54 protein-coding genes, 1 pseudogene, 1 riboswitch and 1 other annotated feature (1 of these 57 only partly in view) are annotated in these 57671 nt (G+C 30.9%); of the genes and pseudogenes, 37 read left to right on the top strand and 18 right to left on the bottom strand.

Annotation, left to right across the window (positions count from 1 at the left end; translation table 11 throughout):
* Positions 1–100 precede the first annotated feature (100 nt).
* The gene (locus tag J2S72_RS05570) at positions 101–1093 is read left to right on the top strand and encodes a resuscitation-promoting factor (RefSeq protein WP_023056018.1); all 993 of its coding nucleotides are present in this window, start codon (positions 101–103) and stop codon (positions 1091–1093) included.
* A 133-nt stretch (positions 1094–1226) separates the two neighbouring features.
* Complete coding sequence (locus J2S72_RS05565; protein WP_307495138.1) at positions 1227–1580, top strand: desulfoferrodoxin family protein; 354 nt, start codon at positions 1227–1229, stop codon at positions 1578–1580.
* Positions 1581–2155: 575 nt separating this feature from the next.
* Here the strand turns inward: J2S72_RS05565 and tadA are convergent.
* Both tadA and J2S72_RS05555 read right to left on the bottom strand, forming a co-directional pair.
* On the bottom strand, positions 2156–2626 hold the full coding sequence (gene tadA / locus J2S72_RS05560) for a tRNA adenosine(34) deaminase TadA (RefSeq protein ID WP_036739725.1): 471 nt from the start codon (positions 2624–2626) through the stop codon (positions 2156–2158).
* A complete protein-coding gene (locus tag J2S72_RS05555; protein WP_307495136.1) occupies positions 2619–3533 on the bottom strand; it encodes a HEPN family nuclease in 915 nt (304 codons plus the stop codon). Before J2S72_RS05555 ends, tadA begins: the two co-directional genes overlap by 8 nt.
* A gap of 84 nt (positions 3534–3617) precedes the next feature.
* On the opposite strand from J2S72_RS05555, the gene J2S72_RS05550 reads away from it, so the two are divergent.
* The 4 genes from J2S72_RS05550 (at position 3618) to J2S72_RS05535 (ending at position 7086) form a co-directional block, all read left to right on the top strand.
* The gene (locus J2S72_RS05550) at positions 3618–4175 is read left to right on the top strand and encodes a glycoside hydrolase family 73 protein (RefSeq protein WP_023056005.1); all 558 of its coding nucleotides are present in this window, start codon (positions 3618–3620) and stop codon (positions 4173–4175) included.
* Between the two features lie 98 nt (positions 4176–4273).
* Positions 4274–4579 carry an MTH1187 family thiamine-binding protein gene (locus J2S72_RS05545; RefSeq protein ID WP_023056062.1) on the top strand — a complete coding sequence of 102 codons (306 nt, stop codon included), beginning with the start codon at positions 4274–4276 and terminating at the stop codon, positions 4577–4579.
* A complete protein-coding gene (locus tag J2S72_RS05540; protein WP_307495135.1) occupies positions 4579–5907 on the top strand; it encodes a D-alanyl-D-alanine carboxypeptidase family protein in 1329 nt (442 codons plus the stop codon). The genes J2S72_RS05545 and J2S72_RS05540 overlap by 1 nt, the downstream gene beginning before the upstream one ends.
* Before the next feature lie 432 nt (positions 5908–6339).
* Positions 6340–7086: a stalk domain-containing protein gene (locus tag J2S72_RS05535; RefSeq protein ID WP_307495134.1), complete on the top strand. Its 747-nt coding sequence runs from the start codon at positions 6340–6342 to the stop codon at positions 7084–7086.
* 85 nt (positions 7087–7171) lie between these two features.
* Here J2S72_RS05535 and J2S72_RS05530 read toward each other — a convergent pair whose 3' ends face one another.
* From J2S72_RS05530 to J2S72_RS05515, 4 genes are all read right to left on the bottom strand, one after another.
* The gene (locus tag J2S72_RS05530; protein WP_307495133.1) at positions 7172–7798 is read right to left on the bottom strand and encodes a response regulator transcription factor; all 627 of its coding nucleotides are present in this window, start codon (positions 7796–7798) and stop codon (positions 7172–7174) included.
* Complete coding sequence (locus J2S72_RS05525) at positions 7788–9056, bottom strand: sensor histidine kinase (protein ID WP_307495132.1); 1269 nt, start codon at positions 9054–9056, stop codon at positions 7788–7790. The genes J2S72_RS05530 and J2S72_RS05525 overlap by 11 nt, the downstream gene beginning before the upstream one ends.
* Complete coding sequence (locus J2S72_RS05520) at positions 9053–9205, bottom strand: hypothetical protein (protein WP_023056121.1); 153 nt, start codon at positions 9203–9205, stop codon at positions 9053–9055. Before J2S72_RS05520 ends, J2S72_RS05525 begins: the two co-directional genes overlap by 4 nt.
* 167 nt (positions 9206–9372) lie before the next feature.
* On the bottom strand, positions 9373–10701 hold the full coding sequence (locus J2S72_RS05515) for a hypothetical protein (protein ID WP_162146346.1): 1329 nt from the start codon (positions 10699–10701) through the stop codon (positions 9373–9375).
* 249 nt (positions 10702–10950) lie between these two features.
* Between J2S72_RS05515 and J2S72_RS05510 the strand changes: the two genes are divergently transcribed.
* From J2S72_RS05510 to J2S72_RS05485, 6 genes are all read left to right on the top strand, one after another.
* Complete coding sequence (locus tag J2S72_RS05510) at positions 10951–11607, top strand: SIMPL domain-containing protein (RefSeq protein WP_023055998.1); 657 nt, start codon at positions 10951–10953, stop codon at positions 11605–11607.
* A 327-nt stretch (positions 11608–11934) separates the two neighbouring features.
* The gene (locus tag J2S72_RS05505; protein ID WP_155803751.1) at positions 11935–12591 is read left to right on the top strand and encodes a hypothetical protein; all 657 of its coding nucleotides are present in this window, start codon (positions 11935–11937) and stop codon (positions 12589–12591) included.
* Between the two features lie 42 nt (positions 12592–12633).
* Positions 12634–12703, top strand: a riboswitch (Fluoride riboswitch).
* Between the two features lie 38 nt (positions 12704–12741).
* On the top strand, positions 12742–13941 hold the full coding sequence (locus tag J2S72_RS05500) for a cation:proton antiporter (RefSeq protein ID WP_307495131.1): 1200 nt from the start codon (positions 12742–12744) through the stop codon (positions 13939–13941).
* A 59-nt stretch (positions 13942–14000) separates the two neighbouring features.
* Positions 14001–14230, top strand: a binding site (T-box leader).
* Positions 14231–14294: 64 nt separating this feature from the next.
* Positions 14295–15632, top strand: a complete 1338-nt coding sequence (gene brnQ, locus J2S72_RS05495; RefSeq protein ID WP_023056072.1) for a branched-chain amino acid transport system II carrier protein — start codon at positions 14295–14297, stop codon at positions 15630–15632.
* A 64-nt stretch (positions 15633–15696) separates the two neighbouring features.
* The gene (locus J2S72_RS05490; protein ID WP_307495130.1) at positions 15697–16992 is read left to right on the top strand and encodes a ClC family H(+)/Cl(-) exchange transporter; all 1296 of its coding nucleotides are present in this window, start codon (positions 15697–15699) and stop codon (positions 16990–16992) included.
* A 1-nt stretch (position 16993) separates the two neighbouring features.
* Positions 16994–17293, top strand: coding sequence for a cupin domain-containing protein (locus J2S72_RS05485; protein WP_023056111.1), 300 nt, complete (start codon positions 16994–16996; stop codon positions 17291–17293).
* A 30-nt stretch (positions 17294–17323) separates the two neighbouring features.
* Here the strand turns inward: J2S72_RS05485 and J2S72_RS05480 are convergent, their stop codons facing one another.
* Entirely contained in the window at positions 17324–18865 is a 1542-nt protein-coding gene (locus J2S72_RS05480) for an NAD(P)/FAD-dependent oxidoreductase (protein ID WP_023056105.1), read from the bottom strand.
* Positions 18866–18982: 117 nt separating this feature from the next.
* Between J2S72_RS05480 and J2S72_RS05475 the strand changes: the two genes are divergently transcribed.
* The 9 genes from J2S72_RS05475 (at position 18983) to J2S72_RS05435 (ending at position 26236) form a co-directional block, all read left to right on the top strand.
* Entirely contained in the window at positions 18983–19909 is a 927-nt protein-coding gene (locus tag J2S72_RS05475; protein WP_307495129.1) for a DUF4298 domain-containing protein, read from the top strand.
* A 1-nt stretch (position 19910) separates the two neighbouring features.
* A complete protein-coding gene (locus tag J2S72_RS05470) occupies positions 19911–20258 on the top strand; it encodes a Spx/MgsR family RNA polymerase-binding regulatory protein (protein WP_023056115.1) in 348 nt (115 codons plus the stop codon).
* 27 nt (positions 20259–20285) lie between these two features.
* Positions 20286–21026, top strand: coding sequence for a YoaK family protein (locus J2S72_RS05465; protein ID WP_023056057.1), 741 nt, complete (start codon positions 20286–20288; stop codon positions 21024–21026).
* Positions 21027–21100: 74 nt separating this feature from the next.
* A complete protein-coding gene (locus J2S72_RS05460; RefSeq protein ID WP_023056011.1) occupies positions 21101–21334 on the top strand; it encodes a DUF1538 family protein in 234 nt (77 codons plus the stop codon).
* Positions 21324–21509, top strand: coding sequence for a hypothetical protein (locus J2S72_RS05455; RefSeq protein WP_023056049.1), 186 nt, complete (start codon positions 21324–21326; stop codon positions 21507–21509). The genes J2S72_RS05460 and J2S72_RS05455 overlap by 11 nt, the downstream gene beginning before the upstream one ends.
* Positions 21510–21514: 5 nt before the next feature.
* Positions 21515–21667 carry a hypothetical protein gene (locus J2S72_RS05450; protein ID WP_023056021.1) on the top strand — a complete coding sequence of 51 codons (153 nt, stop codon included), beginning with the start codon at positions 21515–21517 and terminating at the stop codon, positions 21665–21667.
* A 152-nt stretch (positions 21668–21819) separates the two neighbouring features.
* Entirely contained in the window at positions 21820–23517 is a 1698-nt protein-coding gene (locus tag J2S72_RS05445) for an FAD-dependent oxidoreductase (protein ID WP_023056061.1), read from the top strand.
* Between the two features lie 75 nt (positions 23518–23592).
* Positions 23593–25125 carry a hypothetical protein gene (locus J2S72_RS05440; protein WP_307495128.1) on the top strand — a complete coding sequence of 511 codons (1533 nt, stop codon included), beginning with the start codon at positions 23593–23595 and terminating at the stop codon, positions 25123–25125.
* Positions 25112–26236, top strand: a complete 1125-nt coding sequence (locus tag J2S72_RS05435) for a M20/M25/M40 family metallo-hydrolase (RefSeq protein WP_023056032.1) — start codon at positions 25112–25114, stop codon at positions 26234–26236. The genes J2S72_RS05440 and J2S72_RS05435 overlap by 14 nt, the downstream gene beginning before the upstream one ends.
* Before the next feature lie 36 nt (positions 26237–26272).
* Here J2S72_RS05435 and J2S72_RS05430 read toward each other — a convergent pair whose 3' ends face one another.
* Complete coding sequence (locus J2S72_RS05430) at positions 26273–27145, bottom strand: NAD(P)/FAD-dependent oxidoreductase (protein ID WP_023056069.1); 873 nt, start codon at positions 27143–27145, stop codon at positions 26273–26275.
* A gap of 93 nt (positions 27146–27238) precedes the next feature.
* Positions 27239–28258 (bottom strand): hypothetical protein, encoded by a 1020-nt coding sequence (locus J2S72_RS05425; protein WP_023056086.1) that lies wholly within the window; start codon positions 28256–28258, stop codon positions 27239–27241.
* 250 nt (positions 28259–28508) lie between these two features.
* On the opposite strand from J2S72_RS05425, the gene whiA reads away from it, so the two are divergent.
* The 6 genes from whiA to J2S72_RS05395 are packed head-to-tail and all read left to right on the top strand — an operon-like array spanning position 28509 to position 35288.
* A complete protein-coding gene (gene whiA, locus J2S72_RS05420) occupies positions 28509–29465 on the top strand; it encodes a DNA-binding protein WhiA (RefSeq protein WP_023056053.1) in 957 nt (318 codons plus the stop codon).
* Positions 29437–29703: an HPr family phosphocarrier protein gene (locus J2S72_RS05415; protein ID WP_023056002.1), complete on the top strand. Its 267-nt coding sequence runs from the start codon at positions 29437–29439 to the stop codon at positions 29701–29703. Before whiA ends, J2S72_RS05415 begins: the two co-directional genes overlap by 29 nt.
* Positions 29704–29748: 45 nt before the next feature.
* Positions 29749–33168 (top strand): DNA polymerase III subunit alpha, encoded by a 3420-nt coding sequence (locus J2S72_RS05410; protein WP_307495127.1) that lies wholly within the window; start codon positions 29749–29751, stop codon positions 33166–33168.
* 7 nt (positions 33169–33175) lie between these two features.
* On the top strand, positions 33176–34141 hold the full coding sequence (locus J2S72_RS05405; protein WP_307495126.1) for an ATP-dependent 6-phosphofructokinase: 966 nt from the start codon (positions 33176–33178) through the stop codon (positions 34139–34141).
* 17 nt (positions 34142–34158) lie between these two features.
* Positions 34159–34626: a tRNA (cytidine(34)-2'-O)-methyltransferase gene (locus J2S72_RS05400; RefSeq protein WP_023056075.1), complete on the top strand. Its 468-nt coding sequence runs from the start codon at positions 34159–34161 to the stop codon at positions 34624–34626.
* 11 nt (positions 34627–34637) lie between these two features.
* Complete coding sequence (locus J2S72_RS05395) at positions 34638–35288, top strand: HAD family hydrolase (RefSeq protein ID WP_307495125.1); 651 nt, start codon at positions 34638–34640, stop codon at positions 35286–35288.
* Between the two features lie 55 nt (positions 35289–35343).
* On the opposite strand, the gene mgtE is transcribed toward J2S72_RS05395, so the two are convergent.
* The 3 genes from mgtE to J2S72_RS05380 form a co-directional block, all read right to left on the bottom strand.
* Positions 35344–36705 carry a magnesium transporter gene (gene mgtE / locus J2S72_RS05390; protein WP_023056093.1) on the bottom strand — a complete coding sequence of 454 codons (1362 nt, stop codon included), beginning with the start codon at positions 36703–36705 and terminating at the stop codon, positions 35344–35346.
* Positions 36706–36788: 83 nt separating this feature from the next.
* Positions 36789–38492, bottom strand: a complete 1704-nt coding sequence (locus J2S72_RS05385) for a vWA domain-containing protein (protein ID WP_307495124.1) — start codon at positions 38490–38492, stop codon at positions 36789–36791.
* Complete coding sequence (locus J2S72_RS05380; protein WP_023056112.1) at positions 38482–39396, bottom strand: AAA family ATPase; 915 nt, start codon at positions 39394–39396, stop codon at positions 38482–38484. Before J2S72_RS05380 ends, J2S72_RS05385 begins: the two co-directional genes overlap by 11 nt.
* A gap of 132 nt (positions 39397–39528) precedes the next feature.
* Here J2S72_RS05380 and J2S72_RS05375 point away from each other — a divergent pair, with 132 nt between their 5' ends.
* Together J2S72_RS05375 and gloB are read left to right on the top strand one after the other, a co-directional pair.
* A complete protein-coding gene (locus J2S72_RS05375; protein ID WP_023056109.1) occupies positions 39529–41718 on the top strand; it encodes an S-layer homology domain-containing protein in 2190 nt (729 codons plus the stop codon).
* Positions 41719–42641: 923 nt separating this feature from the next.
* Positions 42642–43334, top strand: a complete 693-nt coding sequence (gene gloB / locus J2S72_RS05370) for a hydroxyacylglutathione hydrolase (RefSeq protein ID WP_023056043.1) — start codon at positions 42642–42644, stop codon at positions 43332–43334.
* Positions 43335–43395: 61 nt separating this feature from the next.
* Here the strand turns inward: gloB and J2S72_RS05365 are convergent, their stop codons facing one another.
* The 4 genes and pseudogenes from J2S72_RS05365 to J2S72_RS05350 form a co-directional block, all read right to left on the bottom strand.
* A complete protein-coding gene (locus J2S72_RS05365) occupies positions 43396–43536 on the bottom strand; it encodes a FeoB-associated Cys-rich membrane protein (RefSeq protein WP_023056012.1) in 141 nt (46 codons plus the stop codon).
* A pseudogene (gene feoB / locus J2S72_RS05360) lies at positions 43536–45687 on the bottom strand (ferrous iron transport protein B). The gene J2S72_RS05365 and the pseudogene feoB overlap by 1 nt, the downstream one beginning before the upstream one ends.
* On the bottom strand, positions 45677–45934 hold the full coding sequence (locus tag J2S72_RS05355) for a FeoA family protein (protein WP_023056120.1): 258 nt from the start codon (positions 45932–45934) through the stop codon (positions 45677–45679). Before J2S72_RS05355 ends, feoB begins: the two are co-directional and overlap by 11 nt.
* 2 nt (positions 45935–45936) lie before the next feature.
* Positions 45937–46167, bottom strand: coding sequence for a FeoA family protein (locus tag J2S72_RS05350; protein ID WP_023056029.1), 231 nt, complete (start codon positions 46165–46167; stop codon positions 45937–45939).
* A gap of 283 nt (positions 46168–46450) precedes the next feature.
* Between J2S72_RS05350 and J2S72_RS05345 the strand changes: the two genes are divergently transcribed.
* Together J2S72_RS05345 and J2S72_RS05340 are read left to right on the top strand one after the other, a co-directional pair.
* On the top strand, positions 46451–47224 hold the full coding sequence (locus J2S72_RS05345) for a ZIP family metal transporter (RefSeq protein ID WP_023056020.1): 774 nt from the start codon (positions 46451–46453) through the stop codon (positions 47222–47224).
* A 16-nt stretch (positions 47225–47240) separates the two neighbouring features.
* On the top strand, positions 47241–47426 hold the full coding sequence (locus J2S72_RS05340; protein ID WP_023056094.1) for a DUF6440 family protein: 186 nt from the start codon (positions 47241–47243) through the stop codon (positions 47424–47426).
* Between the two features lie 365 nt (positions 47427–47791).
* On the opposite strand, the gene J2S72_RS05335 is transcribed toward J2S72_RS05340, so the two are convergent.
* Positions 47792–48646 carry a DegV family protein gene (locus tag J2S72_RS05335; protein WP_023056016.1) on the bottom strand — a complete coding sequence of 285 codons (855 nt, stop codon included), beginning with the start codon at positions 48644–48646 and terminating at the stop codon, positions 47792–47794.
* Positions 48647–49243: 597 nt separating this feature from the next.
* Between J2S72_RS05335 and J2S72_RS05330 the strand changes: the two genes are divergently transcribed.
* The 3 genes from J2S72_RS05330 (at position 49244) to J2S72_RS05320 (ending at position 53883) form a co-directional block, all read left to right on the top strand.
* Complete coding sequence (locus J2S72_RS05330) at positions 49244–50641, top strand: Na+/H+ antiporter NhaC family protein (protein WP_023056050.1); 1398 nt, start codon at positions 49244–49246, stop codon at positions 50639–50641.
* A 25-nt stretch (positions 50642–50666) separates the two neighbouring features.
* Positions 50667–51872, top strand: coding sequence for a methionine gamma-lyase (megL, locus tag J2S72_RS05325; RefSeq protein ID WP_023056066.1), 1206 nt, complete (start codon positions 50667–50669; stop codon positions 51870–51872).
* Positions 51873–52098: 226 nt separating this feature from the next.
* Complete coding sequence (locus J2S72_RS05320; RefSeq protein WP_023056001.1) at positions 52099–53883, top strand: sulfatase-like hydrolase/transferase; 1785 nt, start codon at positions 52099–52101, stop codon at positions 53881–53883.
* A gap of 54 nt (positions 53884–53937) precedes the next feature.
* Here J2S72_RS05320 and J2S72_RS05315 read toward each other — a convergent pair whose 3' ends face one another.
* Positions 53938–55311: an aminopeptidase gene (locus J2S72_RS05315; protein WP_023056102.1), complete on the bottom strand. Its 1374-nt coding sequence runs from the start codon at positions 55309–55311 to the stop codon at positions 53938–53940.
* Between the two features lie 190 nt (positions 55312–55501).
* Between J2S72_RS05315 and J2S72_RS05310 the strand changes: the two genes are divergently transcribed.
* The 3 genes from J2S72_RS05310 to J2S72_RS05300 all read left to right on the top strand — a co-directional run.
* On the top strand, positions 55502–55984 hold the full coding sequence (locus J2S72_RS05310; protein ID WP_307495123.1) for a CarD family transcriptional regulator: 483 nt from the start codon (positions 55502–55504) through the stop codon (positions 55982–55984).
* A 13-nt stretch (positions 55985–55997) separates the two neighbouring features.
* Positions 55998–57095 carry a PIN/TRAM domain-containing protein gene (locus J2S72_RS05305; protein WP_036739722.1) on the top strand — a complete coding sequence of 366 codons (1098 nt, stop codon included), beginning with the start codon at positions 55998–56000 and terminating at the stop codon, positions 57093–57095.
* Positions 57096–57206: 111 nt separating this feature from the next.
* Positions 57207–57671, top strand: partial view of an AMP-binding protein gene (locus J2S72_RS05300; protein WP_307495121.1) — the 5' portion only. 1011 nt of this gene lie beyond the right edge of the window; 465 of the gene's 1476 nt are visible here — the first part of the coding sequence; the start codon lies at positions 57207–57209; the stop codon falls past the right edge of the window.

Genomic DNA, 57671 nt, shown 5'->3' with positions numbered 1-57671 from the left:
AAAAGTTACAAAAAATTTGACAATTAAACTTTTATAAATTATACTCAAAACTATGAAAAGTTACAAAATAGTAACATTTCATGAGAATTGGAGGTTTTTTATGAAAGAACGAAATATTAACGGGAGAATTAGAAAAATTATCCTTTTGTCCCTATTTGTAATAGCAATTGTGACAATGGGTTTTTCAACAGCTCTCGGAAAAAATGTCGTGCTTAACATTAATGGACAAGAAAAAAATATAGTAACATATTCAAAAACAGTAGAAGAATTTTTAAAAACTGAAAAAATTGAATTAAAAAATAGAGAATTAGTTGATCCGGACTTGGATACAGAAATAGTAGACAAGATGGAAATAAAAATTATTTCTCCCAAGTCATATATAATAAAAGACGGAAACAAAACTCTTATAACTGAAGCTCAAGGAGAGAGCGTAGGCGATGTACTTAGAGATTTAGGAATAGACCTAAATGAATTTGATAGAGTAAATCCCTCAGTTACTGAAAAAGCAACTCAAGGAATGACAATTAAAGTTGACAGAATAGAAAAGAGAAGCACAGAAGAAGAAGTTGAAATAAACTTTGAAAGCAAAGAACAAAAAAATGATCAAAAATATGAATCAGAAGTAAACATCATACAAATTGGCGTAAAAGGACTTCAAAGAAACACCATTGAAACAACATACGTTAATGGAGTTCCTTCAAAAGTTGAAGTTGTAAAAAGTCAAATAATTCAAGAACCCGTTGACGAAATAAAAGAAGTGGGAACAAAAAAACCACAAGCAAAGGGCCTTGAAGGCAAAAAAGTAAAAGCAGTTTATGTAATGCAGGCAACAGCCTATGACCCAACAGCAGGATCAAGAACCGCCATGGGTACTCGTGCAAGAGTAGGTGCCGTAGCAGTAGACCCAAGAGTAATACCCCTAGGATCAAAACTTTACATTGAATCAATGGACGGATTTCCAACCTATGGATATGCAGTAGCAGAAGATACAGGCGGTGCAATAAAAGGTAAAAGAATAGACTTATTCTACAACACCAACGCACAAGCAAACAGATTCGGAAGAAGAAATGTAAAAGTATATGTAATTGAATAATTTAAAAATAAAGCCGCAAAACAACTTGCGGTTTTTTTAATTTAAGAATAAAAAATAAAATTTACCAAGAAAGTGAATAATAAAAAAACATAAGGGTAAATATATAATGGTTAAAAATTTGGGAGGTAAATATATGAAATTAACACAAACAGTACAATCAGGAGATTGGAAAAACGAAAAACACGTACCTGCACTTCATGCAGAAAAATCAGAAGGATGCTTAAAAATTCATGCACTTGTAGGAGAAGAAGTAGAACATCCTAATACTCTTGAACATCATATAGGTTGGATAAAAGTATTTTTCCAACCGGAAGGAGCAAAATTTCCAACAGAAGTAGGCTCATATACATTTAGCGCTCACGGAGAAGAAGAAATTTGTTCTAAACCAGAAGTAAATGTATGCATAAAAACTGAAAAATCAGGTCTAGTTTATGCACTAAGCTATTGCAACATTCACGGACTTTGGGAAAATTCATTAGAAATCTAAAACTTAAAATAAAAAGACCTTATATGGCAATAAAACCTATAAGGTCTTTTTTAATTTGCATAAAAAAAATAAAAATAAAAATGTAGATTTAAAAATAAATTTTAAATCAAATGTGGATTTTGTTTTCTCACCCGACACACGCGGACCGGTAAACCGGTCCCTACAAATCACAAAAATAAATCTTCGCAAATAAATGTAGGGACCAATTTATTGGTCCGACGGCGTCAGCCGAATCAATAGAAATAAAATAAAAAAATGAAAAAAGGTATGTTGAAAATTTTAAAATAAATGCTTCACGTAGAGCGTAAAAATAATTTATAAAAAATGTTAAGCTTTTTCTCTCACATTATACACGCGGACCGGTAAACCGGTCCCTACAAGATTTTCAAGGGTTATGGTGAAAATAAATTTGTTTAAAATGAAAGGATTTCTTAAATAATGTAAAATAAATTTTAATTCAAATATTTATTTTTTCTCCCACGCGACATAAACGGACCGACAGCAAATATCTGAAATTGGTCCGACGGCAAATCCAATTAAATAAAAAGGAATGGAATAAAAATTCTCACGAAAAATTATCTTCCATTCCTTTCTTTATAAAATCTCATTTCTTCAAAAAAATTTGAAATTAATCTGTTGGACTCGTCCTTTAAAACACCTCTTACAACTTCGACTTTATGATTTAAGCCTTCTCTATTTAAGATATTAAGATTAGACCCAGCAGCACCCATTCTGAGGCTGTCACAGCCTATTACAAGAGTTTTAATACGAAATAGGACCATAGCACCGGCGCACATGGAACAGGGCTCTAAATTGACGTACATGCGTCCACCTTCAAGGTGGTAAGTTTTTAAATTTTTCGCCGCCATTTTTAAGGCCCGTATTTCCGCATGCTCTGTGGCATCTTTTAAAGTTTCCTTTAAATTGTAACCGTAACCTACAATTTTATTATCAAGGGTTACTATAGCTCCAACAGGGACTTCACCAAGGCTGTAGGCTTTTTTTGCCAGCCTTAAGGTAAGTTTCATAAAATATATATCATTCATGTTTTTCAATTTCTTTTAAAATATCTATTCCTCTAAGCATTTTCTTAATATTTTTAATGTCTAACAAAATTACTTTTTCTCTTCTTAACTTTTTCTTTTCATTATCCGTCATAAGAGATGTGTTTATAAATAAAACAGGCTTTGCATTTTTTGCATAGGTTCCTGTAAATTCTTTTATTAATTTATCTATGGCATCTTGAGGCAAAGTTTTATGTTCTGGATATTTTTTAACTTCAACGGCGTATCTTTTATTGCCTTTTTTAGCCCAAAAATCAAAGCCTAATTTGATATTTTCATCTTCAAAACCTTCAACTTCGTAACCAGTTTTTTTAAGAGCAATGGAAGCAAGTTTTTCTTCTGTAACCTCAAGATCTAAAATTTTTAAAGCTTTAAGTAAATTTTCAGGTCTGATTTTAAAAATTCCCGTGCAGTCGTCAATTTTATAATTTTCATTTTTAAAATCAAAACCTATTAAAATTCCATCCACAACATTAAAATATCCGTGAGCAATGGCATTTCTAATGTGCCTTAAAAGACTTTTGGTCTTGGATTCATTTTCATAGCGAGTTAAAATTATTTTTTGACAATTGGTGCAAATCTCATCTCTATAAAAATTTACAATTAAAGGATTTATATAGTCTAAAAAAGCCACATCTTCTTTTTTAAGATTCATATTTTCCATTACAATATCAAAGGAAAAATCATCAAAATCTATGGACTCCACCATATCATTTTTTGAAGATTGAATGGAATTTATATTGGGAACATACCAAAGAAGATATTCTATTGCCATAAGCATATCTCGAGAAAGAATTAAAGGATATTCTTTGTGGAAAATTGAATATTTCTTTTTATTTTTGCAATTATCAAACTCAAAACCAGTAAAAGATAAGTCAACAGGCTTCAAAAAATCACCTCTAATTCATTATACTATAAAGCTTATATATATTTTATGACCTATTTTTGATAAAATAAAGGGCAGGGAGGACCTATGGCGAAAAAAAAGAAGAAAAAAATCGGTTGTTTGAGTTTTTTGTTAATTCCCATATTTTTATTTCTTTTAATTGTACAAAATGCTCAGAAAAATCAGATAGATATAAAAAAAGAATACATAGAAAGTACAAAAGATTTAGCAATAGAAGTTTCCAACCAATATGGACTTTTTCCATCAGTAACCCTTGCCCAATCCGCCCTTGAAAGTAATTACGGAAGAAGTAAGCTTTCTTCTGAATATAATAATTATTTTGGCATAAAGGGTAAAAAAGATACAGTAGCCTTGGAAACGGAAGAATATATAAATGGCAAGTCTGTTAAGCAAAAGGAAAATTTCAGAAAATATAAATCCAAAAAAGATTCTTTTTACGATTATGGAAATTTAATAGGAAGTAAAAAGAGATATAAAAAAGTCCTGCAAGCCAAAACTTATAAGGAGGCCATAGGAGAAATAAAAGCTGCAGGCTACGCAACTGACCCTAAATATGCAGAAAAAGTCATAAGAATTATTGAAAAATATAAATTAAATGACTTAGATATAAGCTTTAAAAAGTAAAAATTTTAAATTTAAGAATTACTTAACTTGAGTCTTAAAAAAATCAGTTATACAATAGAAAAAGAATTTTATATTATTTAAAAATTTAAGGAGGAAATATGAAAGTTTGTGAACTTACCCTTGTACCCCTAGGACAAGGAACAAGTTGTTCTAAATATGTAGCAGGAGCTCTTGACAGCATTAAAGACATGGAAGGAATACAATATGAATTAAACCCCATGGGAACAGTAATAGCAGCAGAAGAACTTTCTACACTATATAAAGCTATAGAAATTATGCAAGAATCTGTATTTAAAAAAGGAGCGAACAGAGTTTATTCCGTAATAAAAATCGACGACCGAAGAGACAAAGAAAGAGATTTTCACGAAAAAATCAAATCCGTAGAAGAAAAATTGGAGAAATAATGAAGAAAACTTCCCTTATTTTTTTCCTTGCAGGGCTTTTACTTTTTACTAACCTAACCCTTGTAGAAGGAGCTCAGACTAAGGAAAAAGAAAACAATCAAACAGTCATAGAAGAAAATCAAGGACCAGTAAGAGATCAACCAATACTCGTTCCCACAAAAGAAGGACCCTTAAACGCCACCTTTGAAGAATATAACAAAATAATGGAGCTGGAAAAACTTCCATCTTCAGATCTGGGAAAGTCCTTTTTACTTGGAGACTACAAGAGCGGAAAAATCTTGGAATATAACAACATAGACGAAGTAAGACCCATGGCATCCACATCGAAACTTGTAAGCGTATATGTAATTTTAGATAAAATAAAAGAAGGAAACCTAAGCTTAGATGACCTAGTAACCGTAGATCATGAAAGCTCAGTCCTTATAGGTTCAACCTACAAATTAAAAGAAAACGATCAAAAAACCGTAAGAGAACTTTTAGATGCAACCATGGTAGTTTCGGGGAATGATGCAATAACAGCCCTAAGCAAAAAAGTAGCAGGCTCAGTTGAAAACTTTGCAGTCCTTATGAATGATAAATGTAAAAAACTTGGGCTTACAAACGCACACATGGTAAACCCAACAGGGCTTACAGACTATACCATAGAAGACTATAACAAGATGACAACAAGAGAAATGTTTATCCTTGCAAGAAGTTTAATCCACGACTATCCTGAAATTTTAAACTACTCGAGCATAAAAATCTTGGAAGATCCCCAAAGAAATTATAAAGAATACAACACCAATCCCCTTCTCGGAATACTTCCTCAAATAGACGGACTAAAAACAGGAAACACCAACGCCGCCGGCAGAGTATTAATAGCAACAGGTCTTAACAAGGGAAAAGAAAAAGAAAGTGAAGACACAAGGCTTATAGGAATTGTAACAGGCTCAACAAACGACTTTAAAAGATTTGTCCTGGCAAAGAGAATAATGGAAAATGGCTTTAAAAAATATTCATGGACAATATTAGGAGCAGAAGAAAACTCAAAAGGAAAAATCCAAATAGAAAACGCCCTGAAAAAAGAATATGACGTATATATAGAAAAGCCCATGAGCTTGCTTTTAGATAAAGAAGAAAAAGTTCAAGAAAAAATCCAACTTGACACCATGAAAGCCCCCTTAAAAGAAGGAACAAAAGTTGGAACAATAATTTATTCCATAGACGGAAAAGAAATAGGAAAAAATAATTTAGTAGTAAAAGAAGAAGTGCGAGAAAAGGGAATCTTAAACAAGATTATGCAAATATACAGAGACATCTTTTACAACATGGAAAAATCGGCAGCATAAATAAAAAAATTACCAAAGAGACTTAAGAGGTCTCTTTTTTATTTGCAAAAAAAATATAAAACAAATTCAATGTAGTCAATGTAGGGACCAATTTTGAAGCTCTAACCCGATTTTTTAAAAAAAATCGTGGTAGGTCTCATGCAACTATTTGCCCAAATCTTTGATTTGGTTGCAAATATCCGCTATTGGTCCGGCGGCGAAGGCGAATTAAATAAAAAAATATATAGAAAGATCAAAAAAATTGAAAAAAACATGTAAATGTCATCCTTTCGGGTGATGTGCAAAAAATAAAAACAATCTATTATAAGGATATGAAGGATTAATTACATATTTTTAAAAGGAAAATTAAAAAAGCAGGTATTATAAAAATATAAAAGCATTGAGACTTTCATTTGCAAAAAATTTTTGGGAAAAATTTAAAGGGGTGCTATTATGAAAAATTTAAAGAAAAAAAACATGATTTTAAAATTTATGGTCTTATCTATAATCTCTTCAGCTTTTATTTTAAGCGGATTTAAAGCTTATAAACCTGTAAAAATTTATGCAAATGATGAGCTTATAAAATCAGACCAAGAGCCCTTTATCTTAGATTCCAGAGTTTTTCTTCCCCTTAGGGCAGTGGCTGAAAATCTTGGGGCAAAAGTAACTTACAAAAAGGAAAATAAAAGCATAAATATAGAGAGGGATGACAGTAATATTTATCTTGCAATTGGTGATGATATGGCTTGGATTTCAAATAAAAAAATGGCAGGGCCGGCTTTACTTGATTGTCCCCCCATTATTAAAAACAACAGAACTTTTCTTCCTTTAAGGTCTGTGGCTGAACTTTTGGGAATGATTGTAGAATGGGATGGAAATATAAGGGCAGTCTATATTAACGAAAAGTCAAATTTGCCTAAATACATTAATGAAAATAATGCAGCTAGTGAAGTTTTACTAAGGTTAAAAGAACTTCAAATTATTGATGACAAGGCTTATGTTACTGATGTTAAGAAATATTCAGTAAAGTTTTTAGATGAAAGTGACCAAGGTTATTTTGTAAGCGTGAGAAAGGACAATCCTATAGATAAGGACTTGTCAGAGCTTGTTGGACAATATTTTATTAATGACGTTGGAACTTTGCTTTTAGAGTACGATCCACTTAAGGACGATTTTAAATTATTAATTGGAGTTAATTAAAACAAAAAGGGCTTTAGTGGAATATATTTTCCAATAGCCCTTTTTAAGTTATTCAAATTATTTTAATTTTTAAAAAATTATAAAATCAATCATCCTCTATTACAAAACCTGTAATGCGAGCTTGTATTGCAAGTTGTGTTCGAGTTTTAAAGCCTGTTTTATTTAAAAGGTGTCCTATGTGAGTTTTCACTGTATTTTCTGAAATTTTTAGTCTTTTCGCAATTTCTTCATTACCAACTCCTGTTGTAAGAAGACGAAGGACTTGAATTTCTCTTGGGGTTAGGTCAGCTGAGTCTACAAGTCCAAGTTTAACTTTTGGTGTTTCTTCAGGATAAATGGATTCTCCACATAGAGTTCTTTCAATAATTTCCAAGATTGTTTTTTCGGAGACTTCTTTATACCAAAAACTTTCAATTCCTATTTTTTTTGCTCTTTCCATCCAAGAAACTTCAGGCATACTTGTTACGGCTATTATTTTTAAGTCTGGTTTCAGTCTTTTTATTTTTTCCGCTGCATCAAGACCGTTAGATCCGTCTTGCATGAGTATGTCCATAATTACCAGGTCTATGTCTCCATTTAAGGCATAGGTGTCTGCAAACATAGCACTGTCTATAGAGTGTACGACTTGATAGTTGGGAGATTTGTCAATATAAAGTTTAAACAGTTCTCTTGATACAAATTGATCGTCTACAATCATTATTTTATAAGTCATAATTTTCTCCTTTAAGCCAAGATAAATCCAGTTTAAAATTTGGGTCTGTATAGATTTTCATTTCTCCATTGTAAATTTTTAAGCGTTGGCGAATATTTTTAAGTCCGCCTTTTTCTTCAAGAGGCAGTTGGGGAGCTTTGCCGTCATTTATTATTTGACAATAAACTTTTGAGTCGTCTTCTTCCAAATTTATCCAAACATTTTTTGCTTCTCCATGTCTTATGGCATTGTTTAAGGCTTCATGGACTATGCCAACCAGGATATTTAAGTCTCCTTCTGATTTTGGAAGTTGCCCTTTAAGATGGATTTCAACATCTATGGCTTTGGCTGTAGAGATTAGCTTTTCCCATGAAGACTTAGTTGAGGTGGAATCTTTTTTTTCTTTTAAAATCAAAAGACTTTCTTGCCAAAGTTGGATTAATTTATTTCTATCTTCTTTATTTTTATTGGGTTTTTCCAAGTAGTGTTTAAAATAAATTAAAGATTGACCAATTTTGTCATGGATATTAATTTTTGCCTGCAAAATTTCTTTTTGCCTTGTGTATTGGCTAACATTTTTTTGATAATCTTTAAGGCGAAGATTGGAGGCTTTAATCTCCATGTTTTTATTTTTGATCTTTTCTAACAAGTCCCATTCAAGGCTTATATCATAGGCTAAGGTTTCTCTAACTAAGTTATGATAAACAATTTCTATGAGCCAAATTTTATTGTCGCTTTCAATAATTATGGGATTGTCTTGTAAAACACTTGCTTGGGCTTTAATTTTTTTCTCTCTTACGGCTTTTTCACAGGCAAGATCATTGACAAGTCTTTTGCCGAAAACTTGGTAGCTTATTTCTTGCATTTTTCTGTTGACCAAAAGAGGTGTTCCATCTAATTTAGAAAAGCATATTCCGTCAGGAAGATTATCCATACTTTCTTTTATGGAGTTTTTTCCTATTTGTTTCTTTCTATCGTTTAAAATTTTTTTAATAAAGAAAATTTCCAGGAAAAAAACACATAAAATATAAAAAATAAAGCCATATATACTGGAGTTTAAAAAAATCTTAGCTATAAAGATTTTTCCACTACCGATTTCTGCTAAGGTTTGTGCAGGTAAAAGACTTGCCAAGGAAAGCAGAAGACTGTATAAAAAGCTATAGGATTTTATTTTAATGTCAGACCTTTCTACGGCAACTTCTATGCTAACGGTTAGAAGCAAAAGACTTATGATAAAGATAACTGAAAGATAAAAGTTGTTTAAACTAAGTAAAGTCATTCAATCACCCCTTTAATTTTAATAATCCAGTAGGGATTTTCCTTTTCCAAATTTTCAAAGACTGAAATTTTAGATTCTGATTCTATTTTTTTAATAAGTTTTTCTATAGAGAACAATTTAGAAGAATTTATACGAATTATAAGCTCCAAATCAGTCTCATTTTTTTCAAACAGTAAAGATATGGAATAGAGAAAATTAAGATGAAGTTCTAAAATATTTTGAAAGATTTCGTAAATATAAAGACAGCTTTGTGCATCTAAGCTATCTTCTACCTGCCAATCAAAAAAAACTTCAACACCTTTTAACTTTAAATAATCTAAAGATTCCCAGAAAGCAAGGCGAACTTCAGAGAGGGGAAGATTTTTTTATTTTTTGAAAGCAAAAACAAATTTGAATATCTTTTGATATAAACGTTAAAGATAGAGGCATTCTTTAGAGCTTTTTCAAATTCAAATTCATTTTCTGGCAGATGTTCTATTATTTTTTTAAGATGGTTAAATTGAGGATTTAGTTTTTTGTCAATGTAAGACCTTATTTCATTTTGCTCTTCAAGTTTCGCCATATTTTCTTTAAGTTTATTGTCTGCAATAAGAAGGTCATTTTCATTCATTAAATTCTCGTTTAAAGCAAAAAGTTTTCTTTTAAGAGAATTAAGTTCTTTTAAGTTGATAAACCAAAATGCTATGCCACCATTAATTGTGGCACTTTCAAGAAGAGTATCCTTATTAATAAGGCTGGGGTTTCCCAAGGCTTTTTTTATTAGGGATGGGCTAACCTTGGGACCTTCCTTGGGAGAAAAAACAATTTTTTCATCCAAGTTCATTATGCCTATATTTAGAGAGGACAGCTTTAAAAAACGGTCATAGCCCCTGTTTGAAGGCAATAGTCTTGTAAACACTAAAGATTCAATAAATAAAATGACAATTAATATATTAAACTCTGCACTTTTAAAAGAGATTTTAATAAAGTAAAAGTATTTCCAATCACTGATGTATAGAAAAGTATAAATTGCCCAAATAATTAAAATTAAATTAGGAATCAATATACTTTTTAAGCTTGTTGTGCTTAAAGCTGGTCTAAACGTAAGAATTACAGAGCCGACTCCTAAGATGCTTATATAAATAAGTATTATGTAAAAAAGGGGGCCATATTGACTTATGCCGTTTTGAGTTGATGTGAAAGCTAAGTTATGAAAATCATTGGTCAAAATAAGTAAAATAAATGTTTCTGTGGGGATCCATAAAAGATTCCACCACTTATTTATAGGCTCTCTTTCAGATTTTGCAATTAAAAGACATGTAAAAAATACAAGGTGAACTATATTTAGAGAGAAAAAATAGTAAAAGTTTCTAACATGATTCATAGCCACAGGATTGTTAATTAATATTTCGTACTTTAAAGTTCTCGTGGCCAGGTAGCCAATAAGCAGAAAACTGATACTCCTAATGCGGGTTATAGAAGAAGTTCTCAAAATTCTGTTTTCCATGTTACGTTTCCAAAAGAGAATTACGTAAGTATATAAAGCGAAGACCGGAACATTGACAGAAAAGTTAAGCAAATGAAAGTATTCCAAAATATGTAATAGAGCTGCCATAAGGACAAAAACTATGGACAGGCAATAGGTGAAAATTTCTTTGCGGTACATATTAATCTCCTTTCATTTAATCTAAAATTTATTAGGGTAAAAAATTACCCTTTTAAAACAATTCTATTTTTATTTATTATATCAAAATAAGTTAAAAAATAATGAATTAAAATAAAAGTCTTAAGGGAAATTTACCAATAAGAATTAAAAAAATGTAAATTAAATATATAAGGTATTTTTACAAAAAATCTTTATTATTATAAAATAAAAATAGAAAATATATAAATTATAAAAAGGGGGACTTAATTTATGGAAAGAACAATTAGAGTTAAAGGAATTGGAAAATTATCTGTTAAGCCGGATACTATTAGAATTAATATGGAAGCTACATACTTAAGCCCAAATTATGAAGGAGCCCTAACACAATCTGCAAGTGATATGCAAGATTTAAGAAATACAGTTGAAAGCGCAGGCCTTGATTCCAAGAATCTTAAAACCACGAGCTTTTCAATTGATTCAGAATATGAGGGCTATCATGATAAGGAAAATAATTACAGAAGAAGATTTTTAGGTTATAAATACACTCACTTCTTATATATTCAATTTCCTAGTGACAATAAAAAATTGTCTAAAGTATTGACTGCACTTGCGAAAAGCCATGTAAATGTTGAATTTTCTATAAAATATACTGTAAAAGATACGGAAGCGGCAAAAAATCAATTACTTGCTAAGGCTGTAGAAGATTCTAAGAGAAAAGCTGAAATATTAGTTGAAGCTAGTGGGCTTTTTTTAGGAAATTTAATTTCTATTGATTATTCTTGGGGAGAAATAAAGATGTTTTCAGAGCCTATGAACAAGTCCCTTATGTCTAAAAATTTAATTTATGAAGCATCATATAACTTTGAAATTGAACCTGACGACATTGATATGGAAGATACAGTTACTTTAATTTGGGAAATAAAATGATAGGCAATATGTTTAAAGGGAAAAGATATTTTAATAAATACTATAATTAAAAAGAGATGTAAGATGAGCTTAAAAAATAAAAAATTTATTTTATCTTTAATAATTTACTTTTTTTCTTTTGTTTTCACATATTTTTTATTTTTCTTTATTGAAAAAATTTATTTTATCCCAATTTTAAACAACTCTATAATAATTTTTAATTTTATAAGTTTTATCTCTTGCCAAATATTTTTTGTAATAAATTTATTTAAGCTTAAAAATAAAGAGTTTTTAAAAATATTATTTTTTATTTTAATTGTAATTTTAGCCTTCCTCTGGCTGTATATTATGGCAATATTAAGTATTTTTGCCGTCAAGGATAATAATCCTTTTTTATTTGAGAATCAAAAATACTATTATGTAAATGAAGGTTGGCTTGATCCTTATTATGAGATATATAAGAAAAAATTTTTTACTATGGATAAGTTAAATGAAAAGGAAATTGAAAAGATTTTTTCTGATTTAAATGATATAAAAGATGAAGGGGCAAGGGATATTTTAAAAATTATTAAAGAAAAAGGTAAACCAGATATTAAAAATAAAACACCAAAAGAAAAGGTTGATACAGGCAAAGAAAAAGAAGCAGAACCAGAAATAGCTGATGACGATGTAGCAGAAGAACCTTTAAAAGAAAATGAGGAAGAGGATTATAAAAACAAGCAAAAAATTGTGGATAAATTTTCTTTTAAAGATTCTAAGAAAATTGAAAATTCTGATTTTGCCCTATTGGAAGTTGACCATGCAGGGCCGAGGACTCATTGGTTTTTTGTAAAAATTAAGGATGAAAAACTTATTTTTATTTCAGAATTAGAGGACACAAGTCCAAGTTTTGAAGGTAAGGTTGACCATAAGGGAAATATATATTTAACTTTTAAAGATATTAATGGAAATATTAATAGATATAAGTCCCAGGACGGGGGAAGGACTTGGGAAACTTATAAATAAAATTTTAAAAATTTTCTTGTTTTTATTTTTATTTTTAATATAATATTTTTTGGGAATGAAGTTCTCCCAAGATTTTTCTGAACTGCTATAAGCTGATGACTTCTGTATTTTAACGGAAGAGTCAGCTTTTTTTATTTTATAGGAGGTTTTATGTTAATATCCCTGGGTTTAATATTATTAATTGGAATGGGCCTTGCACAAGTGTGCAAAAAGTTAAAAATACCTAATATTATAGGAATGCTCTTTACGGGCATAGTTTTGGGACCCCATTTTTTAAATTTATTGGACAATAAAATTCTTTTAATTTCTCCGGAGCTTAGAAAGATGGCTTTAATTGTAATTTTAATAAAGGCTGGTCTTTCTCTTGATATAAAAGATTTAAAAAAAGTTGGACTTTCTGCTGTTTTATTATCTTTTTTGCCGGCAAGTTTTGAAATTTTAGCCTATGTAATTTTTGCAAGGATTTTTTTATCTATGACTTTAGTTGAAGGGGCCATGCTTGGAGCGGTTATGGCTGCTGTTTCTCCCGCAATTGTAGTGCCAAGAATGGTAAGACTTATGGAGGAGGGCTATGGGGTTAAAAAATCCATTCCTCAGATGATTTTAGCAGGGGCTTCCTGTGATGATATTTTTGTTTTGGTTTTATTTTCCTCATTTTTTTCTATGGCAAAGGGTCAAGATCCTAATTTAATGAGCCTATTTAAAGTCCCTCTTTCTATTATCATTGGGATTTTATTAGGGGCATTAGTCGGTTATATTTTATATTTATTTTTTGAGAGTTTATATGAAAAAGATGAATATATTAGAAATACTGTAAAGGTTATTATTATTCTGGCAATTTCTTTTATCCTGTGTTCAGGAGAAGATTTACTTAAGGATATAATTCCTTTTTCAGGTCTTTTAGCTGTGGTTTCCATGGCTTCTCTTATAAGAATTAAGTCCAATGATTTTGTAGTGGAAAGGTTGGGTCAAAAATTCGGAAAGCTTTGGATTTTTGCGGAAATTTTATTATTTGTCCTTGTGGGAGCTGAAGTTGATATAAGCTACATGACAAAGATAGGTCCATTGGGACTTATATTAATTTTTGCAGGTCTTATTTTTAGAAGTCTTGGGGTATTTATTTCAGTAAACCCAGGAAAATTAAAAAATAAAGAAAAATTGTTTTGCATTTTTTCATACCTACCCAAGGCTACAGTTCAGGCTGCTATAGGCTCTGTAGCCTTAGGAGCGGGTCTTAAAAGTGGTATGGCAATATTATCTATGGCTGTTCTTGGAATAATAATTACAGCGCCTTTAGGAGCCTTTTTAATTGATTTGTCTTATAAAAAGTTTTTACAAAAAAATTTTTAAATTCTATTTGACAGGAGAGAAAAATTATATTATTATTCTCACAATAGTTTAAATTTTATAATAAAAATTTGAAAAAACGAGTAGGTCTATGGAAACTTACAGAGAGTGAGCGGTTGGTGAAAGCTCACAGTTAAAGTGGATTCGAAAATCATTTTTCTTTTGCAAGTCTGAAAATAGTAAGATTTGACGCTTTGGTAGGCGTTATCTATACCCGGCATTGATTGATGCTTGAGAGCTTATTATTTTAATAAGAATAAAAGGTGGTAACGCGGAAAATTTCGTCCTTTGTCTATAAGACAAAGGATTTTTTTATTGCATAAAATTTAAATTAATCAAAAAAAAGGAGATTTAAAATGAAAAAATTAACAAGAAGTGAGTTTTTACAATTAAGCATTATGTTGTTTGGTCTGTTTTTCGGAGCCGGCAATTTAATTTTTCCGCCCCTTTTAGGAAATCAAGCGGGTTCTTACACTTTCACTGCTCTTTTAAGTTTTGCTGTAACGGCGGTTGTTTTTCCCGTTATAGGAGCTATAGTAGTTGGTAAAACGGACGGCCTTTCAAACTTGGCAAATAGAGTGGGACCTGTTTTTTCTATTGTTTTTACAACAGCAATTTATATATCCATAGGGCCCGGCTTAGGTATACCAAGAGCGGGAAGTGTTCCTTTTGAAATGGCAATAGCTCCTTATATTCCTCAAGGTTTTAATATAAATCTTGCAAGGCTTATTTATACCTTTGTATTTTTCTTAGTTGCCCTTTTAATTTGCCTTAAGCCTAATGAACTTGTAAAAAGAGTTGGAAAATATTTAACTCCTGCCCTTTTAATTATGATTTTTTTAATGTTTGTGAAAATTGTTTTTGTAGGCAAGAATATAAGCGGTCCTGTTGGAGATTATGAATCATCACCCTTAGTTAAGGGATTTCTTTCAGGCTATGACACAATGGATGCCGTTGCTGCTTTAAATTTTGGATATGTAATAGCTCTTGCTATTAGGAGATTTGGAGTTGAAGATAAAAATCAAGTTACAAAATATACAATAAAAGCTGGAGTTTTAGCTGGCCTTGTATTATTTATAGTTTATGCAATGTTAAGCTCAATAGGTATGTTAACATCAGGAATGTTTGCAGGATCTGAAAATGGAGCAGTGGTTCTTACTAAGGCAATTAAACTTGCTTATGGAGATTTTGGTTTATTTTTACTTGCAGGAATATTTACTCTTGCTTGTTTAACAACTTGTGTAGGACTTATTACCAGTGGAGGAGAATATTTCCACCATTTATTTAAGGAAAAATTGTCTTATAGGGCTTGGGTTTTAATTTGGACCTTTTTCTCCTTTGTTGTGGCAAATTTCGGATTAAATAACTTACTTGCATTTTCAGTGCCTATTTTAATCTTAATTTATCCTGTTGCCCTTGTTTTAATTGTTATGGGTATAAGCCACGACTATGCAAATTACACGAGAGCAAGTTATTTAGTAGCTGCATTTTTTTCCGTAAGTCTTCCTTTTATACAAATGCTTGATAAGACTTTTAAAGTAAGTCTTCCCCTATTTACAGACTTGGAAAAATCCCTTCCCTTAGCAGCAGAAGGTCTTTCATGGCTTCTTCCAACTTTTGTAGCACTTGTTTCAGTAAGTCTTTTAAGGAAGTTTTACGATTTGATATTTTATAATGGAAAGGAAACTGCATAAAAATTTTCTCCAATAAAAATTATTTGTTATAATAGAAACGATATATTTAAAGGAGATGTAAATTTTGAAACAATTAAAGAACGAAGAACTAAGATGGGTGCAGATTAATTTTAATTCTTTATTTTTGTTTTTTCTTACAGGTATTTGCACAGGCCTCGTTATAACTTTTTATAAGGTGGGCATTGATAAGTTTGCAAAACTTGTTACAGGGTTTTTAAAAAATTATGGCTCTAGTCCCATGGGAAAAATAATTTTTATTTCAGCCTTTTTCATAATGGCAAGTATAATTTATTTTTTTACAAAAGTTGATCCCAATATAAAAGGATCGGGAATACCTATAATATTCGGTGTACTTGATAAGAAATTCAATGTAGACTGGAAAAAAACTTTACCTATGAAATTTTTCACCAGTATAGTTACAGTTGGTTCTGGTTTAACTTTAGGAAGAGAGGGCCCTTCAGTGCAAATGGGAGGTCTTGTAGGTCAAGCTGTTCACCAAATAGGTAAGTCAGTTGAGGAGAGAAGAGTTTTTGTTGGGGCTTCATCAGGAGCGGGTTTTGCCGTTGCCTTTAACGCTCCACTTTCAGGTATTATGTTTGCCGTTGAAGAAATTTATAAAAAAACAAATAGAAAGATTTTTTTAAGTTCTTCAGTTACAGTTTTTTCTGCAATAATAATTTCAAATATGTTACTTGGAAATCATCCTACTCTTGAAAATATTCCAAAGATAAAAGCTCTTGGACTTTCAGCTTACAGCCATATATTTTTTCTTGGACTTTTAACTGGTCTTTCGGGAGTTTTGTATAATAAGGTAATTATAGGCAGTAAAAAATATGGTGAAAAAATCAAAATTAATCCCTTTGTAAAATTTGTGATTCCTTTTTTAGTAACTGCAATTTTTTTACTTATGGATATAAATTTATTTGGATCGGGAGAACATTTTATTTTTTATCCCCTAAGTCAAAATGCTGAGCCTTTAAGATTAATTTATTACTATTTTATGAAATTATTCTTACTTGCCATCATCTTTGCCGTAGGTTGTCCTGGAGGAAGTTTGGTTCCTCTTCTTGCTATGGGTTCTTTAGTTGGAAATATTTATGGCTCAATCCTTGCAGGTGCGGGAATAATCACACCGGATTTAATTCTTACTTTTTCAATCTTAGGTATGTGCGGACAATTTTCATCTATAGTAAGAGCTCCTTTAACAGGAATAGTTTTAATTCTTGAAATGACAGGAGGCTCTTTTGACTATCTTTTAGCAGTAGCAATAGTTGCCATGCTTTCCTATACTCTTGCGGAAAGTCTACATTCAAAACCATTCTACAGTCACCTTTATGAGATGATGGTGGGAAAAAATTAAGATGAATATTTTTGATTTTAAAGAAGAAAAAAGAGAAAATGAACTTATAGATATTTTATGTAGAGAGAAAAATTTAAGAATAGAAAGAATTTTATCCTACGGACAAACAAGTGACTGGATGATACAAGATGAAGATGAATGGGTCCTTGTTATTAAGGGAAAGGGAATATTAGAGTTTGAAGATTTTTCCCTTGAACTTAATCCGGGAGAGAGTTTTTTCATAAAAAAAGGACAAAAGCATAGAGTTTCTTATACATCGAAAGAAGAAACAACTCTTTGGCTATGTGTATTTGTAAAATAAAAAGCTTAACTTTTAAAGTTAAGCTTTTTTTTAATCTTCAAGGATTTGTATTGCACATTTAAGTCCGTCTAAAGCAGAAGAAATAATTCCTCCCGAATATCCAGACCCTTCTCCAATAGGTCTTAAATTTTTAAATTTTAAAGTTGAATAATTTTCTCTGTCAATTCTTATGGGACAAGAAGTTCTTGTTTCAATTCCTGTTAAAATTACATCTCCGTCAGCAAAACCGGGTATTTTTTTATCAAATTCTCTAAGGGCTATTTTTATTGAATCATTTATTATTTGGGGATAAATTTCATTTAAGTTTGCAAATTTATATCCAGGCTCATAAGAGGGTTTAATCTTGCCTAAATTTTCGCTTACCCTATTTTCAAAAAAATCTGAAAGTTTTTGAACAGGAGCAAAAAAATTTTCGCCACCTAATTTAAAAGCTTTTTCTTCCATTTCCCTTTGAAATTTAATTCCTGAAAGATTATCTTTTCCTAAGACATTTTCCCCTATTGCCATTACAATAGCTGAGTTTGCATTTTGACCATCTCTTTTGTGAAAACTCATTCCATTTACACAAAGTCTATTTTTTTCACTGGAAGCTGCAATTACATATCCACCAGGGCACATGCAAAAAGTGTAGACAGAAATATTTTTTTCTTTGTTAAAATAATTTAACTGATAGCTTGCCTGGGGAAGTCTTTCATCTGCAATTTTATACTGACATAAATTTATATCTTTTTGTAAATGTTCAATTCTAAAGCCGACAGCAAAGGGTTTTTGACTAAGATCAATATATTTATTAAGCATAAAAAAAGTATCTCTTGCGGAATTGCCCAAAGCAAGGATATATTCATCAGCAGAGTAAGAATTTTTGTCTGTAATAAGAGAAATTATTTTTCCATCTTTTATGTTAAGGTCCACAAATTTTTCCTTAAAAACAAATTCTCCACCAAAACTTTCTATTTTTTTTCTTATGTTTATTATTACCTTTCTTAAAAGGTCTGTTCCTACGTGGGGCATTTGCTCATATAAAATTTCTTCAGGAGCCCCATTTTCAACTAAGATTTTAAAAATTTCACGAGATCTCTTATCCTTAGACCGGCTGGTAAGTTTTCCGTCTGAAAAAGTTCCGGCACCGCCTTCACCAAATTGAATGTTGGACTCTTCATTTAAAGTTTGAGTTTTTAAAAATTTTTCAATACTTTTAAGTCTGTCTTCAATTTTTTCTCCTCTTTCAATAATTGTTACCTTTACATTTGTTTTAGCTAGAGCATAGGCACAAAAAAGACCTGCTGGACCTGCTCCTACTATTATGGCTTTTTTAATATTATTTTTATTTTTTAGTATAAGTTCTTCTTCTGAAAAGTCGCAAATATTATTTTTTAATTTTTTTCTGATTTTTTCGTCCACTTTTTCATCAATTAAAACTTGATATACATAATAAATTCCCTTTCTTGCATCAAGGGATTTTTTGTAAATTTTAAAAGAATTTATTTTTTTATGAATTGTTTTTTCTATAGCCTCTTTGATGGCAGAGGTATCTCTGTCAAAGGGGACTTTTATATTTTTTATAAGAAGCATATAAAACCTCCCTTAAAATAATTTTATCAGAAAAAAAACTTTATTAAAGTTTTATGGATTAGATTTTAACAATAAATGATATAATTTATAAAGAATAAAAAGTAGGAGGAGATAATTATGAGAAAAAACATAGGAATTAAACCTTATCTTTTGCCAATGCCGGTACTTGTTATAGGCACCTACAACGAAGATAAAAGTCCAAATGCCATGAACGTTGCCTATGGTTCTATGAGAGATGACAAAAGCATTTCCCTCTATATAAACCCTGTTAGAAAGACTATAAAAAATGTTTTAAGAACAAAAGCTTTTACGGTAAATCTTGCAGATATGGAACATTTACTTGATGCAGATTACATTGGAATTGTTTCTGGAAATGAAAATAAAGATAAACTTAAAAGAACCAGCTTTGAAGCTATAAAAAGTGAATTTGTAGATGCTCCTATAATTTCTTTCAGTCCTCTTTCCATAGAATGTAAATTTGTAAGTTATGATGAAAAAGACCACAGACTTGTGGGCGAAATTGTAAATGTCTGTGTAGAAGAAGAATTTATTGATCAAGACGGAAAAATTAAAACTGAGTCTATGGATCTTATAACCTATAATCCAGTAGAAAACACTTATAATCTTCTTGGGGGTTTTGTTGGAAATGCTTTTGCAAGCAAAGAGATTATGGAAGATGAAAACTTGGATATGGAAGCTGAAGAATACAGCGAAGAATATTTGAAAAAAGATCTTGATAAGAGAATTAAAAGAATAACAAAGATGGAAAAGATTATGGAAGAGCTTTCTAAAGTTCAAGAAAAGTTAAACGAAGCCTTAGATGAATTTGAAAATTTTAAAGAAAAAGCCAAGGCCTTTGACGACTATTATTCATCTGAAAAGTGGATGGAAGATTATAGTGCAGATGATATGGGACTTTTACCAGAAGATATGGAAAGGGGAGTTTTAAATGAAGATATTCCCTATGACGTTCTTGGAGAAAATTATAATCTTGCCATGAGAATGAAAGATTTATCAAGAAATATTTTTAACGAAAGGAATTAAAATGATTTTTATTTGTTATAAAAAATGTACAACCTGTAAGGGTGTTGAAAAATTAATGCAAGAAAAAAATTTAAAGTATGATTTAAGAGAAATTGATAAAGAAAATCCGAATCAAGAAGAAATTAAAAAGTGGCATGAAAAATCCGGCCTTGATATTAAAAGATTTTTTAATACAAGTGGAAAAATTTATCGTGAAAATAATTTAAAGGAAAAACTTGAAAAGATGACTCTTGAAGAAAAATATAAACTTTTGTCCACAGACGGTATGCTGGTTAAAAGACCTATTCTTCTTGTGAAAGATAAGGTTTTTGTTGGCCCGGATGTAAAAAAATATATTGAGAGTTTATAAAATTTTATTTTGAGGTTTATTTTTTAAATGGATTTAAAAATAAATTACAAAAGTAAAAATGAAATGTCTGAATCTTTTTTAACTGCCGCTTTCTTATCAATTTCAGGTGGTTTACAGGATATGTATACCTATATTGCAAGGGGACATGTTTTTGCCAATGCTCAAACGGGTAATATTGTCCTTATGAGTGGCAGTTTATATGAGGGAAATTTTTCTAAAGTTTTTGCCTATTTTATTCCAATCTTATTTTTTTCTTTTGGAGTTATTGTTGCTGAATTTATCAGGAATAAATTTAAAAGTTCAAGAAAAGTTCATTGGAGACAAAGGGTTTTAATTATTGAAATTTTTCTTTTGTTTATAGTGGGCTTTTTACCTGAAAAATTAAATTTAATTGCAAATTCTCTTGTATCTTTTTCCTGTGCCATGCAAGTTCAGACTTTTAGAAAAGTTAATGGCCATTTATTTGCAAGCACTATGTGTATAGGTAATATTAGAAGCGGAACGGAAGCACTTTTTGCATATTTTAAAACAAAAAATAAAAGTATTTTGGAAAAATCTATCCAATATTTCGGCATAATTTTTTTATTTGCCGGCGGAGCTGTCATAGGTGGAAGACTTATTGGTTTTTTGGGCTTAAAAACAATTTGGATTTCTTGTTTTCTCTTATTTTTAAGTTTTATGCTTATGTTTATTAAAAGTGAAATTGAAGAACATCCTGATATTAAAGAAGAAATTAATGTCATAGAAGAGGAAATTAAAAAGTTTTAAAGCTTTAGACTTGCAAAAGGTCATGTTTTTACAATAGGATAGATCTAGGTTTTATGTTTTTAGGAGGCGATTCTTTGATATTTGAAAAATTTAAAGAAGTTTTTGCAACAGTTCTTCCTATTTCCATTTTAGTTTTATTTTTACATTTAACTATAACTCCTTTGGAAGGGAATATGTTTATTCGCTTTTACTTAGGAGCTTTTTTTATAATTATAGGTCTTACGGTTTTTTTACTGGGAGTTGATATAGGAATTACTCCCAGAGGAGATTCTTTCGGCACAAATATTGTTAAGAGAAATGGGCTTTGAAGGAGGAACAATTTTTCTTGGAAGAGGAACTGCAAATAAAAATATTTTCGACTATTTGGGTTTAAATGATAAAAAGAAAGAAATAGTTTTAATTATAGGCTATTCTTCAACAATAAAAAAAGCTGGTCAATATATTTGCCAAAAACTTGAGTTTGAAAAGCCCATAGGGGGATAGCCTATGTGGAAAATGTTTTGGGAGTATGGGGATCGGAAACCTGTGAAAACCAAGGAGAAATTTCAAAGGAGGGAGATTTTATGTTTAATGCAATTTATACAATTGTAGATAGAGGGCTTGCAGATAATGTTATTCAAACCTATGGCCTGGTAAAATAAAGAAAAAATATAAAAAATAATGAATTTTAATTAATTATAGTTAAAGTTCATTTATTTTTATGATATAGTTAAGTAGCTTAACTATATATTTTATATTTAAGAGAATAAAAATTTTAAGAAAGTTAGGTTAGTTAAATAAAAGAGGTGAAAAAATGAGCAAAAAGATTTTAATTATAGGAGCTGTTGCTGGAGGTGCATCAACGGCTGCAAGACTTAGAAGACTTGATGAGTCGGCAGAAATAATTTTAATAGAAAGAGGACCCTATCCATCTTTTTCCAATTGTTGTTTGCCATATTTTTTAGGTGGCGAAATTGAAGATAGCAAAGCTTTGCTTTTAATGAGTCCTGAAAAATTTAAAAAACAATATAATATTGAAGTTAGAGTAGAAAATGAGGCTCTTGAAATAAACGCAGAAGAAAAGAAGGTAAAAATAAAAGATTTAAAGAATAATAAAGAATATTTTGAATCCTATGATAAACTTGTCCTTGCAACAGGAGCAGATGCAGTTCTTCCAAGATCAATTAAGGGGATAGAAGGAGAAAATGTATTTCCTGTAAAAACTGTTCCCCATGTGGAAAAAATCGATCAATTTATAAGAGAAAAAAATGTAAAAGATGCCCTGGTAATAGGGGGAGGCTTTATAGGCCTTGAAGTTATGGAAAACTTAAAAAATAGAGGTCTTAATGTAAGTCTTGTTGAAGGACAAAAGCAAGTTATGATGCCCCTTGATTATGAAATGGCACAAATTTTACAAAAATATATCTTAGATGAAAATATAAATTTAATTGTAAATGATCAGGTAAAAGAAATTGAAGAAGATAAGGTTATTTTACAGTCCGGTAGACAAGTAAAGGCTCAACTAGTAATTGCAGCTTTAGGAGTTAAACCTAACACAAAACTTGCAGAAGGCTGTGGGATTGAACTTACTGAAAGAGGATCAATAAAAGTAAATCATAATTACCAAACCTCAAAAGAAGATATTTATGCCCTTGGAGATGTAATAGAAAGTCATAATTTTATAACAGGAAAAAATGAAAGACTTGCCTTGGCAGGACCGGCACAAAGACAAGCAAGAGCAGTGGCAGATCACATATATAACAGAAACCATAACAACAAAGGGGTTGTAAGAGCATCAGCTGTAAAAATTTTTGATTTAAATGTTGCAAGTGTCGGCTTAAATGAAAGAGAGTGCTTGGAAAATAAAATTAATTATAAATATTCTTTTGTGATTCCTTCAGACAGGGTAGGTTTAATGAAAAAGGCAAGCCCAATATTTTTTAAACTTATATTTGAATATCCGTCAGGAAAAATTTTAGGAGCTCAAGCAATATCAAAGGGCATGGCAGTAAAGAGGATAGATGTAATTTCAACCTTAATACAAAAAAACGGAAGCCTTGAAGATTTAAAAGAACTTGAGTTATGTTATGCACCACCCTATGGAAGTGCAAAAGATGTAGTAAACCAAGCTGCCCTTGTAGGACTTAATCTTCTATATGAAGAATTTAAGCAAGTTCCCCTTACAAAAGTAAGAGAACTTGTAGAAAACCATGAGTGCATAATTGATGTAAGAGAAAAAGTTGAGTTTGAAGCATCTCACCTTATAGGTGCAAAAAATATACCCCTCTCTGAGCTCAGAGAAAGGCTTGAGGAGATTCCAAAAGACAAAAAGGTATATTTACACTGCAGATCATCTCAAAGGTCTTACAATGCCCTTAAATGTCTTCAGGGACATGGCTATAAAGAAGTTTATAATATAGCAGGATCCTTCTTAGGCATATCTCTTTACGAATACTATCAAGATAAAGTTTTAGGAAGAGAAAAAATTTTAACAGATTATAATTTTAACTAAATTTAAGGCAGCCTTATAAGATTTAAGGCTGTCTTTTTTATAGGTTTTAATATAGACTGAAAACTGAGGTGGAAAATGATCTATACAAATCTTAATGAATATGGGAATTTTTTATTAAATAAATTTTTAGACCCCCTATTTGCCTTTCAAGACTTAAATTATAAAAAAATTTTTGAAAATTTGGAAAAATTAGGAGCAGATATTTACTTAGGCAATAGATTTTTTGCAAAAAATCCTCAAGTTTTTAAAGATTCAAACTTAATAGAAAGCTCATTTTTAAGTTCTGAAGATATATTTATTTTAATTTCTGCTATTTACGCAAAACTTTATAATATATCCCAAAACATAAGCGAGGATAAAGAAAATTTAATTTGGATGATAAATGCAAGTTTTCGTCTTTGTAACTTGACCTATGCAAAAGAAGAAAAAGAATTTGGAAAAATAAAAAAAATAAAATTAATTTCAAATAAACTTTTTTCCGATAAAAACATGAAAAAAGGCCAAGAAATTGAGCAGAGGATTTTTATTGATTTTAATGGAAATGTGGAATTAATAAGATATAAATTTGTGGACTTAAAAGAACTTTACCATGAAACTTATAAGGCAAATTTTCAAATAAGTGAAGAAGACAAAGACCTTTTATTTGATGTAACAAAAGAATTTTTAAAAGGAAAAAACTTTAATAAATTTAGCCCCGGTATAGGCAATTGGTATTTGGAGCTGACAGACGAAAATAATAAAATAATAAAACTTAACGGACCACTAATAGGCATATATATGGCCTATAATAAATCTGAAATAAACCTTACAGAAGTTTTTAGAAATATTCTTAATAATAAAGAAATATGGGCTTTTGGAAATTATGAAAGCTCTCATATTATAGAAAATATAAAAATAAACTTCAGAAGAATAAAAGCGGTGGAAGCTGAAAAAGTTGACGGAGAAATATTTTGTTCCTCTGTCTATGATAATGAAGAATTTCTACTAATAAACAGAAAAAATGAAAGCATATACGTTGCACGAGCTTTAGGAGATAATGTAGAAATAAACAAAGAATATAAAATTAAAAATAGGATTGGAATTCTTTTAGATTATGTATCAAGTTTAAAACTGACTCAAAAAAAAGATAAGAAAAGTGGGAAAAAGAAAAAGGTAATTCCATCAGAAATTGACAATATAAAATGTAAAATCACAATTGATTATAGAAATCTTGAAAGCGAAAGTTTAGAGGGAGATTTTAACATAGAAAATCTGCCTAAATCATGGCTTACTTTTATAAAATTAATAAAAAGTATTTTGTCCTATTATGACGAATTTGATATTTTTAACATAAAACTCGCAAAAAAAGCACCAAGACATGAAGGAGATTTAATTTATTTAAGCGTAGTCTTTAAAGACTCATATAAAAAGTATAATTATATTACAGAAGATGATACAATTTTAGAAGATGATTATGTACTTGTTCCTACGGGAAAAGAAAATATTCCTACAAAGGCCCTGGTCATAGATAAAAATTATTACAATTTAAAAAATGCTCCCTATCCACCAGAAAAAACAAAGAAAATAATTAAAAAACTTAAAAAAGAGGAAAAAAATGAAAAATTTTAATGAAGAAGAATTAAAAAAAATATTCAAAGAACTTGTAGAAATTCATTCACCATCTCTAAAGGAAAAAGAAGTGGCAAAACATATAATAAAATTTTTAGAAAACATAGGCGCAGAAATCTATCTTGATGAGTCTCAAGATACCTATGGAGGAAACTGTCCCACAATTTTCGCCCATATAAAAGGTGAGGGACAAGGAGTCACTTTTTCAGCCCACATGGATGTAGTTGAGCCTAATAAAAATGTAAAAATTGTAGAAGAAGAAAAAATAATAAGAACAGACGGCAGTACCACCTTAGGTGGAGATGACAAAGCAGGACTTGCCACTGTCTTATATGCAATTAAATATTTAAAAGAAAATAAAATTGCCCACAGAGATATTTATTGTATTTTCACACCAGGAGAAGAAGCAGGAATGCTTGGAGCACAAAATATAAATTGGAAGGAAGTTTATAAAAATATAAACCCTGCAAAAAATATGATTGTAGTTGATAACGCTGGCCCTTCCTGCCATGTAGCCTATCAGGCACCCTGTGCATCAAACTACTTCTTAAAAGCCTATGGAAAAACATCTCACGCCGGAATAAATCCTGAAGCAGGAATAAATGCAATAAAAATATTAGCTGAAACTATAAGCAAAATTAAACTTGGAAGAATTGACGAAATTACAACGGCAAATATTTCAGAGATACATTGCGACTTTCCAACAAATGTAGTGCCTGATTATGCTTATTGCCATGGAGAAATGAGATCCCACAAAAAAGAAAAATTGGAACAATATTTATCTGAGTTTGAAAAAATCGGCAAAGAAAGTGCTAAAAAATATGGGGGAAAATTTGAAATAGAAAAAGAATTTGTATATCCGCCCCTAACCTCAAAAGACGATTTAAAATTTGCAAAAGAATTTCAAAAAATATATGCAGACATGGGAATTGATGCAGACTTACAAATAATAGGGGGAGGTTCTGACGCAAACTTTTTTGCAGAAGAAGGCTTTAACTCTATAATAATAGGAGCCGGCATGGAAAAAGTCCACACAAAAGAAGAATATGTGGTAATTGAAGAATTTATAAAAGCTGCAAAAGCTATAATAAAATATCTTACTGAATTTTAAAAGAAAAAAGCTATGGGAAATTTCCCATAGCTTTTTTTATTTACAAGCATTAATTCCTGCAAGGCAACCGTCACAAACAGCTGTTGCAATTTGTTTAACAGGCTTTACACGAATATCTCCTGCAAAGAAAAGTCCTGAAGTTTTTGAAATTATATCTTCATCTAAGAAAGTATTATTAACATTTGCAAAATCCTTTAGAATTTCACTGTTGCCATTTTGACCGATTTGAGCATAAATTTCAATGCCCTTATCATCTTTTATTTCAGAATTTGTCAATTTTGCACTTAAACACTTTCCATTTACAACATTAATTTCAAGTAATTTTGATGAAGTGTGAACCTTAATATTTTCAGAATTTTCAATTTGTCTTTTAAATTCATCAATACACATAAGTTTATCTTGGTCTTGAACTATATGAACTTCCTTTGCAAACTTAGAAATGTAAAGAGCTTCTTTACTTGCACCATCAGATCCACCGTTAATAATGACGGTTTTGCCCTTTAACTCTTCTTCATTTCCTAAAGGCCAATGTTTAACAGAAAAATCTTCCGGAACATTTAAAGGTAATTCTTTTAGACTTGAACCGCAAGCACAAATAACTTTTTGAGATGCATATTGGTCTTTATTTGTTGTAACTTTAAAAGAATCTCCGATTTTTTCGATTTTTTTAACTTCTTCAAATTTTACAGGAATTTGAGAATAATTTAATTGGTCTTCCAATCTTTTTGCAAATTCAGGACCGGTTTCATCCTTTTCAACGGAAGCATAATGGCTAACCTTTGAAACATTTGAAATTAAACCACCGATTTTTTCTTTTTCAAAAACTAAAATATTTTTACCCCTTGCTTTTGCATATAGGGCGGCACTAACCCCACTGGGACCTGCGCCTATAATTATAATATCAATCATTTCTACCTCCAATAAGCTATTATGAAACAAAAATAAAAATTATTCAAAAAAAATAAAAACCGGGCTTATTTCAGCCCGGTAATATATATTTTATTATTTTAAAGTTATATCTTGTGCCATGCCCTTAAGATCAGTATAGGAGAAAATATTCTTGTCTATTTTATATCCCTTACTTAAGTCTATGTCTTGAGCTGTGTATATATTTTTTTGGTTTTTATCATAAATGACAGTTTGCATACTTCCATCTTTATTGCTTGAGAAATTAGCTATAAAGTATGGGGAAGATTTTTCAATACTTTCAACGCTATAACCGTAATTTAAGTCATTTCCGTTTCCATTCATAAGAGAATTATCTCTTCCGTCTATATAATAAATATTTCCGTCAAGAACGTATAGGTCAACTCCGTTATTTCTAACATTTACATTTCTTGAAACTATTTTTTGAGAAAAATCTTTTTCATCTACTTTTATAATATTTCCTTCTCTAAAATAATAAATATATTTTCCGTCATTTTCCAATTTTCCCATTCCAATTGGAGGAAGTTCTTTTTTAACTGTTGGACTTTGAGGATTCGGTTGAGCTTTTTCTGGAGCCTTATTTATAGATTTTATTTCAAGACCGTTTTCATTTGTAAATCTATAAGCCCAGCCAAATTCATCTACACAAAACCTCCAAGTCATTGGGAAATAAGTAACATCTCTAAAAATTAAAAGAGGATATTTTTCATCTTGATTATAAATTGATTTGCCGTTAACTTTAATTTTAAAAGTCGGGATTTCTACAGGATAAGAATTTGCATTTTTAAAACCTTGTCCGTAAAAATGATATTCTCCTCTTATACCTGTTTGATTTATGCCAAGGCCGTCATAAGAATTCCAACTTGTTTCAACTCCTAAAAATCTTGTTGTATAGTAAGTCATTGGAAAATAAGTTATGTCTTTATAAACCAAAAGAGGATATTGACTGTAAGTACCTTCAAAAATTCTATCGTTCAAGGTAACTTTAAAAGTTGGTATGGTTGCATATTGAGCAGCTTGAGTTTTAACTGAAAAAAGTCCCGATAAAATTACTCCACTTAGGGCAAATAAAGATATTTTTTTCATTAATTTCATATAATCATCTCCTTAAGATTATTTTACTATAAAAGTTTTGAAAACATTATTACAATAATAATACAAAATCTCAAAGTTATCAAAAATTTACAAAAGACAAGGGGAAAATAGAAATTTCAATTAAAAAACTTTTAAAAAATTTTTTGAAAATGTTTTCAAAACTTTGTTTAATTTTTATTAAAAGTCTTTTATTTTTAAATAAGTACCTGTATAATAGTTATAGTTAAGTCCAATGACTGGAGGAGGACCTATGAGTTTTTCTTCTTCTGTTAAAGATGAAGTTGCAAAAATTAAAGTAAAGGATAAAAATTTAATCACTAGTGAAATATCGGGACTTTTGGCAACTTGCGGTGCAATTATGCTAAAGGGAGAAAATTTAATTTTATCTTTTAACACTGAAAACCCCTCCGTTGCAAGAAGGATTTTTACTTTTTTAAAAACTTATTCTAAAGATGTTGAAGCTTCTATAAGAAAAAATTATAAGCTTAGAAAAAATAAATATTCAATTAGTTTGTTTGACACTTATGCAGTTAAATCTTTACTTGACAAGGTGTACATAGGACAGGATAAAAGAGTCTTCACCCTTTCAAAGAAAAAACCAAGGCTTACTGAAGAAGAAAAAAGAGCTTTTGTAAGAGGTTGTTTTTTAGGTAGCGGTTCTGTTACCAATCCTGAAAAAACTTACCATTTTGAAATTATTTTTGAAAATAGGGGACCGGCAAATTATTTAATGGAAATTTTATCTGATTATGATATTAAACCGGGTCTTACTCTTAGAAAAGACAAATACCTTATATATTTAAAAGAAGCTGAAAAAATATCGGATTTTTTATCTTTAATAGGGGCATCTAAATCCGTTTTGGAATTTGAAAACATTAGAGTTATTAAAGAAATGAGAAACAATGTTAACAGGCTTGTGAATATGGAAACTGCCAATTTAAATAAAATTGTCAATTCTTCTTTAGATCAGGTTAATGACATTTTATACATTGATAAAGAAATCGGTCTTAATAGTTTAGATGAAAACTTAAGAGAGGTTGCTCTTTTGAGGCTAAAAAATAGAGAATCCTCTTTAAGAGATATAGGTAATCTGTTAAATCCTAAGATTGGGAAAAGTGCAGTAAATTACAGAATGAAAAAATTAAGAGAGATAGCAAAGTTGTTAAGGAGTGGTGACTATGGTAACAAAAGAAATAAAACTTTCTAACGAAGACGGACTTCACGCAAGAGCGGCGGCACTTTTCGTGAGAACTGCAAATAAATATGAATCTGAAATCAGTCTTTCATGTCATGAAGATGAAGTTAACGGAAAAAGCATAATAGGGATTATGTCTTTGGGAGCTTTTGAAGGAGAAAACGTAAAAATAAAATGCGATGGTCCTGATGAAGAAGAGGCTTTAAAAAGTTTAACTTCCCTTATTGAAAATAATTTTATAAATGTTTGATTAGAGCTTTCAGTGTAAAGCTCTTTTATATTTAAAGGTGATTTTATGTTTACACATCTCCACGTCCACAGTGAGTATTCTCTTCTTGACGGATCCATTAGAATAAAGGATTTGCCAAAAAAAGTTAAAGAATTGGGAATGGATTCTTTAGCCCTTACTGACCATGGAAATATGTTTGGAATTATACAATTTTATAAGGAATGCTTGAAAGAAAATGTAAAACCTATTTTAGGCTGTGAAGTTTATGTGGCGGAAAAGGGACTTTCAGATAAGACAAGGGACAATAAAAGATTTCATTTAATTTTGCTGGCAGAAAATGACGAGGGCTATGCAAACTTAATGAAAATTGTATCCATAGGCTGGGTGGATGGCTTTTATTACAAGCCAAGGATTGACTATGAAGTTTTAAAAAAATATTCTAAGGGCCTTATTGCCCTTTCAGCCTGTCTTGCAGGTGAGGTTCAAAGAAATATTTTAAATAGGGACTTTGAAGGAGCCATTGAAGCAGCTGAAAAATATAGGGATATTTTTGGAGAAGGCAGTTTTTTCCTTGAACTGCAAAATCATGGCATAAAAGAACAACTTGAAGTTAATAAATATCTTTTGGAAATTCATAAAAAAACTGGAATCGGGCTTGTTGCAACAAATGACGTTCACTACCTAACAAAGGATGATGCCGAGGCTCACGATGTCCTTCTTTGCATCCAAACAGGAAAAACTCTTGATGACAAGGATAGGATGAAATTTCAAACCCAGGAATTTTATTTAAAAAGCCCAGAAGAAATGGAGGAGCTTTTTTCATCTTATCCAGGCGCTATTGAAAATACTGAAAAAATTGCAAAAAGGTGCAATGTAAATATAGAATTTCACAATTATAAATTACCGAAATTTACAGCTCCTGATGGAATGAAAAATGAAGATTATTTAAAAAAATTAAGCATAGAGGGCTTAAAAGAAAGATATAAAGAAATAGACGACAAAATTCAAAAGAGATTTGAGTTTGAATTTAACACAATTCTTTCCATGGGCTATGTAGATTATTTTTTAATTGTAAGAGACTTCATAAATTATGCCAAAAAAAATAATATTCAAGTAGGACCTGGAAGAGGATCTGCAGCAGGCTCTATAATTTCCTATGCCTTAGGAATTGTAGATGTTGACCCCTTAAAATTTAATTTGCTCTTTGAAAGATTTTTAAATCCTCAAAGAGTGTCCATGCCTGATATAGACATAGACTTTTGCTATGAAAGACGAGAAGAAGTTATTGAATATGTAAGAGAAAAATATGGCCAAGACCATGTTTCACAAATAGTAACTTTCGGAACCATGGCAGCAAGGGGAGCCATTCGTGATGTAGGTCGTGTAATGGGAATTTCCTATTCAAAAGTTGATTACATTGCAAAGCAAGTACCCCAACAATTAAATATGACCCTAGAAAAGGCCCTTGAAATTTCTTCAGAACTTAGAAATTTATACGAAGAAGATCAGGTAAAAAAACTTATTGATACGGCGCTAAAAATAGAGGGGCTTCCAAGGCACACTTCAACCCATGCGGCAGGAGTTGTAATTGCAGATAGACCTATAACAGATTATGTACCCCTTGCAAGAAATGATGATATCATTTTAACGGAATTTAATATGACAGAGCTGGAAGAACTTGGTCTTTTAAAAATGGACTTCTTAGGCCTTAGGACCTTAACAGTTATAAGAGATGCAGTAGACATGATTGAAAAAAATTATGGGGAAAAAATAGACTTTAAAGACCACTCCTATGATGATAAAAATGTTCTAAGACTTTTTGAAAAAGCCAACACCCTTGCAGTATTTCAATTTGAATCTCAAGGAATGAGAAATTTTTTAAAAGAGCTTAAACCAGATGCTTTTGAAGATTTAGTTGCAGCAAATGCCCTATTTAGACCAGGACCCATGTCGCAAATTCCAAAATTTATAGAATCGAAGCACGATAAATCTAAGATAAATTATATTCATCCTGCCCTGGAAGATATACTTTCTTCAACTTATGGTTGTATAGTTTATCAGGAACAGGTTATGCAAATTGTGCAAAAAATAGGGGGATACTCCCTGGGAGAAGCTGACATTTTAAGACGTGCCATGAGCAAAAAAAAGATGTCGGTTATGGAAGAAGAGAGAAAAAACTTTATTTATGGAAAAGTTGATGAAAAGGGAGAAATTTTACTTACAGGAGCTCTTCGAAATGGCCTTGATGAAAAAAGTGCCAATGCAATTTATGATTTGATGATAGATTTTGCAAACTATGCCTTTAATAAATCCCACTCCCTTGCCTATTCAGTAGTTGCTTATAGGACGGCCTATTTAAAATATTATTATCCAAAAGAATTTATGGCGGCACAGATTTCATCTTTTATGGATAGACCAAAACAAATTGCCCTTTATGTTGAAGAATGTAAAAGACTTGGCATAAAAGTCCTGTCTCCCCATATAAATAAGAGCTTTAAAAAATTTACTGTAGAAAAAGATTCTATAAGATTCGGCTTAAGTGCAGTAAAAAATGTGGGAGTAAATTTTATTGATGCAATAGTTGAAGCAAGAAAAAGCGGAGAATTTATTTCCATGACGGATTTTGTCAGAAGGGTTATAAAAATAAATTCCAATGCTATAAATAAAAGGGCCCTTGAGTCTTTAATAAAAAGCGGCGCCTTTGATTGCTTTAAGGGCAACAGGGCACAATATATGGCAGTTTATGAAAAAATTATAGATTTAATTACAGGCATAAAGAAAAATAATGTGGAAGGTCAATTTTCCATGTTTAAAGCTTCAAGTGACGAAGATAATTTGCCTAGACTTAAAGATTTTTCTCAATCTATGAAACTTGAAATGGAAAAAGAAATTTTAGGAATTTATGCATCGGGTCACCCCTTGGACTCCTATAGAAGTGCAATACAAATAAATTCCGACACTTCTACAGTTTTGATAAATGAAGAAGGGAAAAATAATGATAAGGTAAAAATTGCTGGAATCATAAAAACCAAAAGAAAATTGGTAACAAAAAATAATAAACTTATGTGTTTTGCAAGTTTGGAAGACTTTTACGGCAATGTGGAATTAATAATATTTCCAAATGTTTTTTCCCAATTTCAAGATTTGTTTGAAGAGGGAAAAGTCCTTGCCATTGAAGGATATATAAGTCTAAGCGATGTGGAAGAAGCAAAAATAATTGTGGATTCTGCAAGAAAAATAGACCTTGAAGAAAATAAAAGACTCTATATTTCAGTGGAAGATATAAATTCTGAAAATATAAATTCAATAAAAAATATTTTAAGAAGATATAAGGGCAAGGTCCCGGTTATAATTTACGATGAAAAAAGTAAAAAGCCCTATGGAGTTTCAAAAGATATGTGGATATCTCTTGAAAACTTTGATAATTTAAAAATAGAGCTTTTAAACTATTTAAATAATAATGACAATAAAATAATTGTTAAGTAGGTGTTTTATGAAAAAAATAGGAATACTTTGTTCCGGAGGAGATGCTCCGGGAATGAACAGCGCCCTTCGTGCAGTTGTAAGAAGTGCAATTTTTGAAGGAATTGAAGTTTTTGGAATAAAAAATGGATATGAAGGTTTAATAGACGGTAGTCTTGTGCCTATGGTAGAAAGTTCCGTTGCAGATATAATTCAAAAGGGAGGAACTATTTTAGGAACCTCCCGTTCTGAAAGATTTACAAAAAAAGAAGGAGTCTCCCAGGCCCTTAATGTTTTAAAAGTTTATGGAATAGAAGGCTTAATAGTCCTTGGAGGAGATGGGTCCATGAGAGGAGCATATAGCCTCTACAAGGAAGGTTTCCCTGTTGGACTTATACCATGTTCAATAGACAACGATATGGACTATACAGACTATACTGTGGGCTTCTGGACGGCAGTTGATACTGTTACTGATGCCATTTCAAAAATAAGGGACACAACAGACGCTCACAACAGGGCAAATGTTGTAGAAGTAATGGGAAGAAATTGTGGAGACATAGCTCTTTATGCAGGAATATCAGGAGGAGCTGAATCAATTTTAGTTCCAGAGAATAAAGCAGACATAGATGATATAGCAAGAAAAATGCTCATGGGAAAAAATAGGGGCAAAAGACACCACATAATCCTTGTGGCAGAAGGGCTCGGCCATGCCCACGAAATTGCAGAAGAACTTCAAAAAATAACAGAAATTGAAACAAGGGTAACAATTCTTGGCTACATTCAAAGGGGAGGAAGTCCCTCATCAGTTGACAGAGTTTTAGCATCTGCAATGGGTAACGTCTTAGTAAAAAAAATGATTGAAAATGATGAAAATAAAGCCCTGGCTGTAGGAATAAGAAACGGAAAAATCTTTACGGAAGATTTTGAAAGAGCCTTTAATAGAAAAAAAGTTTTTTCAAAAAACTTATACGACATAATGAAAATAGTATCAATTTAAAATAAAAAGAGGTAAAAATGTCACTTAATATAGTTTTTTATGAACCTGAAATCCATTGGAATACAGGAGCCATAGCAAGGACCTGCGGACTTACTCACTCAAAGCTCCACTTAATAAAACCCCTTGGATTTTCCACTGACGATAAGCATTTAAAAAGAGCAGGTTTAGATTATTGGCACCTGGTAGATATAAGTTATTATGATTCCTATGATGAACTGTTAAAAAAATATCCAGACAGTAACTTTTATCTTGCCACAACAAAAGCAAAGAAAAAATATACAGATGTAAAATATAAGGACGGAGATTTTATAGTTTTTGGACCTGAAACAAGGGGATTGCCAGAAGATTTAATATTTTCAAATTATGAAAAGGCTATAAGAATTCCTATGCTTAAGGACTTTGGAAGAAGTTTAAACCTTGCAAACTCTGCAAATATAATTTTATTTGAAGCCCTAAGACAACTGAACTTTTTAGACTTAGAATGATTGGAGAAAAAATGATAGAAGCAAACACAATATATTTTGACTTTGACGGAACCTTGCACAACACAATGAAAATATATAAAAGCGCCTTAGATGATGGAGTAAAATTTTTAAAAAATTTAGGAATAGAACCTAAAAATTTAAGCCCTGAAACTTATCACACTTGGCTTGGCTATAATGCAGGAGAAATGTGGAAAAAAGTTTTACCAGATGCTGATGATGAGATAAGAAAAAAAGTAAAAATCCTTGTAGGCAAAAAAATGCAGGAAAATTTAAATGAGGGAAAGGGAACCTTATATGATGGAGTTGATGAGACTCTTTTAGAACTAAAAAAGAGAAATAAAACTTTAGTCTTTCTTTCCAACGCAAGAACTTCCTACTATGAAACAGTAAAAAAAGTATTTAAACTGGAAAAATATTTTGATGATTTTTTAACATCAGAAGCCTTTAAAGAGATTCCCAAAGAAGAAATTATAAAAAGAACAATGAAGAAATACAAAAGGAATTATATAGTAGTGGGAGACAGGTTTTTTGACATACAGGGTGGAATAAAAAACGACTTGGACACAATATTTTGTAATTACGGTTTTGGAGAAAAAAAAGAAGGAAAAGAAGCAAGTGCGAGAATTGATGATATAAGAGAACTTTTAGAAATAATTGAATAATAAAAAAAGAGGATAGAATTTTTGAAAGAGAAATCAAAAATTTTATCCTTTTTTATTAAACAACTTTTAAGAAAATTTCAGCCATGGCAAAATAAATTAAAAGAGCTGCTGAGTCTATTATTGTAGTAATAACGGCAGAAGCCATAATGGCTGGGTCTATGTTTACTCTTTTTGCAAAAAGAGGTAAAAGAGCCCCTAAAAATTTTGAAAATACAACAGTAAAAAATACTGTAAAAGAAATTAAAAAGGCAATTCTTGGTGAAGATGAAGTAAATAAAATTACCCTTAAAAAATTCACAACAGAAAGAACCGCTCCTGCAATAAGGCCAACTCTCATTTCCTTAAAAATAACTTTTAAAGCATCAGCCATGGTAATTTCACCAGTTGCCATTGCACGAATAACAACAGTTGAGCTTTGAGCACCGCAATTTCCTCCAGTATCAGTAATCATGGGAATGAAAGTAGTAAGGATAATAAATTGAGAAATAATTCCGTTAAACCTATCTACAATATGACCTGTAACCGTTGCTGAAATCATTAAAATCAAAAGCCAAGGGATTCTGTTTTTTGCCAGTTGCCAAGGAGTTTGATCCAAATATTCATCATCGGAAGGATTAATAGCAGCCATCTTGTGAAAGTCTTCTGTGGCTTCTTCTTCAACAATATCCAAGATATCGTCAAAAGTTATAATGCCGCAAAGTCTGTGTTCGCCGTCAACAACGGGAAGAGCAAGATAGCCATATCTTGTGAACTTATCAGCAACTACTTCCTGGTCATCAAGAGTGTTAACAAAAATAACATCATCAGTCATTATATTTTTTATAAGTTCATTTTCATCACTTATAACTATTGTCCTTAAAGATACAAAACCAAGGAGCATTTTATATTCATTTTCAACATAGCAAGTGTAAATAGTTTCCTTATCTATACCTGTGGTCTTAATGTATTGAAGGGCTTCCTTAACAGTCATCTCAGGTCTTAAGCTTACATACTCTATAGTCATTATAGAGCCGGCAGAATCTTCAGGATATCTTAAAAATTCATTTACAAGTTTTCTTGTGTCTGGAGTGGAATTTTTAAGAACTTTTGTTACAACATTGGCAGGCATCTCTTCCAAGACGTCAATCATATCGTCAAAATACAATTCTTCTAAGATTGAACGAAGTTCTTCATCAGTTATGGAATTTACAATTCTAAGTTTGTTATACATTTCCATGTATGAAAAAACATCAGCCCCCATTTCCTTGGGAAGCATTCTGAAAATTAAAAGCATGGTCTTATCGTCAAAGTCTTCGATAATCTCTGCAATATCAACAACGTTCATTTCAGCCATTGTGCTTTTAAGTTCTTTTAAGTTTTTTTCATCAATGAGTTTTTTAAAATATTCTCTATTTTCCGAGTATTCACTATAGTCCATAAGTCACCTCCATAGTTTTTGTCCATATCCATTCTAACAGTAAAGATAAAAAAATAAAACTCCGCAAGAAGCGAAGTTTTAAATTAATTTAATTTATTTGCCATGGATTTAAAGAAAAGACCAACAATTTGAGAGAACCTATTGAGCTTTGTAATATAGGCAAAATCATTTCCATAAATAATTTTTTCCTTAGGTAAATCTTCTGGGTTTCCAGTAAAGACACCCAAGACATTAATGCCCTTAAGCTTAGCATTTAAGACTTCTTTTGAAGTATCGTAAAGGGCAAAATCATCAGTGTAATCTCTAACATCCAACTTTTTTCTTCCAAGCATGGCAAGATTAACTTCATCATTAGGTCTTCCATCAGATAAGACAATTAAAAATTTTCTATCTTCCTTGTTTTTATCAATTAGATAATTCATAAGCTTTATAGCAAGGCCATCCCTGTTTGAGCCTCTTGCCTGGTAAGAAAAAATATCCTTATTTTTTGAAATATCGTCATTATAGTTTCTATATTCACGAATGGCAAGATAATTAAAAAGATTATTAAAGGCTAAAACCCTATTTTTAATTTTCAACTGACAAAGGGCAGAAGAAATAATATAGGCTTGAATGGCAACCTGAGCTTCTCTTTCATTTTGACTGGCAGAAGAATCCAGCAAAATGTCCACAGTAATTTGTCCCTTGTCATCAATAAAATTCTTTTTAAAAACTTTTGGGTCCTCAATATAATTTATTTTCCAAAGTTTTGAAACCTCAAGAGAGCCGCTTTTTGAATAAAGACTGTATTCTTCACTTTCCTTTAAGAGAGAATTTTTTATAACTTCTCTTAAGTTTCTGATTCCACGAAGATATTTAAGCTTATTTTTTTCAAACTCACTATAATTTTCCTTAAACTTTTCAAGGCTTATTTCCTTGTAGTAAGTGTCCTCTTTAAACTGGCCCTTGGTCCAATAGATTTTAATATTGGAATGGATCCCCTTAGAAATGCTGTTTTCAAGTTTTTGAATTTGATTTTTCCCAAGAGAAAGCTGACCGTAATTTTTTTCTATTACAGAAAGAAAATCTTCATTGCCGGCACTTCCATCCTTTTTATCCTTAACAAGCTTTAAATTTTCATAATTTTCTTCAAAAAATTCAGAAGAGCCTATGTTAAATTTTTCCAATTCATAATCTTTTAAAAATTGAGAATTGGATTTAGAAGAAGTCTTTAAACCAAGAGTCTTTCTACTTTTAATTTTTTCCTTAGTATCTTCTATTTTTTCTTTGGAAAGAGTCTTATCAAGATGAAAATATTTAAGATAAATTCCACTTAAAAAATCCATAAGCTCATTAACATCTTTAATGGAGCTTTTGAAAATTAAATTTAAAATTTCAACTATATTTTTGTGAGCCTTGGGATAAATTCCCCTTTCAAACTGAAAATAAGAAAGAGTAAGCTCATGGGCAAAAGAAGTGTTTCTTGTAAAAGTTAAAGTTTTAAAAATTTCATCACAATAATTTTTCCTAATGGAAATAAGGCCAGGTCTTTCCTTAAAAAGCTCTTCCTTTAAATTTTTATCAAGAGTTAAAAAGGCAAGACATAAAAAATCATCTTTGTTATTAAATTTTAAAAAAGTGCTTCTTGCAAAATCAACAAAATAATCCATTTGATATTTTTTAAAAGCATAGCCTAAAAGACAAACTTGGTAAAAAGAATCGGGATTAAAAATTTCATAGCCCCTTGCAAGATAATTTTCAGACACCGTCCAAAACAAATTGTCCCGGCGGTCCTTATTAATTTTCAAAAAAATCCTCCGGTTTAATAGAAAAATCAAAAAGAGTTTTGCAAGTATCCATAACAATTTCCTTTTCATAGGGATCAAAAGCCTTGTCCATTATGCCCATTTCAAGAGAAGGAATAAGGCCGAGACCAATTTTCATAAGTTCAAGAGAAGCAATCATCCCTCTTAAATCTATGGTCTTTGAAGAAATTTCTGAATTTAAAGACTTATCCTGCAAATCTAAAAAGAGTCTTGCAAATCTTTCCAAAAATTCCTCTTTTAAATTGCCCTCTTTTTTTAAAATTTTCTTTAAATCTTCAAACTTTATCCTGGGCATATCAATAACTAAAAATCTTGAAACCAAAGCCTCATTTAAATCTCTTGTACCTATATAACCGTAGTTCATAGTAGCAATAAATCTTGTAGCTTCGTGTAATTTTAACTTATCATAGCCAGGAACATCTATTACCCTTCTGTAATCAAGAGCCGAATGGATAGCAGAAAGGCTTTCATTTTTCGCCATATTAATTTCATCTAAGATACCAAAGCCACCGTAAAATCCACATTGATAAATAGGACCCTTTTTTAAAGTAACCCTACCATCCTTAAAAGTATCAGATCCTATTAAAGAATCAGAATCAGTACTTACATTAAGAGAAATCGTCCAAAGGGGTCTTGAAAAAAGAAGAGCTAAATTTTCTGCCAAAACATTTTTTCCCGTTGCCTTAGGGCCACTTAAAAGCAAATGGTGGCCGGATAGGATCCCTGCTATTGCCTTTTCCCAAACCTCTTTACCGTAGTATACAAAACGTGGATCGGGAATACGGTCCTTAAGATTTTCTTCCAATTTATAAAAAGCCTTAAATTTATCAACTTCTTTTAAGAGGGATTCATTTACTCCCTCATTTATTAAAATATCTTTTAACATTTTTATCCTCCGATAAAATATTATAACAGAAATAAAAAGACCTTATATAGTTTTAATCTTGTAATAAAGTCTTAATAAGGAATCTGACAATTAAATGTTATAATTAAATTAATAAAAAATAGGAGGAGTGTAATGAAAAATTTTAAAAGACATTTGTCAATGTTACTTGCCTTTATAATGCTTGTAACAATAATACCCTTTAAAAGTTTTGCAGCAAATAATGTAAAAATTTATAATGTAAAAGTTACTAATGGAGAATTTGATTTAATGGATTCTTACATTAAAGATGAAGATGAAAGTAAAAAAATAACTTTCAACCAATTTAGAAGAGAATATAGTCAAGATCCTTGGAGTCAAGGTTGGGGAACTTATGATAACAATGGGCTTTCATACATCTATGATGATGGAAATAGGAATACTTATAAAATAATTGTTCCTTCAAAAAATGTTTATTATGGTGGAAATTATATTCTAGTTCTAAAAAATGGTAGGGCTGTTGATCAATTGCATATTAGTGAAGTTAATACAAGATTTGATAATATAGGTTCCGAAGAATATTTAAAAGAAAATACAAAATTTGAAGTTGAAGAGGGAATTTTATATCTTTATCTACCAATGCTTGCTAACGGACAAAAAGGAATCTATAAAATTGATGACAAAGAAGCCCAAGAATTTTATAGAGATAAAATAGAAGTTGATCGTATTTATAACTATGGCTATGACTATAGATATGGTCAAAGACCTGAATTAAAAAATCACACGGCAGAAATAACCGTAACTGGAAAAGATAAAAAAATTTCATACACAGTTAAGTATAATCCAAGTTATGATTCTTTGAGAATCAACTATGCCTATATAGTAGGAAATAATCTTGTTTTAAACATTACTTCTGACTTTGGAATAAATGAAAGAGGGATCCAATATAGGCCAAGAGGTGATAGAGATTACAAATATGTTGATGACAATCATGGTCTTGGATATTCCTCAAGCAATAGATATCTTTTAGGAAGTTATAACGAAAACTATTATGACCCCAATAAGATTTATGACAAAAATGATTATGTTATAAAAAATGTTTTAAAGCCATCTATTCAAGAAATAATGGTAACAGACAACGGCGGCGCACGAAGATATGCAGAAATACAAATAAACTCTGAAGATGATACAAAAGTTTTATATGGAACAGCACCAAAGCAAGTTTCAGACTTTTTAAATAAGATTAAAAACGGCATTGATGTTCCAAGAGTTAAAACAAAGGATTTAATCATCCTTAAAAAGGGTGAATACCTTGATACTTTTAGAGAATTTGGAAATGAAATAAAAGATACCTTTAGAAATTTCAGTCAATATGAACTTACTTTCTCTTCACCACAAATTAATAATTTCTCTTCAAACTATCAAAAATTTGACAGCGTGGGAAGATATGAAATTGAAATTTCAAGGACAAACTCTTCAGATAAATTTAAATTTACAGTTCTTGTAATTGATGGAAAAAATAATGTTTTAAATTATGAACTTGTTAAAAATCCAAAGGCAAAGAAAGAAACCTTTAAGCCTATGGAAGCTTTTAAATTTAACACATCAGACAAGAAAGATCCAAATCCAATAGGATACTATGCAATCTATGACGGAAAATATTACAGAATGAATGATGACATCAAATTTAAAGCAGGAGAAACAAAGGCAAAATTCACTGTAAGAGATATTATAAACAACAGAGACATTCAAGTAGAAATTGAACAAACAATGCTACAAACAATGACAAAAGCTGAAGCAAGAAATAAATTTACAGATATTTTCGGACACTGGGCTGAAGATAAAATTGTAACTATGGTTGCAATGGGTGTAATAAACGGATATCCTAACAACACCTTTAGACCAGAAAATAAAATTTCAGATAGAGAAGCTCTTTCAATGCTTGGACTTTTTGCTCAAACTCTTGATGAAAACAAAGTTAATAAAGTTGTAAATGAAAATCCTTATTTCTCATCATCAACATGGGGAAATGAAAATGTAAAATATGTTCTTCAAAGAATTCCTACAAATATTTTCTCAGGAAAGAATCTTGAAGATAATATTACAAGAGAAGAAGTTGCTTATGTAATGGCTCATCTATTTAAATATAACAACACAGGAAGCGACAAGGGCCTTTCAGACGTTTCAAGTTCAGCATACGCTCAAGAAGTTAGACAATTAATTTCTGCAGGAACTATAAGCGGATATCCTGAAGGAAAATTCAAACCTAAGAACAACATTAAGAGAAGCGAATTTGCAACAATGTTATTCTTTATTCCAGGAATCAACTTTGATTTTGTAAAATAATAAAAAATTAAGAAAAGGCGGACCTTAGGTCTGCCTTTTTTCATATGTAAAAAATAAATTTTAAAAATGCTTCACGTAGAGCGTAAAAAAATATTTTATAAAAAATTTTGTTTTTTTTCTCCCACCAAATTCACGCGGACCGGTAAACCGGTCCCTACAGCCCACAAAGGCCCACGCACAAATTTATTGTAATTTAATCCAAACATGAAATCCACACGCGAATGTGGGGTAATTTTATGCGAAGAGATTTCAAAAGATTAAAACCCTGCAATCGAATGTAGGGACCAATTTATTGGTCCGGCGGCGAAGCCGAATAATTTGAAACAAAATAAAAAAATGAAAAAGAAAAGTTGTGGAAAAAATATAAATTGAAAAAATTAAAAAAATAAAAAGATGCTCTACGTAGAGCGTAAAAAAATATTTTATAAAAAATTTTGTTTTTTTCTCTCACAAAAGACACGCGGACCAACAGCAAATATCTGCTATTGGTCTGGTGGAGAATCCGAATAAAAGAAAAAAACATAAAAATAAAAGACTCTAATGAGTCTTTCATTTTTTAGAGATTTATTATGCATTAGTTAGTCCGGTTAAAAATTAATGGACTTAAGATATTTGATTGGATAAATAACAAATCTTTTACAATATGTATTATTTATCCGGTAAAATCGGCTATAATCTGGTATTTTATTTGTATTAATTTATTTTTCATGGTTAATATAAAATATAATTTATGAGAGGTTCAGATTTATTTTACCTATCAAATAGCTTAAATATATGATAGCAATTATCACTAATCTTGTCAATCATTTTTTTTTAAAATTTTTGAAAATTTTTTATTTTAAATTTTATGATAGAAAATTGTTTTTATCCTTAATAGGGGTATATATTTAAAAATAAAACAAATTTGATGAGGAGAGAAAAAAATGAAGATTTTTCCTATAAAGGCCTTTGAAGATAATTATATTTGGCTTATTGAAAAAAATAATGGAGTAATTATTGTTGATCCTGGTCAAAGTAAAGATCTTTTAAATTATTTAAGGGACAAAAAGCCATATGGTATTTTACTTACTCATAACCATTATGACCACACAGGAGGGGTCATGGACATTAAAAAAGTTTATGGAGATATTTTGGTATATGGTCCAGAGGAAACTAGCCTTATAAACGATGTGAACCTTTCTGACGGAGATGTTTTTAGCCTTATGGGTTTGAATTTTTCAGTTATGGAAACTTCTGGGCATACCCATGGTCACCTTTCTTATTTATTTGATGACAATCTATTTTGTGGAGATGCTCTTTTTATGGCAGGATGTGGTAGGGTTTTTACAGAAGATTACCAGTTGGCTTTTAAGACTATTGAAAAGTTTAAGGGTCTTAGTGATTTTATAAAGGTTTATCCGGCTCATGAATATAGTCTTCATAATTTGGATTTTTCTAAAAAATTTATGCCCAGTGCTAGGGTGGATGAAGAGTATAAAAGGGTTAAGGCTCTTAGGGAAAACAATAAGGTAACTTTACCTACTAGCATAGGTCTTGAAAAGGAAATAAATCCTTTTTTTAGGGCTAAGAATTTTGAAGATTTTGTAAGACTCAGAAAGGAAAGGGACAATTTTTAATAAAAAATAAAAAAACGATGAGATTTTAATTTTCTCATCGTTTTTTGAATTATAAAAATCTTTATTTATCATCTTTCATTGAGCATGAACCCTTGTCGCAACCACAGCCACAGCCGCAGTCACAACCTTTAGTTTTTTTGACATGCTTTATAGCAAAAACTACTACGATTAAAAGGATGATACCTATAATCCAAGTTACCATTAGTTAAGCACCTTCTTATTTTTTAAATCTTTTTCATATAGATTTTCTTTTGTCCTGTCAGGTCTGAATATGAAGTATAGATAAACTATAAGGATAACCAAAGCTACTCCTGTTCCTAAGCTGAAGGCTTCTTTTAATACAAGAACTCTTCCGAATTGATAAATCATAAGAGCTATTGTATAAGAGAAAACGATTTGGTAAGCAGTTGCAAAGGCAAACCACTTCGCTGAACCCAATTCGGATTTTATTGAACCTAAAGCTGCAAAGCAAGGAACTGTAAGTTGGTTAAAGAATACAAAGGCAAAAATAGTTACAGGGTTAAATTGTGTGCTTAAAAGTTGTATAAGGGGAGCAACGTTATCTTCAACATCTCCAAGACCTGCAACAACTCCATAAGTTCCAACAACAACTTCCTTTGCAACAAGACCTAAAATTGTAGAAACAGTAGCCATCCAGTTTCCGAAACCTAAAGGTTTAAAGATAAAGGAAAGTTTCTTTCCTACAAAAGCAAGGATTGAATCTGCTGAAGCATCATCCCAAGAAAGAAATTGACCGCTTGTAGAAATATTTTGTAAGAACCAAATAACAATAGTCATAAGAAGGATTATTGTTCCGGCTTTTATAACGAAAGCCTTGCCTCTGAAATATGTTGCACGAAATACATTGTAGGCACTTGGCATATGATATTCAGGAAGTTCCATTACGAAAGGAGCAGGATCACCGTGGAATAGGTTTGTCTTTTTAAGCATAATTCCTGAAAGAATTACGGCAGTAATTCCTCCGAAGTACCAAACTGGACCATACCACCAAACACCTGGGAAAAATGCTGCAAAAAGTGCTATGATGGCAGTTTTTGCACCACAGGGCATAAAGGATGAAACCATAATTGTCATACGCCTATCATTGTTGTTTTCAATGGTTCTTGTTCCCATAATTGCAGGAACTGAACAACCTGTTCCGATTAAAATAGGAATAAATGATTTTCCTGAAAGTCCAAATCTCCTAAAAATTCTGTCCAAAATAAAGGCTATTCTTGACATGTAACCGCAGTCTTCCAAGATTGCTATACAAAGGAAAAGAGCAACAATTACAGGTAAGAATCCTAAAACAGCTCCAACTCCTGCGACTATACCATCAACAATAAGAGATGTAAGCCAAGGAGCAGTACCAGCACCTTCTAAAAACTTTTGAACGTTTCCTCCTACAATTTCTGCAAAGAATACATCATTTACCCAGTCAGTTACAGGACCACCAACGATTTTTACGGCAAAGTAATAAATACCTATCATTAGAATTGCAAAAATTGGAATTGCTAAAAATCTGTTGGTAACAATTTTATCTATTTTGTCAGATGTTGTAAGTCCTAGATTTTTTTTCTTTACTGAATTTTGAGTAAGCTTTGTTACAAAGTTATATCTGTTGTCAGTGACTATTCCTTCAGCATCGTCATCATAAGCTTCTTCAAAATCATCTCTTATTTCTTTAAGTCTTTTGCTTTCTTCAGAAGTAAGAGAATAATCTTCTAAGACTTTTTCGTCTTCTTCAAACATCTTTACAGCCAACCATCTTTTTGAGATATGGTCTCTAATGGAAGAAAAGTTTTCAATTTCCTTAAAAGCTTCTTCAAGTTTAGAATCAAAAGTTATAAGTTCTTCATTTTTAGTTGCTGCAAGCTTTCTTGCTTCTTCGATTAAAGTATTGATGTTTTTGTGGTGAAGAGCTGAAATTTCAACTACTTTACACTTTAAAATATTTTCAATTTTTTTTTGTATCTATTGTATCCCCGTTTTTTTCAACAACATCAATCATGTTAAGAGCTAAAATAAGAGGAATTCCTATCTCTATAAGTTGAGTTGCAAGATACAAATTTCTTTCTACATTTGAAGCATCAACAACATCTATAATTACATCAGGATGTTCATTAAGTAAAAAATCTCTTGATACAACCTCTTCAAGGGTATAGGGAGAAAGAGAGTATATACCAGGAAGGTCAGTAAAAAATACATCCTTATCATTTTTATAGCGTCCGGTCTTTTTTTCTACAGTAACTCCGGGCCAGTTACCTACATATTGATTAGCTCCGGTCAAAGCATTAAACAAGGTTGATTTACCACTGTTTGGATTGCCGGCAAGAGCAATATTAATTGTCATTTTCTCGTCCCAAAACTTGTTCAATTTCAATTAACTCAGCATCATCACGTCTTATACTAAGTTCATAGTTACGTACGTTAATTTGTACAGGATCTCCAAGAGGGGCAACTTTTCTTATAAAAATTTTGCTTCCCTTAGTAAGCCCCATGTACATAATTCTTCTTTTTAAAGGACCCTTGCCATTGATTTTTGTAATTGTGTAATAATTACCAACGACAGAGTCTTTTAAAGTAAGTTTTTCGTCCATTTTTATAACTCCTCTACAATTATTTTTTTGGCGATATCTTTTCCAAGAGCAAGTCTCGAATCTTTAATTTTAACTATTAAATTTCCGTCATTTTCAAAAACAACACGAACTTTAGCTCCCTTTACAAAGCCTAAATTGGCTATATGAGCTAAAATTTCATCCTTTGTTTTTTTATCTTTAATCATGGCAACTTTAAGATCCACATCCTTAGGAGCCATTATAAGACTAATCAAAACATCACCTCATTATTTAAAATTTAACTTTTAAAAGAATTTATTTAAATTTATAAAAAATTCCGAAATGCCTTTTAATAAAATTATCAATATTAAAAGGCATTAAATAATGTACTATAAGTGATACATAAAATAAGTGATACATAAAATCAATGATATTAATTATATTTTAGAATAAAAAATAAATAAAATTTTATAAAAAAGAAATTTTAATTTATAATATTTAAAACAAATTAAAAAAATATTTTTAAAATATAATTATATTTATTAAATAGGAGAAAAAATGAAAGGAATTAGTGCAAATTTAATAATAGCTTTAGGCTGTATTATTCCAGGCCTTATGACAGGGCTTGGAGCAATACCCATATTTTTTACAAAATCAGTATCACAAAAGGTCCTGGATGTACTTTTAGGAGCGGCAGCGGGAGTTATGCTTTCGGCGACCTGTTTTTCCTTAATACTTCCCAGCATAGAATATGGAGGAGGAGATTTAAAAGCAGTATTAATTGCATCGGCGGGTATATTTTTAGGGGCTTTAATGCTGGATATGATTGATAAGTATGCACCCCATGAGCATTTAATAGATAAAAGAGTTGAAGGGAAAAATACTGAAAGTTTAAAGAAAATTTGGCTTTTTGTAATTGCCATAACAATTCATAATTTTCCCGAAGGACTTGCAACAGGAGTAGGATTTGGAACGGAAAATATTTCAAATGGTATAGCAATAGCTTTAGGAATAGGACTACAAAATATGCCTGAAGGAATGGCAGTAGCCCTTGCCCTTGTAAGAGAAGATTATTCAAAGAAAAGCGCCTTTTTAATTGCATTATTTACAGGGCTTATTGAACCCCTTGGAGCTTTTTTAGGCTTTGGTTTAGTATCTATATTTAGACCCTTAATAGGATTTATCCTAGCCCTTGCAGGAGGAGCTATGCTTTTTGTAATAAGCGATGAAATAATCCCCGAAACCCATTCCAACGGTTTTGAAAGGGAAGCAACATATGGGATTATAATAGGCTTTATAATAATGATGATTTTAGACATACTTTTAGGATAAAAATAAGGAGGAAAAAATGAAAGACAAAAGATTTAAAAAAATTTATGGCCAAGGATTTGTAGACAATCTAAATATCTTTATAGATTTGGAAACTGGAGTAAATTATTTGTCCTTTGTAAACGGATACGCAGGAGGTCTTACACCCCTTCTTGATAAGGACGGAAAAGTAGTAATAACAGATCCAAGGGAATATGAAGATTAAAAAATAAAAATGCTTCACGTGAAGCGTAAAAAATATTTTGTAAAAAATATTGATTTTGTTTTCTCGCCATAGAGTCTTATAGAAGTTTTGTAGGGACCAACTTTGAAGACCTAACCCGATTTTTGAAAAAAATCGTGGTAGGTCTCATGCAACTATTTGCCCAAATCTTTGATTTGGCTGCAAATATCTGCTATTGGTCCGGCGGCGAAGCCAAATAAAAGAAAATAAAAAAACGAAAAAGAAAAAATATGGATAAAAAGTTTATTGAAAAATAAAAATAAAAATGCTCTACGTAAAGCATAAAAAACAAATTAAAAAAATGCCGAAAACTCGGCATTTTATTTTTTTATATTTGCTTTTTGTATTTACTTTTTTAGGATTCCTGAAATCCCCATAGCTCCAGGTCCGCCGTGACAGGCAATAACAGAGCCAGTATTAAACCAATCATAATCTTCAATCTTATGAAAAGAAAGAAGAGATTCTATATTTTTAATATGACCTTCGTTTAAATCTGGGACTTTCACAAGTCTTATGGAACCTTCTTCAAAATCATTTTCTCTGAAAAACTCATTTATCAATTTTCTATAGGCAATTTTAAAAGATCCCATATATTTTTTTCCTGCAACTAAATAGCCATTTTCAATATTTATAGTTGGAAAAATTCTTAAGAGAATGGCTCCTAAATATGCGGCGTTGGAAACTCTGCCTCCCGCCCTTAAAAATAAGAGGGTTTGAGGTAAAAATATAAAGCGAAGTCTTTCTCTTACATCTTCCACAAAAGCAATAATATCCTCGGGACTTGCATCTTTATTTTTTTCAATAAATTTTGCCGTTTCAATCACTAGGCTGCCAAGGCCCACGCTTACATTTTTACTATCTATTAAATAGACATTATCAAAGTTTTCAGCAGCAAGTCTTGCAGAATTAAAGGACACTGTTGTTACGGAAGAATAGGCTATATAAATAATTTTTGCATCTTTATTTTCCTCATTTATTTGTTTAAAAACTTTCTCAAAGTCACCAGGAGTTGCTCCTGATGTTGTGGCTAAGGATTTTTCCTTGTCATAGTAATCGAAAATTTTTTCAACTTGCACATCTTTGTCATCATAGGTTTTATCTCCCATAGTTACGTGCATTTGGACTATTTTTATCTTATATTTATCTAAATATTTTTGCGGCAAATCCGATCCACTTTCTGTTACTAATATATATTTATTCATAGTAACTCCCCGAATTCTATTAATATTAATTTTACAATTGTTTAAAAATTTTAAAATTTAAAATAATTGTAATATAGAAAAATTTTTCAAGCAAGGAATTTTATTTTATTTAGTAAAAAACAAACTTTATCTTAGATATTTTATACAAAAAGAATTATAAAACTAACTTTAAAAAATCGTGAAAATGTTTTACACTGTTCAGACCACTTACATGTTATTAAAATCAAAATTTTTAAAAACATAAAAAAATAACTATTTATAAAAATTTTTTTGATATTTATTTTTATAGAAGATAATTAATATAAGACTTAATAAGTATAGATATGATTTAAAAAACTTTAAAAAACTTATTGCTATATAAAGCCTTTATTGCGATGATGTGATGGAGATCACAAAAACAATATTTTAAACGAAAATTTAAAGTTATAAGCATTTTTAATGTTTATTTAAAATTTATATAAGTTAAAAGCTATACATTTTCGGACTTTAAAGCAAGATTTCGACAAATAAATAGAAAAATGCCATGTTAACATTTTCATTTAGTGTTATAATGAGATTAGCTCTAAGGAGTTAAAAATTTTTTTATAGGAGGGAACTATGGAAAACAGAGTTAAGCCAAAGGGATCGGCACTAATACCTTTCATAGTATTTATTGCATTTTATTTAGGCACAGGTTTTTATCTGAATGCTACTGGTGTAGAACTTGCATTCTACCAAATCCCGGCCCCAATTTCCGTAATTGTAGGTATTATCGTTGCCTTCATCATGTTTAAAGGAAGCGTTGATGACAAGTTTGAAGCCTTTATTAAAGGCTGTGGTGACGAAAACATCATTATCATGTGTATTATTTACATACTTGCAGGTGCTTTCGCATCAGTTTCAAAAGCCATGGGTGGTGTTGATTCTACAGTAAACTTAGGTATGAGCGTTATACCGCCGCAATTTTTAACAGCAGGTATATTTTTAATGGCTGCTTTTATTTCACTGGCAACAGGCACTTCAGTAGGTACAATTTCAACAGTTGGACCTATAGCAGTAGGTCTTGCTACTAAAGCCGGCCTTGATATGCCTCTTGTTCTTGGTGCACTTGTTGGTGGAGCAATGTTTGGAGATAACTTGTCAGTTATTTCAGATACTACTATTGCCGCTACAAGAACTCAAAATGTAGAAATGAGAGATAAGTTCAGAATGAACTTTAAAATCGCTCTTCCTGCAGCAATTATAACTTTTGTTTTGCTTTTAATTTTTGCAAGACCTGAAGTTATAGTTAAACAAGATAATTTGGAATACACCTTTATTAAGGTTGTACCTTACTTAGTAGTTTTAGTTGCTGCTATAGCAGGTATGAACGTATTCTTAGTACTTATGGCAGGTATTATTTTATCAGCTGTTATTGGTGTAGGTACTGGTTCCATTGCCCTTTTAGATGTTTCAGCAAACATTTGGGGTGGATTTACAGGTATGTTTGAAATCTTCTTACTTTCTATGTTAACAGGAGGACTTGCTTACATGGTTAGAAAAGAAGGTGGAATTGAATGGATTATTCAAAAGACAAAGAATTTCTTAGGTGGAGAAAAATCTGCTGAAGTAGGTACTTCAGTATTGGTATCTTTACTTGACGCTGCAGTTGCAAACAATACAGTTGCAATTATAATAGCAGGTCCTGTAGCCAAAGAATTTTCTAATGAGTTTAAGGTTGACCCAAGACGTACTGCATCACTTCTTGACACTTTCTCTTGCGTAATGCAAGGATTTATACCATATGGTGCTCAAGTTCTTATTGCAGCAGGTCTTACTGAAGGAGCAGTAGCACCTTTCCAAATTATGCCATATTTCTGGTATCAATTTATACTTGCTATTGTTGCTTTAATCTCAATATGGGTTCCATTTACTAAACCAAAAGAAACTTGGAACTTTGAATATGACATGAGGCAAGACGAAGCACAAAAATACATCGATCAAGGTGTAAAACCGGAAGATGTAGCACGTGTTTAATATTTTAAATTTATAGGAGGAAAAAATGAATTCAAAAGACGAAATGAAAAAATTAAACTTTGACACAAAGTGTGTACACGCAGGTTATGTAAAGAATGATGTTGGGGCACTTGCTTGTCCTATTTACCAAACTTCAACCTTTATATTTGATTCTGCTGAACAAGGCGGAAGAAGATTTGCTCTTGAAGAAGACGGATACATTTATTCTCGTTTAGGAAATCCTACAAACGCTCAAGTTGAAGCAAAGGTTGCCATGCTTGAGGGCGGTGAAGCTGCCCTTTCAACTGCTTCCGGAATGGGTGCTATAACTTCAGCAATTTGGACAAACTTAAAAGCAGGAGACCACGTTCTTGCTGCAAAAACTCTTTATGGATGTACATTTGCATTCTTAGAACATGCTCTACCAAGATTTGGAGTAGAAGTTGATTTTATAGACATGGCTAACTTAGATGAAGTTAAGAGTCACTTAAAACCGAATACAAAGATAACTTATCTTGAAACTCCTGCAAATCCAAACATGGATATTTCAGATATTGAAGCAATTGCAAAATTGTCTCATGAAAACAATAAAGAAGGTCTTGTAATTGTAGACAACACTTATTGTTCACCATACATTTCAAATCCACTATCTTTAGGTGCTGATATAGTTGTTCACTCAGCTACTAAATACATCAACGGTCACGGCGATGTCATTGCGGGATTTGTTATTGGAAGCCAAGAAATGATAACTAACATTAGATTTGTTGGTCTTAAAGATATGACAGGTGCAGTTCTTGATCCATTTGCTGCATACCTAATCAACAGAGGACTAAAAACACTTCCACTAAGAATGGAAAAACACTGTGCAAACGCAATGAAAGTTGCTGAATTCCTTGAAAATCATCCAGCAGTAGAAAGTGTTGCATATCCTGGACTTAAATCATTTAAATACTATGATCTTGCTAAAAAACAAATGAAACTTCCTGGTGCTATGATTTCTTTCGAACTTAAAGGTGGAATCGAAGCTGGAAGAACTTTAATGAACTCTGTTAAACTTTGTACATTAGCTGTATCTTTAGGAGATGCTGAAACTCTAATTCAACATCCAGCTACAATGACTCACTCTCCATATTCTAAAGAAGAAAGAGAAGCTGCAGGCATCACAGATGGTATGGTTAGACTTTCTGTAGGTCTTGAAAATGCTGATGACATTATTGCTGACCTTGAACAAGCTCTTGGACAAATTAAATAAGATTTGTTAAAGCTTAAAAAAGCAAATTAAATTAAAAAATTCGGTCTTTATTTAGTCTATTGGATTAAAATTAAAGACCGATTTTTTTATAGGGTAAAAATTTTTTAAAAAATTGCAAGATAATTGTAAAGAAATTTATCAATTGTAAAAAAATCTTGTATTAATGGGGTAAAAGTGGTTTAATTACAATAAATATCATAGTTAAAAAGGAGAAATTTCTTTATAGATGAATAGATTAAAAAAGAATGTATATTTAATACAATTATTACCTTCTTTAGTTTTAACAATATTTGTTATGTTTATATCAAGTTATGGCTTTAAAGATGGAATATTTTTTTCGTATTTTAAAGAACCCTTAATAATTTTATACAATTTTATTCCAATTTATCTTTTTGTATTAATTTTAAGTTTTTTATTTAAAAGTGAAACAATAGGATTCGGAGCAACAAGCCTTATAAGTCTTTTACTTGCCTTTACCAATGGGAAAAAAGTTTTGTATAGGTCTGAACCTCTTTATTTTTCAGACTTTAAATTTATAAAAGAAGCTTTTACCATGGTTAAAAAATATAAAGTTGCACCGGACAAGCAAGTTCTTATAGGCTTTGTCTTAGTTTTGGTACTCTTTGTATTTTTAATAAAATTTTTTAAAAATAACAAAGCTCTGTGGCGGTTCAGATTTTTACAATCCATAATTTTAACTTGCCTGCTTTTTATTTTTACAAATATTTATATTTTTGATGAGAATGTATACTCATCTCTTGGATCTCAAAGCAATTTAAATCTTTGGATACACCTTGATTCTTATGAGTCAAAGGGTTTTGTATATCCTTTTTTACACTCTATAAAATCTGCGGTAGGTTATAAATATAAAGACTTCAATGAAAAAAAGGCTGAAGAAATTTATTCAACTTATAAAAGCAAAGGAATACCAGATGAGAAAAAAGTAAATATTATTGCAATACAACTGGAATCCTTTAAGGATTTTTATATGTATAGAAATTCTAATCTTGAATTTACCCACGATCCCTATAAATATTTTCATGATTTACAAAATGAATCTATTTATGGGCAGACTATAGTTAATGTTTTTGGAGGTGGAACTTTTTATACTGAATCCAGTGTAATAAGTGGATATAGAAACACGCCGACCTATGATATACCAAGAAAAACTTATGCGAGATATTTAACAGATCAGGGCTACAAAATTGAAAGCTCCCATCCTTTTGTAGGAACTTTTTACAACAGGGTAAATGCTTATAAATCCATTGGTCTTGGGACTTTTTATGACATGGAAAACACCTTCAGCAAAATGAGTGATGACATTTTATTTGATAGGGAATATTTTAATTTTATTTTAGATAAGTTTGACGAGAACAGAAAAAACGGACCTTATATGAGCTTTAATGTAAGTTATGAAGGCCATGGCCCTTATAATGAAGAAGAGGGGCCTCAAAATGAAGCTTTAGTTTGGAATGATAATTATACAAGAGAAGATTTTAATTATTTCAACAATTATTTAAATCTTATGGAAGACACATCAAATCAACTTGAGATTTTAATAAATCATTTAAGACAGGTTGAAGAGCCAACTGTATTAATATTCTGGGGAGATCATTCTCCATCAATGCAAGAGCAAAACAGACTTTTTAAAATTTTTGGTATAAATGACAATTTGGCAACTGTTGATGGATTTTGGAATAATTATTCAACTCCTTATATTATTTGGGCAAATGAAAAGGCAAAAGAAGTAACTGGAAATGCTTTTAGGGGACAGGGTCCTGATCTTGATCCTTGCTTTTTGTTTAATTATCTTTTTAAACAGTTAGGTTATGAGGGAGATTGGTACAATCAATATCTAAGTGATTTTACAAGAAATATAGATGTTATAAAACCTCACTTTTTAAAGGTCAATGGTCAATTTCGTCTAAATGGAGATATGGAAACAGACAAGAAAATTCAAGAATTTTACAACATGGAATATTATCGAATGAAGGAAAAAGTTGAAGAATAATATTTAATAAAAAAAAGGGATGATTTTAAAATCATCCCTTTTAAAATTTAAATTTTATTTTAAAAATGCAAGATAGGCTTTCATTGTCATATAGGCATCGGCCTTTGAAAGTATCTCATAAGGTGCGTGCATGGAGAGCATAGCAGTTCCGCAGTCAACTACTTCAGCGCCCTTTCCTGCAAGAATATAGGCGATAGTTCCGCCGCCACCTTGATCTGTTTTCCCAAGTTCTGAAGTTTGCCAAATAACATTGTTATCGTTAAATTTATTTACAACTTCTCTTAAAAATTCAGAGTTTGCATCATTGCTGCCGCTCTTTCCACGAGCTCCAGTATATTTTGCTATAGCAACACCGTATCCACTTAAGGCTGCATTTTTATCATCACTTACTTCTTTAAAGTCCGGGTCTAAGGCAACAATAACATCAGCTGAAAGAACTTTTGAGTTTGCAATGGAACGTCTTAAAAGTAAATCTGAATAATTTTTTTGATTTGCCAAAATTTCAGCAAGGGCATTTTCAAAAAATGCAGAATTCATGGAAGTGTTACCCACTGAACCGATTTCTTCCTTATCTACGAAAAGGCCCACTGCAGTAATTTTTGGATTTTCAACTTGAAGAAGGGCGTAGAGATTTGCGAAAGAGCAAACCCTGTCATCTTGACCGTGACCAGCTACCATAGCTCTGTCGAAACCAACATCTCTTGCTTTTGATGCAGGCACAACTTCAAGTTCTGCAATTGCAAAATCTTCTTCAACCATATTATATTTTTCATTTAAATATTGAAGAACAAATTTTTTTATGGGATTTTCTTTTTCCTTTGAACCGTAGCTGGAATGACCTACAATAACATTTAAACTTTCTGCAGTGATTGCTTCACTTAAAGGTTTTTTGTTTTGATCTGCACTTAGGTGGGGAAGTAAATCTGTTATATAAAAAATTGGATCATTTTCATCTTCTCCAATGGCAATTTCAAATTTTTCATTGTTTTTATTTATTATTATTCCGTGAATTGCTAATGGAATAGTCGGCCATTGATACTTGCGAATACCGCCGTAATAGTGAGTTTTAAGAAAGGCTAGTTCACTGTCTTCATAAAGGGGATTTTGTTTTACATCAAGGCGGGGAGAATCTATGTGAGATCCTACAATATTCATACCTTCTTCTAAGTCATCTCCTATTACAAAAAGAGCAAGGCTTTTATTTTTATTGTTTACATAAATTTTGTCACCCTTTTTAATTTTATTTTTAAGAGCTTCTTTAAGTTCAATAAAACCCTTTTCTTTTGCTTTTTCAATTATAAAAGAAGTGGCTTCTCTTTCAGTTTTTGCCTTATCTAAAAAATTTTTATAATCTTCACCGTAAGCATAAATTTTTTCTTTTTCATTTTCGTCAATTTGTTGCCATACTGATTTTTTAATTTTTTCCAAAATAAGTCTCCTTTCAAAACAATCATATTTTCTTATAGAATACACTTTAATTTAAGTTGAGTAAAGTTAAAGAAAATTATAATTAAAATGCAAAAATATTTGATATCTCTTAAACTTTGTGATAATATATAAAATTTACTTTTTTTAATTTCAATGTTATACTATAAATAGGCCATTTAAGGAGGTTAAAATGTTTGAAATTGGAGATAAAGTAGTATATCCCATGCACGGCGCCGGAATAATTGTAAATATAGACATTAAAGAAGTACTTGGCGAAGAAAGAAAATATTATATTCTCAGAATGCCCATAAACGGAATGAGAGTTATGGTTCCTGTAGAAAATGCTAAAGAACTTGGAGTTAGATATATTTATGGCCCTGCTGAAATGAATAAAGTTTTTGAAACATTAAAAGATGATGCTGAAGAAGATTTGCCATCAAATTGGAACAGGAGATACAGGTTTAATATGGAACGTATTAAGTCGGGAGATCTTACTGAAATTGCAAAAGTAGTCAGATGTCTTACTAAGATGGATGAAGAGAAAACTTTATCAACTGGAGAGAGGAAACTCCTTAATAATGCTAAACAAATCATAATATCCGAGATGGCCCTCGTTTATGATAAAAGCGTAAGCGAAATTGACAGCCTTGTTGAAAAGGCTATTTTAGCATGAGGAGGTAAAGACCATAAATAAAGAAGTATTTAAAAAAATTTTTAGGCTGCTTTGGTCATTGGTTGGCGCAGGCTTCGGTTTAATTTTAATTACCATTTTTAGATTAATCGGGCTTGAATTTTTTGATGGAAGGGCAAACTTAATTTTTAGGATATCCTTAATTATTTTATTTGCAATTATATTTTTTATAACGGGGCCCAAAATCTTTAAAGGTTTTGAGTCTTTACAGGATTTCTTGGAAGAAGAGTTAAAGGGTAGGAGCCTACCGGAGCTTATTTGGGGGCTTTCAGGTCTTATAATAGGTTTATTAGTTGCCTTTTTTATTTCCCAACCAATTTACAGAATACCAATACCATATCTTGGAAGTGTACTTAGTATTTTAGTTTATGTAATGTTTGGCTTTTTAGGGGTAAGACTTGCAGTTCATAACAAGGAAGAGCTTACGAACAGAATTAAAGAAGCCCTTCAAAAACCCTTTGAAAAAAAAGAAACTTTAAAACTTCCAAAAATAAGCGGCAAACCAAAAGTCTTGGACACATCTGTTATAATTGACGGCAGAATCAAAGATATTTGTGATAGTGGATTTTTAGAGGGGCCTGTAATAGTACCGGTATTTGTCCTTGAGGAACTTCAACACATTGCAGATTCTGCAGATAATTTAAAAAGAACCAGAGGAAGACGAGGTCTGGACATTATTCATGAAATGCAAGAAGATAAAGTTATTGAAATTATAGTTTCAGATTTAACTTATGATGACATAGCTGAAGTTGATTCAAAACTTTTAAAACTTACAAAGGATGTAAAGGGAAAAATTGTTACAAACGATTATAATTTAAACAAGGTGGCAAAAGTTCAAAACATAGAAGTTTTAAATATAAATGAACTTGCAAACTCTGTTAAACCTGTTTATTTACCTGGTGAAGAAATGTCCGTTTCCATAGTTAAAGTTGGAAAGGAATTAAATCAAGGTTTATCCTACTTAGATGATGGAACAATGATAGTTGTTGAAAATGGAAAAGATTATTTAGGCAAAAGCATAAAAGTTGAAGTTACCTCAGTACTACAAACTTCAGCAGGAAAGATGATTTTTGCAAAACCAAAGGCGGCTTAGCCGTCTTTTTTTATATTTTTTAAGATAAGCAAAATTAAAATATTTATACAAATAACTTATAATAATTGTATTAAAAAATTAAATTTTATATAATTTACAAGAAGGTGAAAAATGAAAAATTTATTTGATATATTAGTTGAAGCAAACAAAAAAGCGAAAGATAAATACGCAATTTTAACGGAAAAAAATAAATATACTTTTGCAGAATATTTGTCCAAGGCAAAAAAAGTTGCAAATTTTTTAATCAAAGAAGACTTTGATTTAAAGAAACCCTTTCTTGTACTTATAGATGACAATGAATATGATTTATTTGCTTTTATGGGCATCTTAGGAGCGGGAGGATATTATGTTGCCATTAATTACAAAACTCCCAAAGAAAGACTTGAAGAAATAATAAAAAGATACGACTTTGCAGGCATCTTATCTTCAAAAGAAAGTTCAATTTTTTCAAAAGACATAAAAGAGATAATTGAAACTAATGAAGAAATAGACATGAAGTTTCTAAATAAAAGCATAAGGACATCCCCTGCTTTTGGTATGTTTACATCTGGATCAACAGGAAGCCCAAAACTGGTT

Source organism: Peptoniphilus koenoeneniae, assembly GCF_030812875.1.
Classification (GTDB): domain Bacteria; phylum Bacillota; class Clostridia; order Tissierellales; family Peptoniphilaceae; genus Peptoniphilus_B; species Peptoniphilus_B koenoeneniae.
The sequence above is the reverse complement of the archived record's forward strand: the minus strand, read 5'-3'. Positions and strand labels throughout refer to the sequence as shown.

Bases quoted from the DNA above. Each gene is read 5' to 3' on its own strand.
- J2S72_RS05515 (WP_162146346.1), bottom strand. From the start codon at position 10,701: ATGTACCGCAAAGAAATTTTCACCTATTGCCTGTCCATAGTTTTTGTC.
- megL (WP_023056066.1), top strand. From the start codon at position 50,667: ATGAATTCAAAAGACGAAATGAAAAAATTAAACTTTGACACAAAGTGT.
- J2S72_RS05375 (WP_023056109.1), top strand. From the start codon at position 39,529: ATGAAAAATTTTAAAAGACATTTGTCAATGTTACTTGCCTTTATAATG.
- J2S72_RS05445 (WP_023056061.1), top strand. From the start codon at position 21,820: ATGAGCAAAAAGATTTTAATTATAGGAGCTGTTGCTGGAGGTGCATCA.
- J2S72_RS05500 (WP_307495131.1), top strand. From the start codon at position 12,742: ATGTTAATATCCCTGGGTTTAATATTATTAATTGGAATGGGCCTTGCA.
- J2S72_RS05465 (WP_023056057.1), top strand. From the start codon at position 20,286: ATGGATTTAAAAATAAATTACAAAAGTAAAAATGAAATGTCTGAATCT.
- gloB (WP_023056043.1), top strand. From the start codon at position 42,642: ATGAAGATTTTTCCTATAAAGGCCTTTGAAGATAATTATATTTGGCTT.
- tadA (WP_036739725.1), bottom strand. From the start codon at position 2,626: ATGAATGATATATATTTTATGAAACTTACCTTAAGGCTGGCAAAAAAA.
- J2S72_RS05545 (WP_023056062.1), top strand. From the start codon at position 4,274: ATGAAAGTTTGTGAACTTACCCTTGTACCCCTAGGACAAGGAACAAGT.
- J2S72_RS05415 (WP_023056002.1), top strand. From the start codon at position 29,437: ATGGTAACAAAAGAAATAAAACTTTCTAACGAAGACGGACTTCACGCA.
- J2S72_RS05405 (WP_307495126.1), top strand. From the start codon at position 33,176: ATGAAAAAAATAGGAATACTTTGTTCCGGAGGAGATGCTCCGGGAATG.
- J2S72_RS05365 (WP_023056012.1), bottom strand. From the start codon at position 43,536: ATGGTAACTTGGATTATAGGTATCATCCTTTTAATCGTAGTAGTTTTT.
- J2S72_RS05345 (WP_023056020.1), top strand. From the start codon at position 46,451: ATGAAAGGAATTAGTGCAAATTTAATAATAGCTTTAGGCTGTATTATT.
- J2S72_RS05535 (WP_307495134.1), top strand. From the start codon at position 6,340: ATGAAAAATTTAAAGAAAAAAAACATGATTTTAAAATTTATGGTCTTA.
- J2S72_RS05380 (WP_023056112.1), bottom strand. From the start codon at position 39,396: ATGTTAAAAGATATTTTAATAAATGAGGGAGTAAATGAATCCCTCTTA.
- whiA (WP_023056053.1), top strand. From the start codon at position 28,509: ATGAGTTTTTCTTCTTCTGTTAAAGATGAAGTTGCAAAAATTAAAGTA.
- J2S72_RS05355 (WP_023056120.1), bottom strand. From the start codon at position 45,934: ATGGACGAAAAACTTACTTTAAAAGACTCTGTCGTTGGTAATTATTAC.
- mgtE (WP_023056093.1), bottom strand. From the start codon at position 36,705: ATGGACTATAGTGAATACTCGGAAAATAGAGAATATTTTAAAAAACTC.
- J2S72_RS05430 (WP_023056069.1), bottom strand. From the start codon at position 27,145: ATGATTGATATTATAATTATAGGCGCAGGTCCCAGTGGGGTTAGTGCC.
- J2S72_RS05440 (WP_307495128.1), top strand. From the start codon at position 23,593: ATGATCTATACAAATCTTAATGAATATGGGAATTTTTTATTAAATAAA.
- brnQ (WP_023056072.1), top strand. From the start codon at position 14,295: ATGAAAAAATTAACAAGAAGTGAGTTTTTACAATTAAGCATTATGTTG.
- J2S72_RS05340 (WP_023056094.1), top strand. From the start codon at position 47,241: ATGAAAGACAAAAGATTTAAAAAAATTTATGGCCAAGGATTTGTAGAC.
- J2S72_RS05480 (WP_023056105.1), bottom strand. From the start codon at position 18,865: ATGCTTCTTATAAAAAATATAAAAGTCCCCTTTGACAGAGATACCTCT.
- J2S72_RS05505 (WP_155803751.1), top strand. From the start codon at position 11,935: ATGGCAATATTAAGTATTTTTGCCGTCAAGGATAATAATCCTTTTTTA.
- J2S72_RS05570 (WP_023056018.1), top strand. From the start codon at position 101: ATGAAAGAACGAAATATTAACGGGAGAATTAGAAAAATTATCCTTTTG.
- J2S72_RS05330 (WP_023056050.1), top strand. From the start codon at position 49,244: ATGGAAAACAGAGTTAAGCCAAAGGGATCGGCACTAATACCTTTCATA.
- J2S72_RS05525 (WP_307495132.1), bottom strand. From the start codon at position 9,056: ATGACTTTACTTAGTTTAAACAACTTTTATCTTTCAGTTATCTTTATC.
- J2S72_RS05335 (WP_023056016.1), bottom strand. From the start codon at position 48,646: ATGAATAAATATATATTAGTAACAGAAAGTGGATCGGATTTGCCGCAA.
- J2S72_RS05475 (WP_307495129.1), top strand. From the start codon at position 18,983: ATGAGAAAAAACATAGGAATTAAACCTTATCTTTTGCCAATGCCGGTA.
- J2S72_RS05455 (WP_023056049.1), top strand. From the start codon at position 21,324: ATGGGCTTTGAAGGAGGAACAATTTTTCTTGGAAGAGGAACTGCAAAT.
- J2S72_RS05550 (WP_023056005.1), top strand. From the start codon at position 3,618: ATGGCGAAAAAAAAGAAGAAAAAAATCGGTTGTTTGAGTTTTTTGTTA.
- J2S72_RS05320 (WP_023056001.1), top strand. From the start codon at position 52,099: ATGAATAGATTAAAAAAGAATGTATATTTAATACAATTATTACCTTCT.
- J2S72_RS05540 (WP_307495135.1), top strand. From the start codon at position 4,579: ATGAAGAAAACTTCCCTTATTTTTTTCCTTGCAGGGCTTTTACTTTTT.
- J2S72_RS05530 (WP_307495133.1), bottom strand. From the start codon at position 7,798: ATGACTTATAAAATAATGATTGTAGACGATCAATTTGTATCAAGAGAA.
- J2S72_RS05435 (WP_023056032.1), top strand. From the start codon at position 25,112: ATGAAAAATTTTAATGAAGAAGAATTAAAAAAAATATTCAAAGAACTT.
- J2S72_RS05410 (WP_307495127.1), top strand. From the start codon at position 29,749: ATGTTTACACATCTCCACGTCCACAGTGAGTATTCTCTTCTTGACGGA.
- J2S72_RS05425 (WP_023056086.1), bottom strand. From the start codon at position 28,258: ATGAAATTAATGAAAAAAATATCTTTATTTGCCCTAAGTGGAGTAATT.
- J2S72_RS05400 (WP_023056075.1), top strand. From the start codon at position 34,159: ATGTCACTTAATATAGTTTTTTATGAACCTGAAATCCATTGGAATACA.
- J2S72_RS05565 (WP_307495138.1), top strand. From the start codon at position 1,227: ATGAAATTAACACAAACAGTACAATCAGGAGATTGGAAAAACGAAAAA.
- J2S72_RS05510 (WP_023055998.1), top strand. From the start codon at position 10,951: ATGGAAAGAACAATTAGAGTTAAAGGAATTGGAAAATTATCTGTTAAG.
- J2S72_RS05395 (WP_307495125.1), top strand. From the start codon at position 34,638: ATGATAGAAGCAAACACAATATATTTTGACTTTGACGGAACCTTGCAC.
- J2S72_RS05470 (WP_023056115.1), top strand. From the start codon at position 19,911: ATGATTTTTATTTGTTATAAAAAATGTACAACCTGTAAGGGTGTTGAA.
- J2S72_RS05485 (WP_023056111.1), top strand. From the start codon at position 16,994: ATGAATATTTTTGATTTTAAAGAAGAAAAAAGAGAAAATGAACTTATA.
- J2S72_RS05310 (WP_307495123.1), top strand. From the start codon at position 55,502: ATGTTTGAAATTGGAGATAAAGTAGTATATCCCATGCACGGCGCCGGA.